This is a genomic window from Nocardioides sp. SYSU D00065 (assembly GCF_017916425.1).
Classification (GTDB): domain Bacteria; phylum Actinomycetota; class Actinomycetes; order Propionibacteriales; family Nocardioidaceae; genus Nocardioides.
Genome location: NZ_JAFMSX010000001.1, coordinates 338,615 through 394,678, shown reverse-complemented (window position 1 = coordinate 394,678; position 56,064 = coordinate 338,615). Strand labels below are relative to the sequence as shown.

58 protein-coding genes, 1 pseudogene and 1 riboswitch (2 of these 60 only partly in view) are annotated in these 56,064 nt (G+C 71.3%); of the genes and pseudogenes, 34 read left to right on the top strand and 25 right to left on the bottom strand.

Translation table 11 applies throughout. The features are described 5' to 3' along the window. Window positions 1-162 carry the 3' portion of an iron-sulfur cluster insertion protein ErpA gene (gene erpA / locus J3P41_RS01950; protein ID WP_210648573.1) on the top strand. The gene continues 198 nt to the left of window position 1, outside the view, so the window shows 162 of its 360 coding nt (coding positions 199-360); its start codon lies beyond the left edge, outside the window; the stop codon is at window positions 160-162. 97 nt (window positions 163-259) lie between these two features. On the opposite strand, the gene J3P41_RS01945 is transcribed toward erpA, so the two are convergent. Then, complete coding sequence (locus J3P41_RS01945) at window positions 260-514, bottom strand: hypothetical protein (protein WP_210648572.1); 255 nt, start codon at window positions 512-514, stop codon at window positions 260-262. A 64-nt stretch (window positions 515-578) separates the two neighbouring features. Between J3P41_RS01945 and J3P41_RS01940 the strand changes: the two genes are divergently transcribed. Then, window positions 579-1,565, top strand: a complete 987-nt coding sequence (locus tag J3P41_RS01940) for a carbohydrate kinase family protein (RefSeq protein ID WP_210648571.1) — start codon at window positions 579-581, stop codon at window positions 1,563-1,565. Window positions 1,566-1,611: 46 nt separating this feature from the next. On the opposite strand, the gene J3P41_RS01935 is transcribed toward J3P41_RS01940, so the two are convergent. Continuing rightward, entirely contained in the window at window positions 1,612-1,881 is a 270-nt protein-coding gene (locus J3P41_RS01935; RefSeq protein WP_307861786.1) for a sulfurtransferase TusA family protein, read from the bottom strand. After that, complete coding sequence (locus J3P41_RS01930) at window positions 1,878-2,993, bottom strand: aminotransferase class V-fold PLP-dependent enzyme (RefSeq protein WP_210648570.1); 1,116 nt, start codon at window positions 2,991-2,993, stop codon at window positions 1,878-1,880. Before J3P41_RS01930 ends, J3P41_RS01935 begins: the two co-directional genes overlap by 4 nt. Window positions 2,994-3,163: 170 nt before the next feature. On the opposite strand from J3P41_RS01930, the gene coxB reads away from it, so the two are divergent. The 5 genes from coxB to J3P41_RS01905 all read left to right on the top strand — a co-directional run bounded on the left by coxB (window position 3,164) and on the right by J3P41_RS01905 (window position 8,753). Further along, the gene (gene coxB, locus J3P41_RS01925) at window positions 3,164-4,051 is read left to right on the top strand and encodes a cytochrome c oxidase subunit II (RefSeq protein ID WP_307861785.1); all 888 of its coding nucleotides are present in this window, start codon (window positions 3,164-3,166) and stop codon (window positions 4,049-4,051) included. After that, entirely contained in the window at window positions 4,048-5,790 is a 1,743-nt protein-coding gene (gene ctaD, locus J3P41_RS01920; RefSeq protein ID WP_210648568.1) for a cytochrome c oxidase subunit I, read from the top strand. Before coxB ends, ctaD begins: the two co-directional genes overlap by 4 nt. Then, window positions 5,787-6,185 carry a cytochrome c oxidase subunit 4 gene (locus J3P41_RS01915; protein WP_210648567.1) on the top strand — a complete coding sequence of 133 codons (399 nt, stop codon included), beginning with the start codon at window positions 5,787-5,789 and terminating at the stop codon, window positions 6,183-6,185. Before ctaD ends, J3P41_RS01915 begins: the two co-directional genes overlap by 4 nt. Before the next feature lie 80 nt (window positions 6,186-6,265). Further along, on the top strand, window positions 6,266-7,486 hold the full coding sequence (locus tag J3P41_RS01910; protein WP_246861425.1) for an Ig-like domain-containing protein: 1,221 nt from the start codon (window positions 6,266-6,268) through the stop codon (window positions 7,484-7,486). 103 nt (window positions 7,487-7,589) lie between these two features. Beyond that, a complete protein-coding gene (locus J3P41_RS01905; RefSeq protein ID WP_210648566.1) occupies window positions 7,590-8,753 on the top strand; it encodes an RtcB family protein in 1,164 nt (387 codons plus the stop codon). Window positions 8,754-8,972: 219 nt separating this feature from the next. Here J3P41_RS01905 and J3P41_RS01900 read toward each other — a convergent pair whose 3' ends face one another. Genes J3P41_RS01900 through J3P41_RS01885 form a run of 4 tightly spaced genes read right to left on the bottom strand, consistent with a single transcriptional unit; the run spans window position 8,973 to window position 13,427 of the window. Next, window positions 8,973-10,739, bottom strand: a complete 1,767-nt coding sequence (locus J3P41_RS01900) for a ubiquinol-cytochrome c reductase cytochrome b subunit (RefSeq protein WP_210648565.1) — start codon at window positions 10,737-10,739, stop codon at window positions 8,973-8,975. Next, window positions 10,717-11,880: a Rieske 2Fe-2S domain-containing protein gene (locus J3P41_RS01895; RefSeq protein WP_307861784.1), complete on the bottom strand. Its 1,164-nt coding sequence runs from the start codon at window positions 11,878-11,880 to the stop codon at window positions 10,717-10,719. The genes J3P41_RS01900 and J3P41_RS01895 overlap by 23 nt, the downstream gene beginning before the upstream one ends. Beyond that, the gene (locus tag J3P41_RS01890; RefSeq protein WP_210648564.1) at window positions 11,877-12,749 is read right to left on the bottom strand and encodes a c-type cytochrome; all 873 of its coding nucleotides are present in this window, start codon (window positions 12,747-12,749) and stop codon (window positions 11,877-11,879) included. The genes J3P41_RS01895 and J3P41_RS01890 overlap by 4 nt, the downstream gene beginning before the upstream one ends. Before the next feature lie 30 nt (window positions 12,750-12,779). After that, window positions 12,780-13,427: a heme-copper oxidase subunit III gene (locus J3P41_RS01885; protein ID WP_210648563.1), complete on the bottom strand. Its 648-nt coding sequence runs from the start codon at window positions 13,425-13,427 to the stop codon at window positions 12,780-12,782. A gap of 66 nt (window positions 13,428-13,493) precedes the next feature. On the opposite strand from J3P41_RS01885, the gene J3P41_RS01880 reads away from it, so the two are divergent. From J3P41_RS01880 to trpD, 3 genes are read left to right on the top strand one after another with little or no spacing between them, the layout of a single operon-like run. Next, entirely contained in the window at window positions 13,494-14,408 is a 915-nt protein-coding gene (locus J3P41_RS01880; RefSeq protein WP_307861783.1) for a cytochrome c oxidase assembly protein, read from the top strand. A gap of 54 nt (window positions 14,409-14,462) precedes the next feature. Further along, window positions 14,463-14,882, top strand: coding sequence for a response regulator transcription factor (locus J3P41_RS01875; protein ID WP_210648562.1), 420 nt, complete (start codon window positions 14,463-14,465; stop codon window positions 14,880-14,882). 42 nt (window positions 14,883-14,924) lie between these two features. Then, window positions 14,925-15,953 carry an anthranilate phosphoribosyltransferase gene (trpD, locus tag J3P41_RS01870; RefSeq protein WP_210648561.1) on the top strand — a complete coding sequence of 343 codons (1,029 nt, stop codon included), beginning with the start codon at window positions 14,925-14,927 and terminating at the stop codon, window positions 15,951-15,953. A gap of 13 nt (window positions 15,954-15,966) precedes the next feature. On the opposite strand, the gene J3P41_RS01865 is transcribed toward trpD, so the two are convergent. Further along, on the bottom strand, window positions 15,967-16,590 hold the full coding sequence (locus tag J3P41_RS01865; RefSeq protein ID WP_210648560.1) for a YgjV family protein: 624 nt from the start codon (window positions 16,588-16,590) through the stop codon (window positions 15,967-15,969). Window positions 16,591-16,679: 89 nt separating this feature from the next. Here J3P41_RS01865 and J3P41_RS01860 point away from each other — a divergent pair, with 89 nt between their 5' ends. Beyond that, window positions 16,680-16,958 (top strand): Lrp/AsnC family transcriptional regulator, encoded by a 279-nt coding sequence (locus J3P41_RS01860; RefSeq protein WP_210648559.1) that lies wholly within the window; start codon window positions 16,680-16,682, stop codon window positions 16,956-16,958. Window positions 16,959-16,974: 16 nt separating this feature from the next. Here J3P41_RS01860 and J3P41_RS01855 read toward each other — a convergent pair whose 3' ends face one another. Then, a complete protein-coding gene (locus J3P41_RS01855) occupies window positions 16,975-18,765 on the bottom strand; it encodes a DEDD exonuclease domain-containing protein (RefSeq protein ID WP_210648558.1) in 1,791 nt (596 codons plus the stop codon). A 101-nt stretch (window positions 18,766-18,866) separates the two neighbouring features. Here J3P41_RS01855 and J3P41_RS01850 point away from each other — a divergent pair, with 101 nt between their 5' ends. The 5 genes from J3P41_RS01850 to J3P41_RS01830 all read left to right on the top strand — a co-directional run bounded on the left by J3P41_RS01850 (window position 18,867) and on the right by J3P41_RS01830 (window position 23,216). Further along, window positions 18,867-19,142: a hypothetical protein gene (locus J3P41_RS01850; RefSeq protein WP_210648557.1), complete on the top strand. Its 276-nt coding sequence runs from the start codon at window positions 18,867-18,869 to the stop codon at window positions 19,140-19,142. A gap of 10 nt (window positions 19,143-19,152) precedes the next feature. After that, window positions 19,153-20,394 (top strand): NYN domain-containing protein, encoded by a 1,242-nt coding sequence (locus J3P41_RS19120; RefSeq protein WP_210648556.1) that lies wholly within the window; start codon window positions 19,153-19,155, stop codon window positions 20,392-20,394. 73 nt (window positions 20,395-20,467) lie between these two features. Then, the gene (locus J3P41_RS01840; RefSeq protein ID WP_210648555.1) at window positions 20,468-20,674 is read left to right on the top strand and encodes a hypothetical protein; all 207 of its coding nucleotides are present in this window, start codon (window positions 20,468-20,470) and stop codon (window positions 20,672-20,674) included. A gap of 104 nt (window positions 20,675-20,778) precedes the next feature. After that, window positions 20,779-20,939: riboswitch (cyclic di-AMP (ydaO/yuaA leader) on the top strand. 26 nt (window positions 20,940-20,965) lie between these two features. Beyond that, complete coding sequence (locus J3P41_RS19115; protein WP_210648554.1) at window positions 20,966-21,961, top strand: C40 family peptidase; 996 nt, start codon at window positions 20,966-20,968, stop codon at window positions 21,959-21,961. Between the two features lie 61 nt (window positions 21,962-22,022). Continuing rightward, window positions 22,023-23,216: a hypothetical protein gene (locus J3P41_RS01830; RefSeq protein WP_210648553.1), complete on the top strand. Its 1,194-nt coding sequence runs from the start codon at window positions 22,023-22,025 to the stop codon at window positions 23,214-23,216. Between the two features lie 138 nt (window positions 23,217-23,354). Here J3P41_RS01830 and J3P41_RS01825 read toward each other — a convergent pair whose 3' ends face one another. The 10 genes from J3P41_RS01825 to J3P41_RS01780 form a co-directional block, all read right to left on the bottom strand. After that, window positions 23,355-23,549, bottom strand: coding sequence for a Flp family type IVb pilin (locus J3P41_RS01825; protein ID WP_210648552.1), 195 nt, complete (start codon window positions 23,547-23,549; stop codon window positions 23,355-23,357). A gap of 132 nt (window positions 23,550-23,681) precedes the next feature. Next, complete coding sequence (locus J3P41_RS01820) at window positions 23,682-23,900, bottom strand: Flp family type IVb pilin (protein WP_210648551.1); 219 nt, start codon at window positions 23,898-23,900, stop codon at window positions 23,682-23,684. Between the two features lie 147 nt (window positions 23,901-24,047). Further along, a complete protein-coding gene (locus J3P41_RS01815; protein ID WP_246861424.1) occupies window positions 24,048-24,695 on the bottom strand; it encodes a response regulator transcription factor in 648 nt (215 codons plus the stop codon). Then, on the bottom strand, window positions 24,664-26,232 hold the full coding sequence (locus J3P41_RS01810; protein WP_210648550.1) for a sensor histidine kinase: 1,569 nt from the start codon (window positions 26,230-26,232) through the stop codon (window positions 24,664-24,666). Before J3P41_RS01810 ends, J3P41_RS01815 begins: the two co-directional genes overlap by 32 nt. Before the next feature lie 9 nt (window positions 26,233-26,241). After that, a complete protein-coding gene (locus J3P41_RS19110; protein WP_210648549.1) occupies window positions 26,242-27,177 on the bottom strand; it encodes a type II secretion system F family protein in 936 nt (311 codons plus the stop codon). Between the two features lies 1 nt (window position 27,178). After that, window positions 27,179-29,080 (bottom strand): type II secretion system F family protein, encoded by a 1,902-nt coding sequence (locus tag J3P41_RS01800; protein WP_210648548.1) that lies wholly within the window; start codon window positions 29,078-29,080, stop codon window positions 27,179-27,181. Further along, complete coding sequence (locus J3P41_RS01795) at window positions 29,077-30,483, bottom strand: CpaF family protein (RefSeq protein WP_210648547.1); 1,407 nt, start codon at window positions 30,481-30,483, stop codon at window positions 29,077-29,079. The genes J3P41_RS01800 and J3P41_RS01795 overlap by 4 nt, the downstream gene beginning before the upstream one ends. A gap of 1 nt (window position 30,484) precedes the next feature. Beyond that, window positions 30,485-31,750, bottom strand: a complete 1,266-nt coding sequence (locus J3P41_RS01790; RefSeq protein WP_210648546.1) for a P-loop NTPase — start codon at window positions 31,748-31,750, stop codon at window positions 30,485-30,487. Then, the gene (gene cpaB, locus J3P41_RS01785; RefSeq protein WP_210648545.1) at window positions 31,747-32,529 is read right to left on the bottom strand and encodes a Flp pilus assembly protein CpaB; all 783 of its coding nucleotides are present in this window, start codon (window positions 32,527-32,529) and stop codon (window positions 31,747-31,749) included. The genes J3P41_RS01790 and cpaB overlap by 4 nt, the downstream gene beginning before the upstream one ends. A 244-nt stretch (window positions 32,530-32,773) precedes the next feature. Then, entirely contained in the window at window positions 32,774-34,570 is a 1,797-nt protein-coding gene (locus J3P41_RS01780) for a long-chain fatty acid--CoA ligase (protein ID WP_210648544.1), read from the bottom strand. Between the two features lie 98 nt (window positions 34,571-34,668). On the opposite strand from J3P41_RS01780, the gene J3P41_RS01775 reads away from it, so the two are divergent. The 5 genes and pseudogenes from J3P41_RS01775 to J3P41_RS01765 all read left to right on the top strand — a co-directional run bounded on the left by J3P41_RS01775 (window position 34,669) and on the right by J3P41_RS01765 (window position 37,661). Further along, complete coding sequence (locus tag J3P41_RS01775) at window positions 34,669-35,106, top strand: SRPBCC family protein (RefSeq protein ID WP_210648543.1); 438 nt, start codon at window positions 34,669-34,671, stop codon at window positions 35,104-35,106. A gap of 14 nt (window positions 35,107-35,120) precedes the next feature. Next, window positions 35,121-35,962, top strand: a pseudogene (locus J3P41_RS18430) (ArsA family ATPase); the annotation flags it as partial. Between the two features lie 102 nt (window positions 35,963-36,064). Further along, window positions 36,065-36,319 carry a hypothetical protein gene (locus tag J3P41_RS19390; protein WP_374192869.1) on the top strand — a complete coding sequence of 85 codons (255 nt, stop codon included), beginning with the start codon at window positions 36,065-36,067 and terminating at the stop codon, window positions 36,317-36,319. Next, entirely contained in the window at window positions 36,316-36,702 is a 387-nt protein-coding gene (locus J3P41_RS18420) for a hypothetical protein (protein ID WP_246861422.1), read from the top strand. Before J3P41_RS19390 ends, J3P41_RS18420 begins: the two co-directional genes overlap by 4 nt. Beyond that, window positions 36,699-37,661: an ROK family protein gene (locus tag J3P41_RS01765; protein ID WP_307861781.1), complete on the top strand. Its 963-nt coding sequence runs from the start codon at window positions 36,699-36,701 to the stop codon at window positions 37,659-37,661. Before J3P41_RS18420 ends, J3P41_RS01765 begins: the two co-directional genes overlap by 4 nt. Here J3P41_RS01765 and J3P41_RS01760 read toward each other — a convergent pair whose 3' ends face one another. Together J3P41_RS01760 and J3P41_RS01755 are read right to left on the bottom strand one after the other, a co-directional pair. After that, window positions 37,662-38,903 (bottom strand): TIGR00300 family protein, encoded by a 1,242-nt coding sequence (locus tag J3P41_RS01760; RefSeq protein ID WP_210648541.1) that lies wholly within the window; start codon window positions 38,901-38,903, stop codon window positions 37,662-37,664. Window positions 38,904-38,930: 27 nt separating this feature from the next. Further along, on the bottom strand, window positions 38,931-39,401 hold the full coding sequence (locus J3P41_RS01755; RefSeq protein ID WP_210648540.1) for a hypothetical protein: 471 nt from the start codon (window positions 39,399-39,401) through the stop codon (window positions 38,931-38,933). A 93-nt stretch (window positions 39,402-39,494) separates the two neighbouring features. Here J3P41_RS01755 and J3P41_RS01750 point away from each other — a divergent pair, with 93 nt between their 5' ends. From J3P41_RS01750 to J3P41_RS01715, 8 genes are all read left to right on the top strand, one after another. Continuing rightward, the gene (locus J3P41_RS01750) at window positions 39,495-40,307 is read left to right on the top strand and encodes an alpha/beta fold hydrolase (protein ID WP_307861780.1); all 813 of its coding nucleotides are present in this window, start codon (window positions 39,495-39,497) and stop codon (window positions 40,305-40,307) included. 9 nt (window positions 40,308-40,316) lie between these two features. Next, window positions 40,317-41,090 carry a 1-acyl-sn-glycerol-3-phosphate acyltransferase gene (locus tag J3P41_RS01745; protein ID WP_210648539.1) on the top strand — a complete coding sequence of 258 codons (774 nt, stop codon included), beginning with the start codon at window positions 40,317-40,319 and terminating at the stop codon, window positions 41,088-41,090. Between the two features lie 95 nt (window positions 41,091-41,185). Next, complete coding sequence (macS, locus tag J3P41_RS01740; protein WP_374192857.1) at window positions 41,186-42,241, top strand: MacS family sensor histidine kinase; 1,056 nt, start codon at window positions 41,186-41,188, stop codon at window positions 42,239-42,241. A gap of 13 nt (window positions 42,242-42,254) precedes the next feature. Further along, window positions 42,255-42,770, top strand: coding sequence for a flavin reductase family protein (locus J3P41_RS01735; RefSeq protein WP_210648538.1), 516 nt, complete (start codon window positions 42,255-42,257; stop codon window positions 42,768-42,770). A gap of 42 nt (window positions 42,771-42,812) precedes the next feature. After that, complete coding sequence (locus J3P41_RS01730; RefSeq protein WP_210649682.1) at window positions 42,813-43,466, top strand: response regulator transcription factor; 654 nt, start codon at window positions 42,813-42,815, stop codon at window positions 43,464-43,466. A 72-nt stretch (window positions 43,467-43,538) separates the two neighbouring features. Beyond that, window positions 43,539-43,982, top strand: coding sequence for a GNAT family N-acetyltransferase (locus J3P41_RS01725; RefSeq protein ID WP_210648537.1), 444 nt, complete (start codon window positions 43,539-43,541; stop codon window positions 43,980-43,982). A gap of 10 nt (window positions 43,983-43,992) precedes the next feature. Beyond that, window positions 43,993-44,898 carry a hypothetical protein gene (locus tag J3P41_RS01720; protein ID WP_210648536.1) on the top strand — a complete coding sequence of 302 codons (906 nt, stop codon included), beginning with the start codon at window positions 43,993-43,995 and terminating at the stop codon, window positions 44,896-44,898. Window positions 44,899-44,996: 98 nt separating this feature from the next. Continuing rightward, complete coding sequence (locus J3P41_RS01715) at window positions 44,997-45,302, top strand: GNAT family N-acetyltransferase (protein WP_210648535.1); 306 nt, start codon at window positions 44,997-44,999, stop codon at window positions 45,300-45,302. Between the two features lie 9 nt (window positions 45,303-45,311). Here J3P41_RS01715 and glpK read toward each other — a convergent pair whose 3' ends face one another. Next, a complete protein-coding gene (gene glpK, locus J3P41_RS01710) occupies window positions 45,312-46,790 on the bottom strand; it encodes a glycerol kinase GlpK (protein WP_210648534.1) in 1,479 nt (492 codons plus the stop codon). After that, window positions 46,787-47,635 (bottom strand): DUF1028 domain-containing protein, encoded by an 849-nt coding sequence (locus J3P41_RS01705; protein ID WP_210648533.1) that lies wholly within the window; start codon window positions 47,633-47,635, stop codon window positions 46,787-46,789. The genes glpK and J3P41_RS01705 overlap by 4 nt, the downstream gene beginning before the upstream one ends. A 22-nt stretch (window positions 47,636-47,657) precedes the next feature. Here J3P41_RS01705 and J3P41_RS01700 point away from each other — a divergent pair, with 22 nt between their 5' ends. Continuing rightward, window positions 47,658-48,908 carry an MFS transporter gene (locus J3P41_RS01700; RefSeq protein WP_210648532.1) on the top strand — a complete coding sequence of 417 codons (1,251 nt, stop codon included), beginning with the start codon at window positions 47,658-47,660 and terminating at the stop codon, window positions 48,906-48,908. 21 nt (window positions 48,909-48,929) lie between these two features. Here J3P41_RS01700 and J3P41_RS01695 read toward each other — a convergent pair whose 3' ends face one another. Continuing rightward, on the bottom strand, window positions 48,930-50,126 hold the full coding sequence (locus tag J3P41_RS01695; RefSeq protein ID WP_210648531.1) for a pyrophosphate--fructose-6-phosphate 1-phosphotransferase: 1,197 nt from the start codon (window positions 50,124-50,126) through the stop codon (window positions 48,930-48,932). A 147-nt stretch (window positions 50,127-50,273) separates the two neighbouring features. Here J3P41_RS01695 and J3P41_RS01690 point away from each other — a divergent pair, with 147 nt between their 5' ends. The 4 genes from J3P41_RS01690 to J3P41_RS01675 all read left to right on the top strand — a co-directional run bounded on the left by J3P41_RS01690 (window position 50,274) and on the right by J3P41_RS01675 (window position 55,641). After that, the gene (locus tag J3P41_RS01690; protein ID WP_210648530.1) at window positions 50,274-51,722 is read left to right on the top strand and encodes an APC family permease; all 1,449 of its coding nucleotides are present in this window, start codon (window positions 50,274-50,276) and stop codon (window positions 51,720-51,722) included. 62 nt (window positions 51,723-51,784) lie between these two features. Then, window positions 51,785-53,143, top strand: coding sequence for a metallophosphoesterase (locus J3P41_RS01685; protein ID WP_210648529.1), 1,359 nt, complete (start codon window positions 51,785-51,787; stop codon window positions 53,141-53,143). 76 nt (window positions 53,144-53,219) lie between these two features. Continuing rightward, the gene (locus tag J3P41_RS01680; protein WP_210648528.1) at window positions 53,220-54,557 is read left to right on the top strand and encodes a class II 3-deoxy-7-phosphoheptulonate synthase; all 1,338 of its coding nucleotides are present in this window, start codon (window positions 53,220-53,222) and stop codon (window positions 54,555-54,557) included. An 88-nt stretch (window positions 54,558-54,645) separates the two neighbouring features. Then, complete coding sequence (locus tag J3P41_RS01675) at window positions 54,646-55,641, top strand: low specificity L-threonine aldolase (RefSeq protein ID WP_210648527.1); 996 nt, start codon at window positions 54,646-54,648, stop codon at window positions 55,639-55,641. Window positions 55,642-55,682: 41 nt separating this feature from the next. Here J3P41_RS01675 and J3P41_RS01670 read toward each other — a convergent pair whose 3' ends face one another. Next, window positions 55,683-56,064, bottom strand: the 3' portion of a protein-coding gene (locus J3P41_RS01670) for a GNAT family N-acetyltransferase (RefSeq protein WP_210648526.1). 122 nt of this gene lie beyond the right edge of the window; 382 of the gene's 504 nt are visible here — the last part of the coding sequence; the start codon falls outside the window, past its right edge; the stop codon is at window positions 55,683-55,685.

The window sequence follows — 56,064 nt, the reverse complement described above, 5'->3', positions numbered from 1 at the left end:
ACCACCGATTTCGACGGCGTGACCGTCGTGGTGGACCGGATGAGCGTCCCCTACCTCAACGGTGCCGAGATCGACTTCGTCGACACCATCGAGAAGCAGGGCTTCACCATCGACAACCCCAACGCCACCGGGTCCTGCGCCTGCGGCGACAGCTTCCACTGAGCTGAGGCGCCCGGTCTCGACCGGGACGCACGACGAAGGCCCCCGCCGAGCGGCGGGGGCCTTCGTCGTGTCCGGGGGACCCGTCCGTCCGGTCGGCTCAGTCCAGGTGCAGGTGGAGCGCCCCGGCCAGCCGCGCGGCGGCCTCGGAGACCCGGATCTCCCGCTTGCCGACCTCGGCGGGGTAGTCCTCGAACCGGATGCTGGGCGCAGCCGCCACGGCGGCCTGCGCGGCGCGCTCGAGCGGCGAGGCGAGACCCAGGTTGCGGCCGGTCGCGCGGCAGTCGGCCGCCAGCTCGGCCGGCGTCCCGAGCTCGTCGTGGACCAGGTGCGAGGGGTGTCGCGACGTCGTCATGGGTCCGAGGCTAGGGGCTACTGCGTGGTATCCCGAGGTGTACCGGGAGGTAGTGTTCCGCGTCGTGTCCCTCCTCGTTGCCGGATCCATCGCGACCGACCACCTGATGTCCTTCCCGGGCCGGTTCGCCGACAGCCTGGTCGTGGACCAGCTCGACAAGCTCTCGGTGTCCTTCCTGGTCGAGGACCTCGAGGTACGCCGCGGCGGTTGCGCCGCCAACATCTGCTTCGGCCTCGGCAACCTGGGGCTGCGCCCGGTGCTGGTCGGCGCCGTGGGCGAGGACTTCGCCGAGTACCGCTCGTGGCTCGAGCGGCACAACGTCGACTGCGACTCGGTGCACGTCTCCGAGACCCGCCACACCGCCCGGTTCGTGTGCACCAACGACTCCTCGATGGCGCAGATCGCCAGCTTCTACGCCGGCGCGATGAGCGAGGCGCGCGACATCGAGCTCAAGCCGATCGTCGACCGCGTGGGCGCCCCCGACTACGTCCTGGTCGGCCCGGACGACCCGCAGGGCATGCTGCGCCACACCGACGAGTGCCGCCAGCGCGGCTACCGGTTCGTCGCCGACCCCTCGCAGCAGCTCGCCTTCGGCGACGGGGACCTCATCCGCCAGCTGATCGACGGCGCGGCGATCCTCTTCTCCAACGAGTACGAGGCCAGCCTGATCACCCAGAAGACCGGCTGGAGCCGCGAGGAGGTCCTGTCCCGGGTCGGCACGTGGGTCGTGACGCTCGGTCCGGCCGGCGTGCGCATCGACCGCGAGGGCGAGGAGTCGATCGTCGTCGGCGCGGTGCCCGAGATCGAGAAGGTCGAGCCGACCGGTGTCGGCGACGCCTTCCGCGCCGGCTTCCTCGCGGCGCTGAGCTGGGGTCTGGGTCACGAGCGCGCCGCACAGCTGGGGTGCCTGCTCGCGGTCTACGTGGTCGAGCAGGTCGGCACGCAGGAGTACGAGATCTCGCGGCGGGCGTTCCTCGCGCGCTGTGCGGCGACGTACGGCGACGAGGCGGTGGCCGACTTCGAGCCGCACCTCGAGACGATCCGCCCCTGACGCCCCTGCCCCTGCCCCTGCCCCTGCCGCTGCCGCTCCGCCCGCCTCAGCCGAGGCGGCGCACGACGTAGCGGGGGGCTCCGTCCCCCGCGGTGTCCGCGCCGACGAACTCCTGATCCTTCATCCGGCACCACGCCGGCACGTCGACCGCGGCCGCCGGGTCGCGGGCGACCACCGCGAGCAGCTCGCCCACCTCGACGTCGCCGAGGTGCCGGGCCAGCTCGATGACGGGCATCGGGCAGGGCACCTCGCGACAGTCCAGCTCGAGGGCGACCGGCTCCCCGCGCGGACCCGGTCGGCCGGGCTGCTCGCTCACATCCCCACCCGGGCCCGCAGCTCGGCCACCAGGGCGGGCAGGACGTCGCAGAAGGCGTCCACGTCGGCGCGCGTCGTGTCGCGCTGCAGCGAGAGGCGGACGTTGCCGTGCGTGAGCACGCCCATCGCCTCCAGGACGTGGCTCGGGGTGAGCGTGGACGCCGTGCAGGCCGAGCCGCTGGCGATCCCGAAGCCGCGCCGGTCGAGCTCGGTGACCAGCGCCTCGCCGTCGACGTAGAGGAACGAGAAGGTCGCGAGGTGGGGGAGCCGTCGCTCGGGGTCGCCGACCACCTCGACGTCCGGCACCTCGGCCGCCACCCGGCGGCGTACGACGTCGACGAGCTCGTGCTGGCGGGTGCCGGCCTCGGCACGCTCGGCGACGACGGCCTGCAGCGAGGCGGCGGCCGCGAGGACCGCCGGGACGTTCTCGAAGCCGGTCGAGCGCTCGTCGACGCGGTCGTCACCCGGGAACGGGTTGCGCCACCTGGCCCGCTTGCGCACCAGCAGGAGCCCCACACCGGCCGGACCGCCCCACTTGTGCGCCGAGCCCGCCGCCGCCGCCCAGCCGCCCGGCAGCGGGAGCCGGCCCATCGAGGCGCAGGCGTCGGTGAAGAGGGGGACGCCGTCGGGCAGCTCGAGCTCGTCCACCGGCTGCACGGTCGCGACCTCGTGGTTGGCCGTCTGCAGCGCCACGACGCCGACCTCCGGGGCCAGCGCCGCCTGCGCCAGAGCGTCTACGTCGACCCGGCCGTGGCGGTCGCAGGACACCTCTGCGGCGCGGGCGCCCCAGGCCACGGCGTGCCGGACGGCCGAGTGCTCGACGGCCGAGTGGACGACCACGTCGCCGCGACGCGAGCCGCGGACCAGCCCCAGCAGCCCCAGGTGCACGGCGTGCGTGCCGCTCGGGGTGAAGGTGACCTCGTCCGGTCGCACGCCCAGCGCGTCGGCCGTCGCCTCGCGGGCGTTGTCCAGGAGCAGCCGCGCCTCGCGGCCGGCGCGGTGCAGCCGGCGGGGGTCGGCGTACCCGCGGTCCACGGCGGCCAGCAGGACCTCGCGCGCCGCCGGGTGCAGGGGCGCCGAGGAGGCGCTGTCGAGGTCGCCGCGACCGGTCACAGCGGCAACCTATGCCACGTACGCCGCGGACCGCCTCGCGGCGGCCGGGCAGATCCGCGACACCGGACCCTGCCCCGCACGGCCGGGCCCGTTGGGGATACCCTTGGCACACCGAGAAGTACCGAGAGAGAGGCTCGTCAGTGGGTCTGCAAGTCCCCAAGCTTTCAGGCGTGCCTGCCCGGCGTGCGGTGAAGGTCGCGCTGCTCGGCGTGACGATGCTGGTGCTGGCCGGGTGTTCCGAGGCCGACACGCACCAGATCAAGAACCTCGCCATGCCCGACCGCGCGAGCGCCCAGGGTCCCTACACCTACGAGCTGTGGAAGTGGGCATGGGTCGCGGCGATGATCACCGGCCTCATCGTCTGGGGCCTGATCTTCTACGTCGTGGTGAAGTTCCGCCGTCGCAACGACGACGAGGTGCCGCGGCAGACGCGCTACAACCTGCCCCTCGAGGTCTTCTACACGATCGCTCCGGTCCTGATGTGCGTGGTGTTCTTCTTCCACACCGTCCGCGTCCAGGACGTGATGACCGAGATCGAGCCCGAGCCCGACCTCACGATCGAGGTGACGGGCCAGCAGTGGTCGTGGACGTTCAACCACGGCATCGGCGAGCAGAACACCGACGCGACCGCTCGTGACGGCGACTACGCCTACGACGAGTACGTCTACACCGTCGGCGACGCCAGCGAGATCCCCACGCTCGTGCTTCCCGTCGACCAGCGGATCCAGTTCAACCTGCGCTCGCCCGACGTCATCCACAACTTCGGCGTGCCGTCGTTCCTGACGCGCATGGACGTCATCCCCGGTCGCGTCAACCAGCTGCAGGTCACCCCGACCGTCATCGGGACCTACGCCGGCAAGTGCTACGAGCTGTGCGGGGTCTACCACTCGCGCATGCTCTTCCAGGTCGAGGTCGTGAGCCAGGCCGACTACGAGGCCTACCTGGCCGAGCTGGCCGAGGCCGGCCAGACCAGCGAGCAGCCGATCACCGGCGGGGCCAACGTCGAGACCCAGGCTGGTCTGGGCGAAGACGACAACCAGGAAGGGAGCCAGGAGTGACCGCCGCATCCGCTGCCGCACCGCAGCGCAAGGCACTGGGAGAGCAGGTCGTCCGGCTGCTCACCACCACCGACCACAAGCTCATCGGCAAGCTCTACCTCGGCACCTCGTTCGCCTGGTTCCTCATCGCCGGCCTGATGGCGATGCTGATCCGCTCCGAGCTGGCCTACCCCGGCCAGCAGATCGTGCACGAGCAGCTCTACAACCAGCTGTTCACCATGCACGGCACGATCATGCTGCTGCTGTTCGCGACCCCGCTGTTCTTCGGCTTCGCCAACATCATCATGCCGCTGCAGATCGGTGCGCCCGACGTGGCGTTCCCGCGGCTCAACATGTTCAGCTACTGGCTGTTCCTGTTCGGTGGTCTCATCGCCGCCTCGGGCTTCCTGACCCGCGACGGCGCCGCAGACTTCGGCTGGTTCGCCTACACGCCGCTCTCGGACGCCGTCCGCAGTCCCGGCGTCGGCGGCGACCTGTGGATCATGGGCCTGTGGATGGCCGGTCTCGGCTCGATCCTGGGTGGCGTCAACTTCATCACCACGATCATCTGCATGCGCGCCCCGGGCATGACCATGTTCCGGATGCCGATCTTCGTGTGGAACACGCTGATCACCAGCATGCTCGTGATCATGGTGTTCCCGATCCTGGCGGGCGCACTGCTCTCGCTGGAGGCCGACCGACTGCTCGGCGCCCACGTGTTCGACCCCTCGCACGGCGGGCCGATCCTGTGGCAGCACCTGTTCTGGTTCTTCGGTCACCCCGAGGTCTACATCATCGCCCTGCCGTTCTTCGGCATCGTCTCCGAGATCCTCCCGGTCTTCAGCCGCAAGCCGATCTTCGGCTACGTCGGCCTGGTCGCGGCGACCCTCGGCATCGCGATGCTGTCGGTGGCCGTGTGGGCCCACCACATGTTCGTCACCGGTGCGGTCGACCTGCCGTTCTTCTCCGGCATGACGTTCCTCATCGCCGTGCCGACCGGGGTGAAGTTCTTCAACTGGATCGGCACGATGTGGGGCGGGTCGATCTCGTTTGACACCCCCATGCTGTGGTCGATCGGCTTCCTCGTGACGTTCCTCTTCGGTGGCCTGACCGGCATCATCCTGGCCAGCCCGCCGCTGGACTTCCACGTGTCCGACTCCTACTTCGTCGTCGCGCACTTCCACTACGTCGTGTTCGGCACCGTGGTGTTCGCGATGTTCGCCGGGTTCTACTTCTGGTGGCCCAAGATGACCGGGCGGCTGCTCGACGAGCGCCTGGGCAAGGTGCACTTCTGGATCCTGTTCGTCGGCTTCCACACGACCTTCCTCGTCCAGCACTGGCTCGGCGTCGAGGGGATGCCGCGGCGCTACGCCGACTACCTGCCCGAGGACGGGTTCACCACGCTCAACCAGATCTCCACCGTGGGCTCGTTCCTGCTCGCCGCCTCCACGCTGCCGTTCCTCTACAACGTCTACGTCTCCGCACGGGCGCCGAAGGTCGTCGTGGACGACCCGTGGGGCTGGGGCCGCTCGCTGGAGTGGGCGACGAGTTGCCCGCCGCCGCGCCACAACTTCGTCAGCCTGCCGCGCATCCGCTCGGAGTCCCCGGCCTTCGACCTGCACCACCCCGAGGTGGCGCTGCTCGAGCTGGGCGAGAACGACGCCGAGCGTGACGGCGACGTCGCCGACGCGCCCGAGGTGGCCGGCCGCGAGGAGCTGCTGCGCGACCGCATCGAGGACAACGAGGGAGACAACCGATGAAGGCAGAGTCCTGGGTCTTCGGCATCACGGCCATCTTCGTGGCCATCGTGTCGCCGGCCTACTGGTTCCTCACCGAGGACCCGACCGGCACCTCAGCGCTCGTCATGACCGCGCTGCTGTTCGGCATGGTGACCCTCTACCTCGGCTTCCACGCCGCCCGGATGGACCCGCGGCCCGAGGACCGCAAGGAGGGTGACATCGCGGACGGTGCCGGCGAGCTCGGCTTCTTCCCGCCCTACTCGTGGTGGCCGCTGTGGTGCGCGTCCGCCCTGGGCGTGATCGTCTTCGGCACCGCGATGGCGCAGTGGTGGCTGGTGGTGATCGGCTTCACCGTCGGCGCGGTCGTCACGTGCGGCTTCATCTTCGAGTACTACCGCGGCGAGCACGCCCACTGAGGCGTCCGCCGACTTCGGGAGAGCCCGTCCAGCACGTACGCTGGACGGGCTCTTCTGTTCAGCTCCTGGGGGTTCGTCGCATGCGCCGTCGCGCGCTCGGTCCTGTGCGCTCCGCGCGCCGTCGTACGGCGGTCGCGGCCGCGCTGCTCACGCTGTCCGGCGGGCTGGCCGGCTGCTCCACGGCCTCGGGGCCCGGCGACTCCGACGCCGGACCTGGCGCCTCGGGCGCGTCGGAGACAGCCCGCCCCGAGGCCGTGCAGCTGACGACCAGCTTCCGCGACCCGCAGGCCGTGCCTGTCGGGCGGCCTCTCACGGTGAGCACGAGTGGCGGCACGTTGGGCGACGTACGGGTCAGCTCCGCTGTCGGCGAGGTGCCCGGCAACGTGGTCGACGGCACGTGGACCTCCTCCGCGCTGCTGGAGCCGGGCACCGACTACCGGATCACCGCCTCGGCCACACGTTCTGACGGCGAGACCGTGCAGCGCACCCGCAGCTTCCGCACCGTCGAGCTGACGCTCGAGGAGCAGACGTTCGCCGCCGTCGCGCCCCTCGACGGCGAGACGGTCGGTGTGGGTATGCCCGTCGCCGTCACGTTCGACCTGCCCGTCACCGACCGGGCGCTGTTCGAGGAGCACATGCGCGTGACCAGCCGCCCGGCGCAGCCCGGATCCTGGTACTGGCTGAGCGACCGCGAGGCGCACTGGCGACCGGCCACCTACTGGCAGGCCGGGACCGACGTCTCCGTCGACCTCGACATCAACAGCCTGCCCGCGGGTCGCGGGATCTACGGCCAGGAGTCGCGCCGCATCGACTTCCACGTCGGGGACTCGGTCGTCAGCAAGGTCGACGTCCGCACCCACACCATGCGCACCTTCATCAACGGGGACCTGGCCCGGACGATGCCGATCAGCGCGGGCAAGGCCGGCTGGGAGACGCGCTCGGGCACCAAGGTGATCCTGGAGAAGTTCCGCAGCAAGCGGATGAGCGCAGCGACGATCGGGGTCGACGAGAGCGACCCGGAGTTCTACGACCTCTCGAACGTCGAGTACGCCCTGCGGGTGACGTACTCCGGGGAGTTCCTGCACGCTGCGCCGTGGTCCGCCGGCTCCCAGGGCAGCGCCAACGTCTCGCACGGCTGCGTCGGGATGAGCCTCGCCGACGCCCAGTGGCTCTACGAGCGCACCAGCCGCGGGGACGTCGTCGAGGTCACCGGCTCGGATCGGCGGATGACCCTCGACAACGGCTACGGCGACTGGAACCTCCCCCTCGCGCAGTGGAAGAAGGGCTCCGCCCTCACCTGAGCCCTGGCACGCCGGAAATGGGCGGTGCAAGCGGTTTGCGCGCGCCTAGGGTCCCCGGAGCAGGCTGGCCACCAGGTCGGTCGGACACGAACGGGAGAGGACGATGGAGAAGCTCACCCCGACGCTCCTGAGCTGGGCGTCCATCCTCGAGGAGAGCACGCGCGCACAGGCGGAGAAGACGGCGCAGATGCCCTTCATCCACCCGCACGTCGCACTGATGCCCGACGCGCACCTCGGACTCGGCGCGACTGTCGGCTCGGTGATCCCGACGCTCGGCGCGATCATCCCCGCGGCCGTGGGTGTCGACATCGGCTGCGGCATGATCGCCGTGCGCACTCGGTACCGCACCGGCGACCTGCCCGAGGACCGCAAGCCGGTCCGGCAGGCGATCGAGCGGGCGATCCCGCTCAACGCCGGCGCGGCCAACACCACGGTGAGCCGCGAGCACACCGAGCGGCGCCTCGAGCGGCTGCGCGCCCTGGCCGCCGAGGCGGGCTTCGACCCCGCCACGTACGCCCGGCGCTGGGACCTCCAGCTCGGCACCCTCGGGTCCGGCAACCACTTCATCGAGGTCACCGCGGACGAGACCGGGGGAGTGTGGTTGTTCCTGCACTCCGGCTCCCGGGGCGTCGGCAACAAGATCGCCCAGAAGCACATCGCCGTGGCGCGCGAGGCGTGTGCGGGTGAGGACCTGCCCGACCGCGACCTGGCCTACCTCACCGAGGGCACTGCGGAGTTCGACGCCTACATCCGCGAGATGCGGTGGGCGCAGACCTACGCCCTGCTCAACCGCGAGGAGATGATGGACCGCGTGGTGCGCGAGTTCGGCGAGTGGGTCGGCGGCGACGTGGAGCGGTTGGAGGAGATCAACTGCCACCACAATTACACTGAGCCCGAGCACCACTACGGGCGCGACGTCTGGCTCTCCCGCAAGGGCGCCATCAACGCCGAGGCGGGCCGGCCGGGACTGATCCCCGGGTCGATGGGCACGGCGTCGTACGTCGTCGTCGGCAAGGGCGACGAGGCATCGCTGAGGTCGGCGCCGCACGGCGCGGGCCGGGAGTACTCGCGGACGCGGGCACGCAAGACCTTCACCGCCGACGACCTGCGTACGGCGATGGCGGGGATCGAGTACCGCGACACCGACGCGTTCATCGACGAGATTCCGGCGGCGTACAAGGACATCGACCGGGTCATGGCCGACGCCGCCGACCTCGTGGAGGTCCGCCACGTGCTGCGCCAGCTGGTCAACGTCAAGGGCGACTGAGCGCGCCCGCCTCGCCTCCGCCGCCGTCCTGCCCCGAGGCTCGGCCGGGCGGTGCGTGAGCCACATTCCTGGCGCTCTCGATGTGGCTGGGCCACCGCTGGCGCGGGCGGGCGGGCGTGAGCCACATTCCCGGCCGTCGTGATGTGGCTGGCTCACCGCTTGGAGAAACGACGAGGGCCCGCCGGGAGCATCCCCGGCGGGCCCTCGTGCTGCGTGCGATCAGTGCTCGCGCAGCGGCACCTCGTCGGCGTCGCGCAGGCGGTGGTCGTCGAAGTCGTGACCGTCGACCGGGTGGTCGAGACCCGACTGGAGCTCAGCCTGGTGCTCGGCGTGGTGGTGCGCCGCCTCGAGCTCCGCCGCGGTGGGCTTCTGCACGTTGTGGCCGTGCATCCACTCCGAGAGCCGCGCCCGCAGTCGCTGCGCGCGGGATCCGGGCGCGGGCACGCCGGCCGAGTCGGCACCGGCCTCGACGGAGAGCACCTCGTCGCGGTCGCGCGCGGTGAGCGTGTACGCCGCCTTCTCCGCGATGGGGAGGTGGCGCTCGGCGTACTGGCCCTCGGGCGAGCGGGTGATGATGCCCGTCTCGTAGCCGTGGAGCAGCTTCTCGTTGTCGTGACGCTGCAGGGAGATGCACCAGCGGCGGGTGATCCAGAAGGCCACCAGCGGCCCCAGGAAGATCGCCACCCGCATGAAGTAGGTGATCTGGTTGATGCTCAGGTCCAGCTTGATCGCGATGATGTCGTTGCCGCCCGCGGCCCAGGCCAGGCCGTAGAACGTCATCAGGGCCACCATGACGCCGGTGCGCGTCGGAGCGTTGCGCGGGCGCTGCAGGAGGTGGTGGTCGCGATTGTCGCCGGTGATCCAGCCCTCGATGAAGGGCAGGAGCATGAGCAGGACGAGCATCAGCGGCGGCACGATGAGGATCGGGATCATCACGTTCCACGAGATGGTGTAGCCGAAGATCACCGACTCCCAGTTGCTCGGGATGATGCGCAGCAGCCCGTCGGGCCAGCCCATGTACCAGTCGGGCTGGGACCCGGCCGTCACCTTGGTCGGGTCGTAGGGACCGAACTTCCACACCGGGTTGATCGACATCAGCCCGCCCATGATGGCGATGACACCGAAGACCATGAAGAAGAACCCACCGGCCTTCGCGGCGTACACCGGCAGCATCGGGAATCCGACGACGTTCTGCTCAGTGCGGCCGGGCCCGGGCCACTGCGTGTGCTTGTGGTAGACGAGCAGCAGCATGTGGGCTGCGATCAGCGCGAGCAGGATGCCCGGGATCAGCAGCACGTGGATGATGTAGAGGCGCGGGATGACCGCCTCGCCGGGGAACTCGCCGCCGAAGAGCAGGAACGACATGTACGTCCCGACCACCGGCGTGGCCTTGAGGAACCCGTCCGCCGCGCGGACGCCGGTGCCGGAGAGCAGGTCGTCGGGCAGCGAGTAGCCGGTGAAGCCCTCCAGGGTGCCCAGCAGGAGCAGGAGGCAGCCGATGACCCAGTTGAGCTCGCGCGGCTTGCGGTGCGCGCCCGTGAAGTACACGCGCAGCAGGTGCACCATCATCGAGGCGATGAAGATCATCGCCGCCCAGTGGTGCATCTGACGCATCAGCAGGCCGCCGCGCACGTCGAAGGAGATGTGGAGCGTGGAGGCCATGGACTCCGACATGCCGACGCCGCGGAGCTGGTCGTAGGAGCCCTCGTAGGTGATGTGACCCATCGACGGGTTGAACCACAGGGTCAGGAAGACACCGGTGAGGAGCAGCACGACGAAGCTCCACAGGGCGATCTCGCCGAGCATGAACGACCAGTGGTCCGGGAAGACCTTGCGGAGGTTCTTCTTCATCGCCGTGGCGAGGCCGAGGCGGTCGTCGGCCCAGGTGGCCAGCGAGCCGGCACGTCCCGGCTTCGATGCGGTCGCGGCGGTGGTGCCGTTCGTCGTCGCGACCTTGCTGGTGTCAAGCCTTGAGTCGCTGCTCATGCTTCGCACGCTCCCAGTAGCTGGCCCCGATGGGCTCGTTGAAGTCGCTCTGCGCGACGAGGTATCCCTCTTCGTCCACCGACAACGGCAGCTGGGGGAGGGGTCGGGCAGCCGGACCGAACACGACCTTGGCGGAGTCCGCGAGGTCGAAGGTCGACTGGTGGCACGGGCACAGCACGTGGTGCGTGGTGCGCTCGTAGAGGGAGATCGGGCAGCCCACGTGGGTGCAGATCTTCGAGTAGCAGATGATGCCGTCGACGGTCCACTTCTCCCGGCCCTCGGCCGGGGTGATGTCGTCGGGGTTCATCCGCACGATGATGATGGCGCCCTTGGCCTTCTCGACCTGCTCCTCGGCGCCGTGCAGCTCGGGGTAGCCGTTCTCCTCGGTGGGGAACATCGCCTCCGGTGCGGCGTTGATCAGGTCGCCCATCTCGATCTCGCTGGCGAGGATCGGGGTGCCGACGACGTCGCGCACCAGGCGCATGCCGGGCTCCCAGATGGTGTGGGCGAGCCGGTCGATGTCGAGGGCGTCGCCCGGTGCCAGGTCGCGCAGGACGACGATGCCGGGCAGGCCGAGGAAGCCGACCGCGCCGAGCATCGTGTTGCGCACGAGCGGACGGCGCCCGATGCCCGACTCCTCGACGCCCGCGTTGATGGCGGCGACGGTCGCCTCGCGGTCCTCCGGCGGCGAGGCCGCCGGGTGACGCATCTCGACCATCTCCGCGTCGGCCATGAGCTTGCGCGCGAGGTGGATGATGCCGATGCCGATGAGCAGCAGCGAGGTGCCCAGGGTCACGCCGAGGGCGACGGTGGAGGCGCCCAGCCCGGCGAAGGTGTCCCAGTTGTCACCGATCTCCAGCGTGAAGTAGGCGACGACGAAGAGGACGGCGCTGACCATCGCGGCGATGAACATCGCGGCGATCTGTCGCTCGGCGCGCTTCTCGGCCTTCGGGTCGACGTCCGTCGGGCGCCACGTGTGCTCGCCCAGGCCGGGGTCGGGGATCGGCTCGGCCACGGTCTCGTTGTCCACCGGCACGGGCGAGGTGGCGTACGTGTCGGAGGAGGACCGACCGGTGTCGCCGTAGGGCTCGGGGGTGCCGTCGGAGGCGTTGACCCCGCGGCCGTTCTCGTCGTTGCTCACGCGTTCACCTTGCTCTTCTTGCTGCGGGTCGTGTGCGAGGCGATCCAGACCGAGCCCACCACCAGACCGCCGATGCCGACCACCCACGCGAACAGGCCCTCGGACACCGGCCCGAGGCCGCCCAGCGTGAATCCGGCGTACTCGGGGGTCTCGCGGATGCTGCCGAGGTAGGCGATCACGTCGCGCTTCTCCTCGGGGGTGAGGTTGCCGTTGCTGAAGTTGGGCATCTGCTGCGGGCCGGTGAGCAGCGCCTCGTAGATGTGCTTGCCCTCCACGTCGTGGAGGTTCGGGGCGTAGCCGCCGCGGGGCATCGCGCCGCCGGCACCGTTGAAGTTGTGGCAGGCGGTGCAGTTGGTCAGGAAGATCTGGCCACCGCGCGAGATCGCCTCCTGGCGCTCCTCTTCGGAGAGTCCCTCGATGGAGTAGTCGGACTCGTCGGGGATCGCCGGGCCGGGGCCGAGGGAGGCGACGTAGGCCGCGAGGGCGTCGATCTCCTCCTGGCTGAACACCACGGGCTTGCGCGGCGCCTGCTGGCCAGGCTGCGTCAGGGGCATGCGGCCCGTGCCGACCTGGAAGTCGACGGCGGCGGCACCGACGCCGGCCAGCGGCGGGCCGATCTGGTAGCCGTCGCGCACGGTCGGGATGCCCTCGCCGTTCTTGCCGTGGCAGAACGCGCAGCTGGCGAGGAACAGCTTCTTGCCGTGAGCCACCTGCTCGGTCTCGCTCGCCTGCGTGTCAGCCTGCGCGGGAGCCAGAGCGGTGTAGAGGGAGCCACTGATCAGCAGCCCCAGGAGCAGCACGACGAGACCCGCGAGCGGTCCCCGACGGTGTCGGGAGAGGCGACCAGCGGTTCGGTTGAGCAGACGCACGATAAGTCCTTGCCGGTTGCGGGTCGGTGCTTACTTGATGACGTAGATCGTGAAGAACAGGCCGATCCAGACCACGTCGACGAAGTGCCAGTAGTAGGACACGACGATCGCGGTCACGGCTTGCTCATGGGTGAAGCGCCTGGCCAGGTAGGTGCGGCCCAGGACGAACAGGAAGGCGATCAGGCCGCCCGCCACGTGGATGCCGTGGAAGCCGGTGGTCAGGTAGAACATCGAGCCGTAGGACGAGCTCGGGATCGTCACGCCGTGGTGGATGAGCTCGGCGTACTCGAGCGCCTGGCCGCCGATGAAGATCGCGCCCATGACGTAGGTGAGGATGAACCACTCGCGCAGTCCCCACTTGGTGAAGTTGAGCAGCGCGCCGGTGCGGCCCACCTGGCCGCGCTCGGCGGCGAACACGCCCCACTGGCAGGTGAACGAGGACGCCACCAGGATCGCGGTGTTGGCGGTCGAGAACGGGACGTTGAGCTTCGCCGTCTCCTGCGCCCACAGCTCGGGGCTGACCGCCCGGATGGTGAAGTAGGAGGCGAACAGCGCCGCGAAGAACATCAGCTCGCTGGAGAGCCAGATGATCGTGCCCACGCTGACCATGCTCGGTCGGTCGTGGTGCCCGTGCAGCCGGGATGCCGGAATCGCTGTTGCTGTCGCCACACCCGTCATTATGGCTGTTCGGGCAGGAGGAACCCACCCCGACCCCCTCTGTTGTGGCGTCATAAAGTTCACAGGGTGCTGATCCCCCTGTCCGCCGACGTCGAGACCCTCCCGAGATTCACGCTCGGACGGGTCTTCACCGAGTGGGGACTGGACCCCATCCCCTTCGTCGTCACGGTCTGGGCGGTGGGTCTGTACGCCCTCGGCGTGGGGGTCCTGCGCCGCCGCGGGGACCACTGGCCGCTCGGACGCACGTTGGCGTTCGTCGCGCTGGGGATGGGCTCGTTCTTCTTCGCCACCATGTCCGGCCTGGGGCGCTACGACACCACGCTGCTGAGCGTGCACATGGTCCAGCACATGCTGCTGTCCATGGTCGTCCCGCTGGCGCTGGCGCTCGGCGCCCCCGTGACCCTGGCGCTGCGCACGCTGCCCGCCGCGCCGCGTCGTTGGCTGCTCGCGGTGCTGCACTCGCCCGTGGCCAAGGTCCTGGCGTTCCCGCCGCTGGCCTTCGCGCTCTACGTCGCCTCGCCGTGGGCGCTGTACTTCAGCCCGTGGTACGACGCCAGCCTGGCCTCGGCGTACGTCCACGAGGTCATGCACGTCCACCTCGTGCTGGTCGGCACGCTGTTCTTCTGGCCGTTGATGGGCATCGACCCGGTCCCCGGACGTGTGTCCCACCCGTTCCGCGTCCTGCTGACGCTGATGACGCTGCCCTTCCACGCCTTCCTCGGCGTGACGATCATGGGCCAGACCACCCTGATCGGCGGCGAGCACTACCTCGCGCTGCGCGAGGGGCCGATGGGCGCCTGGCTGCCGCCGGTCCTGGACGACCAGCACCTCGCCGGCGGGATCCTCTGGGCGAGCGGGGACCTGATCGGCGTGCTGTTCTTCGCCGTGCTCTTCATCCAGTGGGTGCGCTCGTCGATGAAGGAGGCCGCTCGCGAGGACCGGCGCCTGGACCTCGCCGAGCGGCGTACGACCCCGCGCTGAGCCACCACGCGAGCCCGGGCTCTGCGCCCCTGCGGGCACGGCTACCATGCTGGCGTGACCCACGCTGCCCCCGCCGATCGCCGAATCAAGGTCCTCGTCTACAGCGACGACGTGAACACGCGCCAGCAGGTGATCCTGGCGCTGGGCCGCCGCCCGCACCCCGACCTGCCGGAGCTGGAGTACGTCGAGGTGGCCACCGAGCCGGTCGTCCTGCAGAACATGGACCGGGGCGACATCGCGCTGGCCATCCTCGACGGCGAGGCGGTCCCCGCCGGCGGCATGGGCATCGCCAAGCAGCTCAAGGACGAGATCTACCAGTGCCCGCCGGTCATCGTGCTGACCGGCCGGCCGCAGGACGCCTGGCTCGCGACGTGGTCGCGCGCCGAGGCCGCCGTGCCGCACCCGATCGACCCGATCCAGCTCGCCGAGTCGGTCATCGCCCTGCTGCGACCGTCCGTGCCCGCCACGTCCTGACACCGTCGGGGCGGCGTGTCCGGGCCCCACTAGCCTGAGCCCATGTCCCAGACCTGGCCCGACGTCCTCTCCACGCTGGTCGCCGGTCGCGACCTGACGGCGGAGCAGGCGCGATGGGCGATGGGCGAGGTGTTCGCCGGGGCGGCCACCCCCGTCCAGCTGGCCGGGTTCGTCGTCGCGCTGCGCGCCAAGGGCGAGACGGTCGAGGAGGTCTCCGGCATCGCCGAGGCCATGCTCGCGGCCGCCAACCCGATCTCGGTGCCCGGGCGGCTGCTCGACGTCGTCGGCACCGGCGGGGACCGGTCGATGTCGGTCAACATCTCCACGATGTCGGCGATCGTCGCAGCAGGTGCCGGGGCGCGGGTCGTCAAGCACGGCAACCGCTCGGCGTCGTCGCAGTCCGGATCAGCCGACGTGCTCGAGGCTCTCGGCATCCGGCTCGACCTCGCACCGGCTCGGGTCGCGGAGGTGGCGCAGGAAGCCGGCATCACGTTCTGCTTCTCGGCCGCCTTCCACCCCGCGATGCGCCATGCCGCCGTGCCGCGGCGCGAGCTCGGCATCGCCACGACGTTCAACATCCTGGGCCCGCTCACCAACCCCGCGCGCCCCCAGGCGCAAGCCATCGGGTGCGCCGACCCGCGCATGGCGCCGGTGATGGCCGGCGTCCTGGCCCGGCGCGGCGTGGACGCCTGGGTCTTCCGGGGCGACGACGGGCTCGACGAGCTGACGACCACGTCCACCTCGACCCTGTGGCGTGTCCACGACGGCGAGGTCACGCAGCTCTCGGTCGATCCGGCCGCGTACGGCATCCCCGGGGCCACCGCGGAGGACCTGCGCGGCGGCGACGCGACCCACAACGCCGATGTCGTGCACCGCCTGCTGGCCGGGGAGGCGGGTCCCGTCCGCGACGCGGTCGTCCTCAACGCCGGCGCCGCTCTCGCCGTGCACGGCTCGCCGGACGAGGACGTACAACCTGCCCTCGCGGCCGGCATGGCGCGGGCGGCGGAGGCGATCGACTCGGGCGACGCCGCAGCTGCGCTCGACCGCTGGGTCGCGGCGACGTCGGCCTGAGCCGTAGCCGTCCTCAGAGCTCCAGGACGTACGACTCGCCCTCTCGGCGGAACCCGAGGCGGCCGTAGTAGGCGCCCACCATCCCCGGTGGGGTCACGACCCGGCGGATGCCGCGCTCGGCGAGCAGCCCGCTGCGGCGCCAGACGAACTCGCCGGGGGAGAGGTCGCGGTACCTCGGGGTGACGTAGTCGAGGAGCACCTCGGCGGTCTCTCCGTGCTCGCGCAGCAGCACGACGCCGACCGTCTCGTCGCCCTTCTGCACCACGAACGCGTCGTGCGTCTCACCCGGGTCGTGCACGAACCCGGGGTTGAACCGGAGGATGTCGGCCCCGTGCACGCGCAGGGTGTGCCGCAGGTACTCGTCGCCCGGCCCCACCTCGAGCACCTCGAAAGCCGACTCGTCGTGACGCTCGCGGACCAGCCGAGCGATGAACCAGACGTTGATGGCCACCAGGACGACGTTCATCCCGACCATGGGCCACACCCCGAGCATGGCGTTGAAGACGATGAGGATCACGCACGCGATCGCGTTGAGCAGCCGCAGCCGCAGCACGCTCGCCTGCAGCAAGGAGTAGACCAGGAGGGCGCTTCCGCCCCAACCGAGGACGTCCAGCCAGTGGTCAACGAGCCAGCTCACCGCCGAAGGGTAGCCGTGCGCGATGGCTCTCGTCCGCTTGGCGTACGCGGTCGTCCTGACCGCCGCGGGCGTGGCGCTACGGTGGGGCCATGATCACCGCCATCGTCTTCGTCAAGGCCGACGTCGCGCGCATCCCGGAGGTCGCCGAGGCCATCGCCTCGCTCGACGGTGTCAGTGAGGTCTACTCCGTCACCGGGCAGATCGACCTGATCGCCCTGGTGCGGGTGCGCGAGCACGAGGACGTGGCGTCCGTCGTCGCCGACAGGCTCAACAAGGTCGACGGCGTCACCGAGACCGAGACGCACATCGCCTTCCGCACCTACTCCCAGCACGACTTGGAGTCCGCCTTCAGCATCGGGCTGGACTGAGCGGCACCGCCGGCTCTCAGCGCACGGGACGGTGGACCGGTGAGGGAAGCCGGTGCTCGTCGAAGGGCACGAGCGAGAGACGCGACTGATTGACGGCGTCGTAGAGCGCGAGGTGGCGGGCGGCGCCCCCGAGCGGGCAGATCCACTCGCCTGCGACGTCGACGAGGCGCACGCCGGGCGACTCCAGCCACCGCAGGATCTTCTCCGACTCCTCCGCAGTGGCAGCGGGCACCGGTCCCGGGGCGCCGCTCACCGTCTCCGCGCTGGCGGTGAGCTCGCGGACGTACTGGTGGGCGTCGGCCCCCGGTGGGATCACGCCCGCGGCGGCGAGCCGGCCGAACCGCACCACGTGCACCGACCACCGGCCGTTGTCCTCGCGCCGCGCGGCGACGATCTCCGAGCAGCGGGTCAACGCCGACAGCCGCTGGGTTCGCGCCGCCGCTCGCACGAAGGTCGCCAGCCGGTCCCGGTGTACCCCCGCCTCCTCGAACCGCTCGCGCTCGGCGAGGGCGCTCATCCGCTGGTTGATTACCTCGACCACCTCCTGCGGGTCACGCAGGAGGGTGTCGCGCAGCTGGCGCACCACAGCGGCGTAGGTCGCCTCGTCGGTCGAGCCGTCGCAGGGCGACAGGCACCGACCCATCTCCGCGAGCGCGCACGCCGATCCGGACGGGACGCGCGGCAGCCGGCCGCTGCACTGGCGGACCGGGAAGGTCTCGTGCAGGGCGGCCAGGCACTTCTCCGCGGTCTTCTTCGAGGAGAAGGGCCCGAGGTAGTCGGCGTCGTCGTCGAGCACCTTGCGCACCAGCGAGAGCCGCGGCCACGCCTCCCGTGTGAGCTTGACGAAGTGCACCTTCTCGGGGAACCGCGAGCGTCGGTTGTAGCGCGGCTTGTGCTCGGCGATGAGGCGCAGCTCGCGCACCTCGGCCTCCAGGGGAGTGGCGCACTCGATGCCGGTGACCGAGCTGGCCAGGCCGACCATCTCGCCCATGCGACTGCGCGTCTCGGAGGCGGTGAAGTAGGTGCGCACCCGGGTGCGCAGGTCGCGGGAGGTGCCGACGTAGAGGACGCGGGAGGAGTCGTCGCGGAACAGGTAGACGCCGGGAGCGTGGGGGAGGCCCTCGGCGAGGTGGCGCTTGCGCCGCTGAGCCGTGCTGACTCGGGCGGAGAAGGTCTGGAGCTCCTCGAGGGTGTGCACGCCGAGTGCGCCGAGGCGCTCCATGAGGCCGTGCAGCACGTCGACGGTGGCGCGGGCGTCGGACAAGGCGCGGTGGTTGGGGGTGGTCGCGGAGTTGAACAGCTTGGCCAGCGACGACAGCTTGCAGTTGGGCGCGTCGTCGCGGGTGATCACCCGGCGCGCCAGCTTGGCGGTGTCGAGCACCTCGACCTTGGGCCACGGTCGGCCCTGCTGGCGGGCGAAGTGCTGGAGGAAGCCGATGTCGAAGGGGGCGTTGTGGGCCACCAGGACGCAACCGGCAGCGAACTCGAGGAACGCCGGCAGCGCCGACTCGATGGGCGGCGCGTCGTGGACCATCGAGTTGCTGATGCCGGTCAGCACCGCGATGAACGCGGGGATCTCGGCGTGGGGGTTGACCAGTGTCTGGAACTCTCCGAGCACCTCCCCGCCGCGCACCTTCACCGCGCCGATCTCGGTGATCATCGAGCCGCCCTCGGCCGAGCCCCCGGTCGTCTCGAGGTCGACCACGCAGAAGGTCGTCTCGCGCAGCGGCCGTCCCAGCTCGTCGAAGCTGCGCTGCGCCTCCCAGCGGGAGCCGTCCCGCGCGGCGCGGTGGGCGGTGGTGCTCATGGGCGACGACGCTAGACGTGGGATCCGACAACGACGTGGCAACGCGCGGACTAGGCTTGCCGCGCCGTGCGTTCGTACGATCCTCGACCCCGGGAGCAGCCGTGACCGACCAGACAGCCGACCTCCGCGCTCCCCGCGACGGCGAGCGGTGGCGCTGCGCGGCCTGTGGCAACCTCACCCGGTTCGACGTCACCCGCACGCGCCGGACGACGGAGTACTGGCACTTCGACCTCGCTGGGACCCACCAGGTCGAGGAGGAGACGGTGCGCTCGGAGGTCGTCGAAGCGGTCGCGTGCCGCTGGTGCGGGCGCTCCGACGCCGTCGAGGTCGTCGACCGCGCGGCGGCCGACACGGCCACCGATCCGGCCGCCGGATGACGAGACGTCCGTGACGGACCAGGCGCCGTTGCCGGAGCGGCTCCGCCTGCGGGTGGTCGCGCTGGTCGCGGCGGTGCTGCCCTCGGTGGTCCCGGTGCCGCCCTCGCTGCGCAAGGTGGCCGGATTCGCGCCCGCCCGCCGGGCGCGCCTGGGGGCGGGCGTGATCTGGGACGCGCTCGCCGACGAGGCGTTCCGTGAACGCGCCGCCGTCCAGGTCGCCGCCCTGCCGGTGAGCACCGCCGACCCGGTCGACCTCGCCGCCCGCGCCTGGCTTACCCGGGACGACGGCTGGGAGTCGATGGTGGCCGGCGTCGTCGAGAGCCTGGACACGGCCGAGGACGACGAGGACCGGGCCCGAGCCGAGCTGGGGCGCCTCGTCGCCCAGGTGGCCTCGCTCCAGGCGGAGCTCGCCTCGGTGCGCTCAGGGCACCGCGACGAGCTGGAGCGCCTCCGTGGCGACCACAAGGTCCTGCGCCAGCGACTCGGCGAGGCCCGCAGCCAGCTGAAGGCCGCCGAGCACGAGCGGGACGCGGCGTACGCCGCGCGCGATGAGGCGGTCGCTGCCGCGGACGCGGCCACCCGCGCCGCCGAGGCGGAGGTGCGGCGGGTCCGCGCCCAGCTCGAGGCTGCCGAGTCCGGGCTCGCCGCCTCGCGCCGCGACGCGCGCTCCGAGCGTGACTCGGCGACCGTCCGAGCACGGCTGCTGCTGGACGCGGTCGTCGAGTCCGCGACGGGCCTGCGCCGCGAGCTCGGCCTACCCGCCGTCGACGGGGCACCGGCGGACTCGGTCGAGGCGGAGCTGGCCGGCGTCGAGGCGGCGCCCGCGTCCGCGGCGCCGATGAGCTCCACGCTGCTCGAGCAGGTGCTGGGCATGCCGCGCGCGCGACTCCTCGTCGACGGCTACAACGTCACCAAGCAGGCGTGGCCGACGGCCAGCCTGGAGGCTCAGCGCAGCCGGCTCGTCGCCGCGCTGGGACCGCTCGTCGCGCGCACGGGCGCCGAGACGACGGTGGTCTTCGACGCCGCCGAGTCGATGACCCGGACGGTCATGCCCGCGCCTCGAGGCGTGCGGGTGGTCTTCAGCCCTCAGGGCGTGATCGCCGACGACGTCATTCGGCAGCTGGTGGCCGCGGAGCCGCGCGGGCGCGTCGTCGCGGTGGTGACCGACGACCGGGCACTGGGCGGCGACGTCGTGCGCAGCGGCGCCCGCGCGGTCCCGGCGTCGGCGTTGTTGGGGATCATCTCCGGCTGACGACCATCCCGTGCGTCACCCCTCGTGCGCCGTCGGCGGGCCGTTGTCGGTGCCTCCTGTCACCGTTCCGGACATGACGACACGGATCGACTGCGACACCTGTGTGGTGCGCGGCCTGCACTGCCACGACTGCGTGGTGACGGTGCTCCTCGGACCGCCACCGGAGCTCACCATCGACGACGACGAGATGGCCGCGCTCGACGTGCTCGCCTCGGGCGGCCTGGTGCCGCCTCTGAGGCTCGTCGAGCCGGTGGACGGGCCGGTCATCGAGTCCGCGTGACACCTCGTGACAACTTCCGCCGAAGATTGGCGAGGTCATCGCGCGGCGTCTAGGGTGAGTGCTGACGTCCGTGGCAGTGGGTCACCCGGCCCGCGCGGGCGTCGCGCCGAGTCGTGGGCCACATCGTGCAGCACCTGTGGCCGACGAGCCGGGGAACCACACTTCCCCCTGGGGTGAATCCCCTGTGAGGCGTGCCGCGCGAGCAGCACGTGGAGCAGGGGTAGGACACGTCGTGCCGAACCCGTCAGCTCACCCGGTAGGCGTACGACACCCCGAGGAGTTCCCCCGCTCGTGGCTCACCCCCGCAAGCGTGCCGGCGCGACCGTTCTAGGTCTCTCCGCGATCGCTGCCCTTGCCTTCGTCCCCGCCACCCCCGCTCAGGCCGACCCCGACATCGAGGACGTGAAGGCCCGCGTCGACCGCCTCTACCACGAGGCCGAGGCCGCCCAGGAGCGCCTCCACGACGCCCGGCTCGACCTCGCCGACCTGCGCCGCGACCTCAGCGGCCTCCGGGCCGACCAGGCGCGCCAGGACGACCGCCTCGAGGAGGTGCGCGACCAGGTCTCCGACGCCGTCGTGCGACAGCTCGAGGGCGAGGGGATCTCCACCGTCGGCCAGGTCGTCGTGTCCGAGGACCCCGGGTCGTTCCTCGACACGCTGTCCACCATGTCGTCGTTCAACGACCTGCAGAGCTCGCTGCTGGCCGACTACGACACCGAGCTCGAGGCGCTCGAGATCCGCCGCGAGGCGACGGACGCCCGCACCGCTGAGATCGCGGAGATCACCGAGCAGCTGAGCGCGGAGAAGGAGACCGTCGACGACAAGCTCGCCGAGGCCAAGGCGCTCCTCGCCGACCTCGAGGAGGAGGAGCGCGAGCGTCTGCTGGACACCGCCTCGCGCAGCGAGACCACCCGCGCGCCGGCGTCGGTCCCGGCCTCCGGCCGTGCCGCCGCCGCCGTCCAGTACGCGATGGCCCAGGTGGGCGACGCCTACGTCTACGGTGCGATGGGCGAGAGTGCCTTCGACTGCAGCGGCCTGACCATGCGCGCGTGGGCGCAGGCCGGCGTCTCCCTGCCGCACTCGTCCAGCGCCCAGTTCGGCTCCGGTCCGCGCATCGCGGCCAGCGACCTCCAGCCCGGCGACCTGGTCTTCTACTACAGCCCGATCAGCCACGTCGGCATGTACATCGGCAACGGGATGATCGTGCACGCGGCCAACCCCGGCTCCGGCGTCACCGTCTCGGGCCTCTACTCGATGCCCTACGTCGGCGCGGTCCGTCCTGGCTGACCAGCGGTCCTCGAAGGCCGGTCGTCCACTCCTGTGGGCGGCCGGCCTTTCGCTGTGCCTGGTGGTCGCGCTCGTCGCCGTGTTCCTCGTGCGCGACGGGCGGCACGAGGTGGACACCGGCCCGCTCGACGTACGACGCGCGAGCCCCGGCGACGCAGCCGCGGTCCTGTCGGCGTTCGCGGCGGCGGTCGGTGACCGCGACCCCGACGCGCTGGCGGCCCTCGCGCCGTCCGGCGACGACCAAGCGGCCAGGGTGCTGGCCGGGGTGGCCCGCAACGTCGAGGCCGCCCACCTCACCGGGGTAGGCGCCCGCTACGTCGACCAGGTGGGTGTGGTGGCGGCCGACGGCAGCTGGTCGGGCGTCGTGGAGATGACGTGGCAGGTCGACGGGTTCGACCGGATGCCGTCGGCGGCCGACGTGATCGTCGACTTCGCCCCGGACGGGGCGGACCTGGCCATCGCCGGCTTCGGCGGCACGGAGCCCGGCAGCCGGACGCCGCTGTGGCTGCACGGGGAGCTCGCCGTCGCCACGGCGCCCGGCGTCCTCGTCATGGTTGACGGCTCCGCCGCCGCGGCGGAGGTGGTCGCACGACGAGCCGTCCGCGGCGTCGCCGTGGTACGCCGGGTGCTGTCCGGCTGGACGACGCCGGTGGTCGTCGAGGTGCCCGGCAGCGCCGCCGACCTGGACGCGGCGCTGGGCGCCGACCCCGGGACGTACGCCGGCGTGGCCGCCGTGACGGCGACGGCAGGCAGCTCGACGGATCCCGGCGCGCCTGTCCACGTCTTCGTGAACCCCGAGGTGACGGCCGGCCTCCGTCGCGCCGGGGCGCAGGTGGTGATGAGCCACGAGCTGGTGCACGTCGCCACCGACGCGGTCCGCACGCCGATGGAGCCCTGGCTGCTCGAGGGGTTCGCCGACTACGTCGCCCTCCGCGGCACGCGCCTGCCGGACCCGGTCACGCTCGGACGCGCCATCGCCGCGGCACGGCGAAACGGGGTGCCGCGGACGCTCCCCACGGCCGCGGACTTCGACACGCGCGCACGCGACCTGCAGGCGCGCTACGAGGAGGCCTGGCTGGCCTGCCGCGTCATCGCGGAGCGGCTGGGGGAGCGGGGGCTGGTGGGCGTTTATCGCGACGCGGCCGCCGGCCAGCACATTACCTCGGCTCTGGCTCGCGCTGGACTGTCCGAAAGAGCACTGACGTGGACCTGGCGGAACCGGCTCGCGGGCTTCGTGGTTGACGCGCTTCAGTAAGTCGTTCGCAGCCGCTGGGTCACGTTTGTCGTGTCCCGGCGCGCTGCCAAGCCCTGTTGGAGGCCGATACAACGCCGCCGAAAAGCAGCAAGGGGCTGGCGGCCGCGAATGTCACGGCCCCAGCCCCTTGCCAGGAAATCAGTTGTCGCTGTCCCATCCGTTGACCGTGCCGGTGAGCTCGCCGAAGAACCCGGCAAGTGCGTCACCGAACAGGCCGACGGCCAGAACGATGCCGAAGGCGATGAACGCCACCAGCAGGGCGTACTCAGTCGCTGTAGCACCCTCCTCCTCGTCGCGGCCGAGGAGGAACTGAAGGAAGAGGTTCTGAAGCATCGGAGTTCTCTTTTCTGAGTCAGCGAAACGAGTTCGTTGGAACTCGCTAGTACGAAGTGAATCTGATCGGGCGCCTGATCACGCGAATCAGGTGTTCAGTGCTGCGCTCTCGCTACGGCAGCCCGGACAGCATCAGTTGGCGCCGGTGCCGCTGCCGTCCCAGCCGCCGACCGTGGTCGTCAGCTCGCCGAAGAAGCCGGCGAGGGCGTCGCCGAAGAGGCCGACCGCCAGCACGATGCCGAAGGCAATGAAGGCGACCAGGAGGGCGTACTCGGTGGCGGTGGCGCCGCGCTCGCCCTTCTCGTCCTGGACGGTCATGAACTGGCGAAGAGCGATGAGCTTCTCAAGCATTGATGTCCCCTTGTGATCTGGATGGTGAGTCCTGGTCCGAGCCGCACAGGACCCGTCGACGAGAACTCTGCCGGTCGCGGGGTTTCGGCGAATCATGCGATCAGTCCTGAGGGGATAGTTCAATCGGACTACTCTCGCCTGGACAATTCAGAACTCGGAAGACATCTGATCGAGCAGCCCCATCCTCATCGCTGTGACTAGTGCCTGCGCGCGGTTAGCGGCCCCAAGCTTCTGGTAGATGTGCGTGATGTGCGTCTTTGCCGTCGAATCGCTCATGTAGAGGCGGGCGGCGATTTCGCCTGTGCCGAGGCCGTCGGCGAGGAGCACGAGGACCTCCATCTCGCGCACTGACAGGCGAGGTGTCGACGAGGCTGTCGCCCTGCGCACCATGGCGGCACCCAGGCTCGCGCACAGGAACGTCCGCGGCGCCACCGCTGCGTGCTTTGCAGCGCTCAGCACGTCACCGGCGCCACTGTCCTTGCCCACGAAGGCCGATGCGCCTGCCTCCATCGCGGCGAAGATGTGCTCGTCCCCGGCGTGCATCGTGAGCACGACGACGCCGGTGGTCTCGCTGACCGCTCTGACGGCGCGGACCACATCGAGGCCGGTGCCGTCGGGCAGCTGCAAGTCGGTGACGACCACATCGGGCTGCACCTCCGCCAACACGGTCAGGGCGTCGCTCACCGATCCGGCTTGGCCGGTGACGGTCATGTCGTCGTCGCGTTCGAAGGCCCGTGCGAGACCTTGACGGATCAGTTCGTGATCATCGACGAGCATGACGGTGGTGGTAGGCAACGATCTTCTCCTTGCGGTGATGGGGTTCAGGGGAGCGGCTGCTCATCTCCACGACGGTTCCGCCGCCGTGCCGGTCCTCGACGGTCAGCGTTGCGCCGATGTGTTCGGCCCGCTCGCGCATCGTGTGCAGGCCGTAGTGCTGCGCACGCGGGGCTGCGTTGCCGACACCGTCGTCCTCGATCCGTAGACACTGACCATCCCCGTCTGTTGTCCACAGCACCCACAGGTTCGCTGCGCGGGAATGGCGGCGGACGTTGCCGATCGCCTCCTGTGCTATGCGCAGAATCTCGGTCTGGACGCGTGACGGCAGCGGCGGACCGGCTTCGTCGAGGGTGAGGTGCACCCGAAGACCCGCTTGCATGCCTACGGTGTTGGCGTAGTCGGTCAAGGACGCGGACAACGAATGACCGGCGAGGTCGTGCCGCAAGTCGAAGATGGAGAACCGCAGCTCGGAGACCACGCGGGTGACCTCTGCGCGTAGAAGCATGGACAGCTCACGCGTCTGGGCCTCCTCGGTCACCGACGAGATCTCGTCGACGGCATAGCCGAGGGCGACTAGCTCCTGCGCTACCCCGTCGTGCATCTCTCGAGCTATCCGGTGCCGCTCCTCGGACGCCGCCAGCCCTCGGACGTCGTCGAAGATCAGAGCGGTGTCGAGACGGAGCGCGTGGCTGGCGGCGACGCGGGTCGCTGTCATCTCCGGTTCGCCGTGCCAGGACAGTAGGTCACCGAGGACCGCTACTGCGATCACGCGGTCCTCTGACATGACCGGTACGCAGAGCGTCTCGGGCGTCGCCACGACCTCGTCCGTGACGGACGCTGCGGCGTCCTCGAGACCCTCGATCGCGCCGCGGGACCACAGCAGCACCAGCGAGCCGTCCCGGTGGCGTGCGAACACGGCCGCGCGGGTGGCCTCCACTCGGTCGAGCAGGGCGCTGCCGAGCTGCTCGCTGGCACCAGAGCTGTCGAAGCCCACCTCGTTCTCGTGCGCCAAAGCCTGCAGCTGGACCAACAAGCGGTGCGCCTCGACCAGGGGCGCGCGAGCGTCGATCAGCTCCCGTAACGCGCGGGTCTGCCACGCCGCGAGCAGGCCCGTGCCGAGCCCGATGCCCAGCCAGAACAACCCCGCCTCCGCCACATGCGCGCTGGACGAGCCGATGTTGATGGTCACCGACAGCAAAGTGACGGCGCCGGCCAAGGTGGTGTTCAACACCGCGAGCCACCCGTGGCGCAGGCCTCCGACTACCGCCGGTACGGCCAGGTACACCAGGACGTACTCCCCGGCCTCCTGATTGCTCGACAACAACGCGCTGACAAGTACGCCTTCCACTAGCGGGAGCCAGACCAGGAGTCGGTCAGGTACTTCGCGCTCGAGGACGCACGTCACGGTGGCGACGAGGACGACAGCAACGAAGGGTAGGAGCACTCCGCGCGCTTCGCCGGCTGAGAGCACGCGGCCGAGAGCGAGCGCCAGGACGAAGACACGCGCCGCGGTCGTGACGCGCCAGAGGATCCCGGGCTGGTGGGTGCTCAGCATCAACGAACGCTACCTGCTGAGCAGGGGACCAAGCTGCAGGACAACTGGTCCCATGATGACGATGAAAAGGCAGGGGAGGATGAAGAAGATCAGGGGGAACAGGATCTTCACCGGGACCTTCTGCGCCTTCTCCTCGGCCCTCTGCCGACGCTTGACTCGTGACTCGGAGCTCTGGATCCGGAGCACGCGCGAGATCGGGATGCCGAGGCTGTCTGCCTGAACCATCGCCAAGCAGAAGGAACGTAGCTCGGCGAGCGTCGTCCGCTCGCCCATGGCCCGCATGGCTTCCGCTCGGCCTACACCGAGTTGCATCTCCTGCAAGAGGCGCGAGAACTCCTGTGACAGCGGACCGTCCGTGTTCTTCGCCACCCGTGAGACGGCCGCGTCGAAGCCCAGACCGGCCTCGACGGAGATCGTGAGCAGGTCGATGGCGTCGGGCAGCGAGTTGCGCATGAGCTCCTCTCGCTTGGTGCCGGCATTCCGAAGGAGGATGTTTGGAAGGACGTAGCCAAAGGCTCCGCCCGCACCGGTGCCCAGGAGAACCTGCGCGAAGGACGACTCTCGCGACACCATGAACAACAAGCCCATCACGCCGACGACAGCCATCGCGAGCACCTTGGTGCCGATGATGCGATTGACATCCCACGCCGGTGGGTTGCCAGCAACGTCGAGCCGATGCCGGATCTTCTCCGCCGTGTCCGCGCGGATCATGGTGCGACCGATGCCGACCAGACGCTCGCTGAACGGTGCGATCACGCGGTCGGTGAAGGACACGTCGATCTCGGTCGTGAGCTCCTTCGGCGCCGAGTTGATCGCCTGGACGGCGGCTACGGAGCGGCCGACCGCCCGGCGTTCGCTCGTCAGCACGCCGATGATCGAGAATGCGAGCAGCACCCCTGTGAAGATCAGCAGGGCCCCGAGGCCGAGGAACATCGTCGACGTCACGTCACACTTCGATCTTCGTCAGTCGTGAGACCACGAACTGGCCAACGAGGAGCAGAACCGCGGCAATCCCGATCATCACGTAGCCGGTCAGGGTCGTGTAGAGAGGCCGGACGAAGTCGGGTCGGACCGCCAGCATGTAGGCGAACATGACCGGCGGTAGCGCAGTCAGGACGTAGCCGGAGAACCGTCCCTCAGCGCTCAGCACGCGTACCTGACGGCGCAGATACTCGCGCTCGCGGAGTGTGTCGGACACCGTGGTGAGAAGCTCAGCCAGGTTGCCACCCACCTCGCGCTGGATCCGCACCGCCATGACCACCCAGGCGAAGTCTTGGGACTCCATGCGGTCGCCAACACCGTCGAGCGCATCCTCGATCGTCACGCCGAGCCTCTGCTCGACCAGTGCGCGCCCTAGCTCAGTCGCCATGGGCTCCTGGCCTTCGCGCACCACTGTGTCGACTGCTTGAGGGAGCGAGAGGCCAGCGGACAGGCCCCCGGCCATGAGGGTCAGCGTCTCCGCCAGCTGTGCGTTGAACGCTGCTAGCCGCTTGGCGTGCTTGCGACGCAACCACCACCACGGAACCACCACGCCCGCGACGAAGCACACGAACATCATCGCCCCGCCTTGGAAGACGAGACCGACGAATCCCGCACCGAAGGCAATGGCGGCGTGGAGCAGGAGCCACTCGGCGGGTTTGAACGACGAGCCGCCACCCGCGAGCCGCTTGGCCAACCGGTCCTCGAAGTCGCCCTTCACCACCTGACCGGCGAGATTGACGGCGGCGTCCTTTAGGTTTCCCTCCGCCTTCGAGCGGCGGCTCTCCGAGGCGGCAGTCGGTCCGCCGCCCTGGCCGAAGTAGCTATCGAGTCGCTGGTCGGTGAGCGACTTGCGTGAGCCGCCACCGAAGGCGAACGCAAGGACACCGGCAAAGCCGAGCCCGAAGGCGAGAAGGCCGAGTAGGAAGCCGTTACGGCCGACGACCGGGGCGCCCTGTTCGATGGCCTCCGGCGTGTCCGCTACCGCGAGGTGGCTTGCCAGCGACACGAAAGCGGAGTCGGAATAGTCGGTGCCGCCGGCTGAGATCGTGGCCTCCACCGTCTGCTCCCCGCTCACGCCCTCGGGCAGATCGAACGTCACGAGCACCTGGGAGGACAGAGCCTCGGCCTGCGCCGAGAACACCGCCTCCAGCGCGTCCGGATCGGCCGGGATGACCTGGCCACCTGTGGCGTCCGCTAGGTCACCTAGCGTCGCCTGCTGTTCGGGTGAGCGTCCCAGGGCGACGACGTCGACGACGACGCCCGCTTCGCCCGCGATCGTCGACATGTCCTTTGCTGTGGTCGCGCTGCCGGTGTCGGCGCCGTCGGAGAGCACGAGCACCGAGCGGGCACCGTCGCGGCCGGCCAGCTCGGCGGCAGCGGCCACCGCGTCGTGGAGCTTGGTGCCGGCCTCGAGGTCCACGGTCGCGAGCTCGTCGGTGATCGACTCGTGGTCGGTGGTGGGCCCGACCGGTTCCTGGACGGAGCCCGCGAAGGTGACCAGGCCGATGCGTACGTCGTCGGGCGCGGCGGCCAGGAACGAGTCGATGGCGTTCGTGGCGGCGGCAAGCTTCTCGCCCTCCATGCTGTTGCTGGTGTCGAGCACCAGCACCGTGGTCCGCTCGACCTGACTGCCGGCGACGGTCCGGGCTGTCGCGTCGACGCGCTCACCGCCGACCATGACGCTCGTGCTGCCGAGATCGGGGGTCGCCCGAGCGGGCAGCCTGTCGACACCGAGCAACAAGGAGACGGTGCCGTCCTCGGACTGCACGTGGTCGATGTCGATCTCGCCGGTGGCGTGCGCAGGAGCGCCCATTGCGCTCACACCAAGGCACAGGGCGACAGCGGCGATCGCCGGGACAGGCCTCATCGGAATCCCCCGCTCGTCGCAAAGACGGCCGGGTCCACCCGGACGCCGTGGTCGGCGAGCCGTTCCAAGAAGCGAGGTCGCAGACCGGTGGACACCAGCTCACCCTTGAACTTCCCCTGGTCGTTCATGCCGGCGGAGAAGTCGAACATGAACACGTCCTGCGTGGTGATGATGTCGCCCTCCATGCCCACGATCTCCGTGATCGCGGTGATCCGGCGGGTGCCGTCCTTGAGGCGGGTCTGCTGGATGATGAGATCCACCGCGCTCGACACCTGCTCGCGGATGGCGCGCACCGGCAGGTCCATTCCCGCCATCAGCACCATGGTCTCCAGACGGGCCAGGGCGTCGCGCGGCGTGTTGGCGTGCAACGTCGAGATCGACCCGTCGTGGCCGGTGTTCATCGCCTGGAGCATGTCGAGCGCGGCGGCGTCACGGATCTCGCCGACGACGATGCGGTCTGGACGCATGCGCAGCGAGTTCTTGACGAGGTCGCGGATCGTCACCGCGCCCTTCCCCTCGATGTTGGGCGGGCGCGACTCCAGGCGCAGGACGTGGTCCTGTCCGAGCCGCAGCTCGGCGGCGTCCTCGATGGTGACGATACGCTCGTCCGAGGGGATGAACGACGACAGCACGTTGAGCGTGGTGGTCTTACCGGCGCCTGTGCCACCCGACACCAGGATGTTGAGACGCCCCTTCACGCACGCCTCGAGCAGGTTCGCCGAGGACTGCGTGAGGCTGCCGAAATTGATCAGGTCCTGGACGGTGTACGGATCCTCGGAGAACTTCCGGATGGTGAGCTTCGAGCCGTCGAGCGCCAGTGGCGGGATGATCGCATTGACACGGGACCCGTCGGGCAGCCGGGCGTCCACCATCGGGCTCGCCTCGTCGACGCGTCGGCCGATCTTGCCGACGATCTTGTCGATCGTGCGACGCAGGTGCGCCTCGTCGGAGAAGCTGGTGCCGGTCTTGACCAGCTTGCCGCCGCGCTCGACGTAGATCGAGTCGTAGGCGTTGACCATGACCTCGGACAAGTCGCCGTCGCGCAGCAGCGGCTCCAGTGGTCCGTAGCCCAGGATGTCGTCGGAGATCTCCTGGGTGATCCGGGTGCGGTCGGCACCGGACATCACCACGTCGGTCGCTGCCACGGCGCCTTGGAGGGCAAGCCGGACGTTGCTCTCCAGCTCGCTCTGCGTCATGTGGACGTCGTAGAGCTTCGGGCCGAGGGATGCGACGAGCTGAGCGTGCACCGCCCGCTTGACGTCGTCGAACGGGTCGCGTGTCGAGGCCTTCCCGCCAGCCCTCGGGGCGGCGGGGGACGGCTTGGACGGCGTCGGGTCCTGGGCGAGGTCCAGTCCTTCGGTGCGCGCGCGCTGAGCGGCAGCCAGTCTGTCGGTGAGCCCCATCTCAGGCCTTCCTCAATCGGAAACGTCCGGCGGAGGCGCGGGACCTCGTGTCCGCTTGCTCCTCCACCTCGGCGGCGTGGACCGCGTCGCCCGCGATGGACTTGGTGAAGGCCTTGATGGCCTTGCTGTTCGGGTGTCCGGAGTAAGCCAGCACCAGCGGCTCCCCGCGATTGACGGCCGTAAGCACCTCGCGGCTGGACACGAGGGTGCAGTCGGACTTGAGGCCCAGCGTCGACTCGTACTCGTCCACCGACAGGCCGACCTTGGCGTCCGCACGGTTGAGCACGAAGCGCCACTTCTCACGCGGGAAGTTGAGCAGGTCGAGCGTCTGCGTGGCGAGCTTGAGGCCCTTGAGGGCCGGGATGTCGAGGGTCCCCACCAGGATCAGGGTGTCGGTGCGGTCGAGGGCCGTGAGGGCGAAGTCGTCGAAGGCGCCCGAGGTGTCCACCACGACGTAGTCGTAGACCCGCACCAGCAGGTCCAGCAGCTTGCCGACGTCCTCGTTGGACGCCTGGTCCAGTGAGTCGATGTGGACGGGTGCCGCCACCACCCCGAGGGTCTTGCTGTACGGCGTCACGAGCGTCTCGATGGCGTCGACGGCGACGTCTCCGTTGAAGGCTGCTAGGTCGGTGAGCGTCCGCATGGGCGTGAGCTGCAGCATGATCGCGATGTCGCCGTTGTTGACGTCGAGATCGACGATGCAGACCGAGCTTCCCTGCTCGGCGAGCGAGACCGCGACGTTGGCCGCCATCAGGCTCTTGCCGACGCCACCCTTGGTCGAGAACACGGTCAGCATCCGCCCCGTCGGTCGCTCCGCGGCCTCGCGAGCCGCCTCGGCGCTCGCTCGGGCCTCGGAGAGGGCCGCCCTCGCGGCTGCTTCCGCGGCCGCCTGGGTCTCGTCCTCGAGGGTCTGGGAGATCGCGTTGGAGACGGAGCGTGCGCGGCTGACGGCGGTGGTGATGCCGGCGAGGTCGCGTGACTGGACGACCTCGCGCATCCCGCTGCGGAGAGCGGTCGAGAGCGCGTGGGCGTCGACCGTCTCCCTGAGAAGGATGACGCCCAGGTCCGGCTTGTTGACCCGTGCCCACTGCGAGAAGACGGCCGCTTCGTCCACGGGCACGGACGGGCCGATCACGACGGCGAATTCCTGCGGGGTGGCGGCTACGTGCTCCCCGAGGGCGTCCATGGACTCCAGCGGGACCGACCCGTGAAGCATCGCCTGCAGGACGCTGAGTCGCGACCGGTCCGTCTCGACGATCGCGGTCATCCAGCGGTCCCCCGGAACGTCTCGGGCAGGATGTCGACCGGGTTCACGCCAGGCTGGTTGTCCGACTGCGTCTCGCTGCCCAGCAACGCGAAGGTCAGGTCGGTCGTGCGGTCAGCCAGGACGAGCTTCTCGGCCTCCTCCTGGGTGACGGCCACCGTGAGTATCGTGCGCGGCACCTCCTCGGTGACCTGCGCCCCTTCCTCGTTGGTGACGGTGCGCGAGGACACCGAGGTGGTTCCGACCCCGATCACGGGCACCCGCGGGAGGATGATCCGGGTGACCGACGAGAGGGTCTGCTCCGTCCCGTCCGGCAGTCGCCGGATGGGAGTGGCGGCGGTGCCGAAGATGGCCACCTCGGACCCGGGATTGACGAACCCGGCGACGCGCTCGAAGTCCGTCAGCTCTACGGAGAGTGCCATCTTGTCGTCCGGGATCACCAGGTTCTCGATCGAACCGAGCGTGCCGAATCGGTCCGAGATGATCTGCTCGCCGGGATAGACCGTTCCCAAGGCGACGAGGTCAGCGATGGCGTCGGTGCTGGTGAGCGCGCCAGCCACCTTGTCGTCCTTGCGCACCTGCCGCGACTCGAACTTGCCTTCCTCCTGGGCGGCGCTGACGCTTTCGCCCGCCTCGATCACGGCGGTGGCCGTCAGCACCTCGACCAGCTCCTGGCCCTCCGTGGCGCGCTCGTCGATGCCCTGGACATAGAGGACGATCATGGCGGTGCCGAGGGCGGCGATGAGTACGGCGACGATGAGCAGCACGGGGCGGCGAGCCATCTTGGATCCTTCGGAGAGTCGTGACCTGGGTGCAGTTCGGGCGAGGGGACTCTCGCTCGATCGACGTGGACGACGTCCCCGTGCCATCGCGGGAGGTCCCGGTTCCGTCCCAGCGGCCCGAATCTAGGGGCGCCGCTGCGGTTGCGTGGGCTAAGCCGGGCAAACCACCCGAAGGCGGCATCCGGGTAGCCCGATGTGACTAGTCCGACGTAGTCATGGTCTAGCCCGCCGCCGGGGCCGCACGTCAGCCGCGGTAGAGCGCGTCGATCTCGGCGCGCGACTCCCGCGCGACCACCGCACGCTTGAGCTTGAGGCTCGGCGTGAGCTGGCCGCCCTCCTCGGTCCACTCTCCGGTCAGGATCGTGAACTTCCGGATCGCCTCCGCCTGGGAGACCGCCTTGTTGGCCTCGTCGACGCCCTCCTGCACGGCCGCGACGAGGTCCGGGTCGTCGACGAGGTCGGCCACGTCGCCGGACTTGCCGTGCTGCTCGGCCCACACCGGCAGGGTCTCGCGATCGAGGGTGACGAGGGCGCCGATGAAGGGCTGCCCGTCGCCGACGACCAGGCACTGGTCGACGAGCGGGTGGGCGCGGAGGCGGTCCTCGAGCACCGCCGGCGCGACGTTCTTGCCGCCGGCCGTCACGAGGATCTCCTTCTTGCGCCCGGTGATGCGCACGAAGCCCTCGTCGTCGACCTCGCCGACGTCGCCGGTGTGGAACCAGCCGTCGCCGTCCAGCGCCTCGGCGGTCGCGGCTCCGTCGCCCCAGTAGCCCGCGAAGACCTGGCCACCCTTGAAGAGCAGCTCGCCGTCGTCGCCCACCCGGACCGTCGTGCCCGGCAGGGGCCGGCCGACCGTGCCCACCTTCTGCGCGCCAGGGAGGTTCGCGGTGAGAGCGGCCGTGGTCTCGGTGAGCCCGTAGCCCTCGAGGACGGTGAGGCCGATGCCGCGGTAGAAGTGGCCGAGGCGGTCGCCCAGCGGCGCGCCGCCGGAGACGGCGTACGCGCAGCTGCCCCCGAGCGCCTGGCGCAGCTTGCCGTAGACGAGGCGGTCGAAGAGCGCGTGCTGCGCGCGCAGGCGCACGGGCACCCGCTTGCCGTCCAGGGCGCGCGACCAGGCGATGGCGACGTCGGCGGCGCGGTCGAAGATCCGGCCGCGGCCGTCGGCGGTGGCGCGCTGCGAGGCGGAGTTGAAGACCTTCTCGAACACGCGCGGCACGGCCAGGATGAACGTCGGCTTGAACTCGCCCAGGTCGACCACCAGGTTCTTGATGTCGGCGCTGTGACCCATCCGTGCACGGCTCTTCACGCAGCCGACCTGGATGATGCGGGCGAAGACGTGGGCGAGCGGCAGGAACAGCAGCGTGGAGGCGTCGTCGGTCTCGAACAGCTCGCCGAGCTCGTCGACCGCCACGCCGAGCTCGAACATGAAGTTGCCGTGCGTGAGCATGCAGCCCTTGGGCCTGCCCGTCGTGCCGCTGGTGTAGATCAGGGTGGCGAGGTCGTGCGGGGTCGCGCTCGTACGCCGCTCCTCGAGGACCTCGTCGGAGATGTCCGACCCGAGGCGCCCCAGCACGTCGACGGCGTTGTCGTGGATCGACCACACGTGCTGCAGCTCGGCCAGGTCGCCGGAGCGGCGCGCCTCGCGCACCCGGGCCAGGTGCTCCGGCGCCTCCGCGACGACCGCGCGAGCGCCCGAGTCCTGGAGGATCCAGCCGATCTGCTCGGCCGACGACGTCTCGTAGATCGGCACGGTGACCGCGCCGGCGAACCAGATGGCGTAGTCGAACAGCGTCCACTCGTAGCGGGTCTTCGAGAGCAGCGCGACGCGGTCGCCGACCGCCACGCCGGCGGCGACGAGTCCCTTGGCCACCGCGCGTACCTCGTCGTGGAACTCGGCCGCCGTGACGTCGACCCATCCCTCGCCCGTGTTGCGGCTGAACACCGGCGTGCTGCCCGCCTCGCGGGCGTTGGCGACGACGTCGTCGGTGAGGTTCCCAGTGGTGGGGACGGCGACGGAGAGCGGCGTGGCGAACTCACGCACGGTGGAACCTCCTGGGTCGAGCGGTCGACTGCGTTGCGCAGGCTATCGCCCGTCCCGGCTCCCCGAGCACGCCCGGTGCGGTGGGCTAGGCTCCGGCCATGGCCGAACAGACCTCCTCGTCGATCACCGTCGACGCACCGGCGGCCCGCGTCATGGCCGTCATCGCCGACTTCGAGTCCTATCCCGAGTGGGCCAAGGGCGTCCAGGTGGCGCAGGTCCGAGAGGTAGGCGCCGACGGCCGCGCCGAGCAGGTCCACTTCGCCCTCGACGTCTCGCCGATCAAGGACGAGTACACGCTTGCCTACGACTGGGACGGCGACCGGGAGGTCACCTGGTCCCTCGTCGAGGGCAACATGCTCAAGGCGCTCGACGGCGCGTACACGCTCGTCGAGCGGGGCGACGGCAGCACCGAGGTGACCTACCGGCTGGCCCTCGACGTGAGCATCCCCCTCATCGGCATGCTGAAGCGCAAGGGGGAGAAGATCCTCATCGACACCGCGCTGAAGGGCCTCAAGAAGCGCGTCGAGGCGCTCTGACGCTCGGGTCCGACATGCGGATCCTGCTGTTCACCGGCAAGGGCGGGGTCGGCAAGTCCACCCTGGCCGCTGCCACGGCGTGCGCCAGTGCTGCGGCCGGCCACCGCACGCTCGTGCTGTCCACCGACGCCGCGCACTCGCTCGCCGACGCGCTGGACGTGCCCGCGACCGGCGAGCCGAGCCCGGCGGCGCCGAACCTATGGCTGCAGCACGTGAACGCGCAAGAGCGGTTCGAGCGGTCGTGGAGCGACATCCAGGGCTACCTGCTCGCGGTGCTCGACGTCGCAGGCGTCGACCCGGTCGCCGCCGAGGAGCTCACCGTGATCCCTGGCGCGGAAGAGGTTCTCGCCCTGCTGGAGGTGCGCGCGCAGGCACGCTCGGGGGAGTGGGACGTGCTGGTGGTGGACTGCGCACCGACCGCCGAGACCCTGCGGCTGCTCGCGCTGCCCGAGGCGCTGGGCTGGTACATGACCCGCGTGCTGCCGGTCGAGCGCCGGGTCGTGAAGGCGCTCAAGCCGGTGCTCAGCCGTGCGGCTGGGGTGCCCATGCCCGGGGACCCGGTCTTCGACGCCATCGAGCGGCTGCACGCCGGGCTCGACGACGTACGCGCTGTGCTGACCGACCCGAGACCTCGGTGCGTCTGGTGCTGACGCCGGAGTCGGTGGTGCTGGCCGAGGCCCGTCGCGCCTACACCTTCCTCACGCTCTTCGGCTACGCCGTCGACGCGGCGGTGGTGAACCGCGTCTTCCCCGACGGCGGTGCCGACCCGTGGCGCGCGACCTGGGTGGAGGCACAGCGGAGGGTCCTCGCCGACGCGGCGGACTCCTTCGCGGGCCTGGACCTGCGAACCTCCACCTACCGCGCCAGGGAGCCGGTCGGCCACGACGAGCTGCTCGACCTGGCGCGGCAGGTGTACGCCGACGCGGACCCGCTGGCGCCCGGCGCGGGTCGGCCCGCGATGAGCGTCGTGTCGAGTCCCGGCGGCGCGGTGCTGTCCGTGCCGCTCCCGCTCGCCACGCGCGACGACGTACGTCTCGCGCGCAAGGGCGACGAGCTCGTGGTGACCGTGGCGTCGTATCGTCGCCTCCTGACGCTGCCCTCCGGGCTGGCGCGGCACCGCGTGGCGGGAGCTCGCGTGCACGACGGGGAGCTGCAGGTGAGGTTCGCCGCACCCGATGTCCCGCCGACCGCCAGCCCCGAGGAGACGACGTGAGCGACGAGGGACGGAACGACCAGGTCGGGTCGCTGGGAGAGGAGGCGGCGCGACTCCTCGGTGCCCTGTCCGGCTGGGCCCGCGAGCAGGCGGGCGGAGCCGGGGAGGGGTTGTCCGACCTTGCCGGGCACGCCGCGGCGTCCGCGCACGACCTCGACGAGCACCTCGCGACCGGCTCGACCGAGTGCACCGTCTGCCCGCTGTGTCGAGCGGTGCACGCGGTGCGGCAGCTGAGCCCGGAGGTGACGGCACACCTGTCCTCGGCCGTGACGTCGCTCGCTCAGGCCGCCGCAGCGGTCATGGCGACAGCGACCCCCCGCCCCGCGGAGCGCGAGGGTGTGGAGCACATCGACCTCGACGACGCGTGGCCCGAGGACGAGTGAGCCCGTCCGACCGGGGTGTCGTCGTGGGCGTCGACATCGGTGGCACCAAGGTGCTGGCGGGCGTGGTCGACGCGGCCGGCCGGGTCAGCGACACCGCGCGGCGTACGACTCCGGGGCGCCGGGTCCGCACCCGCCAGGTGGAGGACGCGCTGGTGGGGGCGATCCTGGAGTCGGCGGACGGTCGCCCGCTCGCCGGCGTCGGGGTCGCCGCGGCGGGCTTCGTCGACTCCTCCGGCGAGCGCGTGATGTTCGCGCCGCACCTGCCCTGGCAGGGCGAGCCGCTGCGCGCGCTGCTCGAGGACCGGCTCGGTTGTCAGGTCCGGCTGGACAACGACGCCAACTGCGCCGCTCGCGCGGAGGCGCACCACGGCGCGGCTCGCGGGGCGGGCTCGGCGCTGGTGATCACCATGGGGACCGGCATCGGGGGCGCGGTGCTGCTCGACGGCCGGGTCCTGCGCGGTGCCAACGGCATGGCCGGCGAGTTCGGTCACATGCAGGTCGTGCCCGGGGGCCAGGAGTGCGAGTGCGGCCGCAGAGGCTGCTGGGAGCAGTACTCGTCCGGCAACGCCCTGGTCCGCAACGCCCGCGCGCTCATGGCCGAGGAGCCGTCGGTGCTCGCGGAGATGACCGCCGGCTCGCCAGATCGGGTCACCGGTCCCATGGTCACCTCCGCCGCCGAGCAGGGCGACCTCGTCGCGCGGCGGGCGTTCGGTTCCGTCGGCGACTGGCTCGGTATCGGCACGGCCAGCCTGGTCGCGGCCCTCGACCCCGAGGTCGTCGTGATCGGGGGCGGCGTCTCGGCGGCCGGCGACCGGCTGCTGGAGCCGGCGCGCGCCGCGCTGCAGCGCACCCTCGTGGGGGCCGCCCACCGGGTCGTGCCCGAGCTCGTCGCGGCACGGTCGGGCCCGCAGGCCGGCATGATCGGCGCGGCCCTCCTCGTCACGGGGGCCGAGCGCTAGTCAGCCGCGCCGGTGGTCGGGCACCAGCTCCAGCGCGAGTCGCTCGAGGAAGAGTCCGACGTCGGTCACGACGCCGCGTCCCCGGCTGGCGCCCCGGTCGGTGATCCTGGTGACGGTGGCGGGGTCCCGGTCGACGCAGACGATGGGGACGGAGGCCGGGAGGATGCTGCCGGTGGCCAGCGAGTGCAGCCGGGTGGCCATCATCAGGCAGTAGCCGACGTCGTGGACCTCGGCCCGCATGGCGCGCTGGCCCTCGACGACGTCGGTGTGGACGTCGGGCAGCGGTCCGTCGTCGCGGACCGAGCCGACGAGGACGAATCGCCTGTCGTGGGTGACCAGCGCGTGCATGATCCCGCTCGTCACCAGCCCGTCGGCCACGGCGCCGGCGATCGAGCCGACCTTGCGGACGGTGTTGAGCGCGCGGACGTGGTGCTCGTGCCCGTGCTCGCCGGCCTGCGCGGACAGGTCCGACCGGGCGAGCGCGGTGGCGGCGCCACCGAGCCCGACCCCGATGTCGTGGCTCGCGAAGGCGTTGCCGGCGAAGAGGACGTCGACGAAGCCCGCCTCGATGAGCGCGACCATCGCGGGGACCGCCCCGGTGTGGACCACGCCCGACCCCACCACCCAGAGCAGGCGCTTGCCGTCGTCCTGGGCGCGGCGCATGTCGTCGGCCACCTGTCTGACGACCACGGCCTGAGGTCGGTCCGCGGTGTCGCCCCCGCCGAGGGTCGCGGCCGGGCCGCTCAGCTCCGCTTCCGGCAGGGACACGCGGATTCCGGTCGCCCCCACCACGATGCGCATGCCTGCCCGTACCTCGGACATCGGGACCGTGCGCACCCGCGTCCGGCCGGAGGAGGCGTCCACGACGAGCCCGCAGTCCATCTCCGGGTTCTCCACGTCGTGCCAGGTGTCCCCGAGCCGCACGCTCGTGACGAGGTCGGTCGTGGCGTAGAACCCGTCGGGCAGCACCCCGTCCTGGGTGGCCGTGTCGACGACGGCCTCGCCGGGGTCGAGCTGGTTGACGCCGCGGGCCTGCAGCCGCATCAGGAGCCGCTGCAGGGACGCGTCGTCCTCCGCGTGCACGGTGATGCGGGCACTGCTCGCGTCGGTGGCGTCGTGACCGACGTCGAACCGGTCGATGACGTAGTCGCCGCCGTAGTCGCGGATGTCGTCGAGCACCCGCGACAGGATCCCGCTGTCCATGAGATGCCCGGTGAGCTCGACCGTCTCCCGCGCTCCCACGGCCGCGACCCTATCGGGCCCCACGGGTCAGATGCGCGACCCGTCGTCCCAGGGGTCGCGCGGAGACCGCGGCATCTCCCGCACGAGGTAGAGGAACCCGCCGACGAACCACGCCACCAGCGCCCATCCGACGACTGCGGGGACGGGGACGGAGAAGAGCCCGATGACCAGGGCGACGGCGGGCGCCAGGAAGATCCCGGCCCAGGCCACGCCGCGCTCCCACGTGCGGGGGCGGGGGAACGGTGGAGCGGGCGGCGGGCGGAACCGCTCGACCGACGGCACCTCGTCGCGGACGTCGTCGTCCGCATCGGGATCCTCGTCCGCGACGTCCTGGCGCTCCCGGGCCAGGAAGGACCCGGGCTCGGGGTCGGGCTCGGGGACCGCGGCGTCCGCATCGTCACCGGCCGGCTCGTCGTCGAGGACGGGGCGCTCGCCGTAGTGCTCCACGATCTCGCGCCACGCCTGCTCGGTGCGGCTCTCGTCCTCCGGGCGGCTCACGACACCACGGTAGCCCGACCGTGGTGCCGACCCGGCGGGAGCACGGCCCGCGGCCGCGCGAGGGACGACTCTCCGGTGGTGCAGACTGGGCGCGTGAGGATCCCGTTCCGCGGCGCGCCGACCGCGCCGCTCGATCCGGCCCTGGTGGCGCCGATGTCCACGGGGGCCCGACCGGAGCTCACCGGCGGGCGGCGCGTCGGGGTGCTCGTGCAGCACGGCTTCACCGGCAACCCCGCGTCCATGCGGCCCTGGGCCGAGGACCTCGCCGCGCGCGGGTACGCCGTCGAGATGCCGCTGCTGCCCGGCCACGGCACCCGCTGGCAGGACCTCAACAAGGTCACCTGGGCCGACTGGGTGGCGACCGTGGGGAGCGCCGTCGACAAGCTCGCGGCGGAGAACGACGCGGTCGTGGCCGTCGGGCTGTCCATGGGCGGGGCGCTGTGCCTGCGACTGGCCGCCGATCGCGGCGACGACCTCGCGGGCATCGTCATCGTCAACGCAGCCGTCGACACGCTCCGCAAGGACGTCAGGCTGCTGCCGGCGCTCAAGCACCTGGTCCCGGGCCTGCCCGGGATCGCCAACGACATCAAGAAGCCCGGCGCGGACGAGCACGGCTATCCCACGACGCCGTTGAAGGCGGCCGCGTCGATGTTCGCCGGCTACGCCGACCTGCGTCGCGACCTGCCGAGGATCACCGTCCCGGTGCTGTCCTTCCGCTCCGCGGAGGACCACGTCGTCGACATCTCCAGCTCCCGGGCACTCCACGCCGGGCTGTCGTCGAGGGACTTTGAGGAACGGGTCCTGGCCGACAGCTACCACGTCGCCACCCTCGACAACGACGCTCCGCGCATCTTCGCCGAGTCGGCGCAGTTCATCGAGCGCGTCACCGCGGCCGCTCAGGGCTAGGCTCACACCGTGCTCTATTGGTTCCTCAAGTGGATCGCCCTCGGCCCCGTGCTGCGACTGGTCTTCCGTCCCAAGGCCTACGGCGTGGACAACGTGCCCGAGCAGGGAGCCGCGATCCTCGCGAGCAACCACCTGTCGTACGCCGACTGGCTCTTCATGCCGCTGACGCTCAACCGCCGCGTCACCTTCGTCGCCAAGGCCGAGTACTTCACCAGCCCCGGGATCAAGGGCTGGTTCCAGAAGAAGTTCTTCTCCGGCGCCGGCCAGGTGCCCATCGACCGGTCCGGGGCCAACGCCGCCGAGGGCGCGATGAAGTCGGCGATGAAGATCCTCGCCGCGGGCGACCTGTTCGGCATCTACCCCGAGGGCACCCGCTCCCACGACGGCCGGCTCTACCGCGGCAAGACGGGCGTGGCCCGGCTCGCCCTCGAGTCGGGCGCCCCCGTCATCCCGTGCGCGGTGGTCGGCACCGACGTGGTCGCGCCGAACGGCAAGATCTACGGCACCTGGACGCGCCCGGTCGTGCGCTTCGGCAAGCCGCTCGACTTCTCCCGCTACGAGGGCATGGAGAACGACCGCTACATCCTCCGCTCGATCACCGACGAGATCATGTACGAGATCATGCGCCTGTCCGGCCAGGAGTACGTCGACATCTACGCGAGCAAGGCCAAGGAGCTCGACAAGGCGCTCGACAAGGAGGCCAAGGACAGGGCCAAGCGCGCCGCTGCCGAGCAGGCCGAGGGCGCCGAGGCCGGCGACGGGCCGGAGCAGAAGGCGTCCTGAGCAGCCACCAGGACCCGGCGGCGCGCACGCCGCGGGCGGACTCGGCGCTCGCCGTCGAGGACCGGCTGTACGCCGCGCTGGCGATCGTGCGGGTCGTGGTGACCGTCAACATGGTGGGCCTCAACGCCTACCGCCGCGACAGCTTCCAGCAGCCCGACGTCGCCCTGGCGATCGTGCTCGTCCTGGTGGCGTGGACGGCCGTGGCGACCTGGCTCTACTCCGACCGCGGCCGGCGTACGACGCCGCTGCTGGTCGCCGACCTGGCGGTCGCGCTCGCGGCCGTGGCGGCGACGCCGTGGGTCAAGTCCGAGGGCTTCGACGCCACGATCCCGGGGTTCTGGGTGATCGGGCCGCTGCTCGCGTGGGCCGTCCACTGGCACTGGCGTGGCGGTCTGGTCGCCGCGGCACTCGTCGCCGCCGCAGACCTGGTGCCGCGCACGGACGTCGACCAGGGCAACTACGGCAACGTCTTCCTGGTCCTCGTCGGTGGCCCGGTCGTGGGCTACCTGTGCGCGTCGCTGCAGCGGATGGCGCGCGAGCGTGACGCGGCGGAGCGTGCGGCCGCGGCGGCGCAGGAGCGGACCCGGCTGGCGCGCGCCGTCCACGACGGCGTGCTGCAGGTGCTGGCGCTCGTCCAGCGCAGGGGTGCGGCTGCTGGCGGGGAGTGGGCCGAGCTCGGGCGCCTGGCCGGCGAGCAGGAGCGCAGCCTGCGCTCGCTCATCCGTCAGCAGGACACCGTGTCCGCGGCTGCGGGCGGTCAGGTGGACCTGGCGGGGGCACTGGAGGCGATGGCGACCGCCCATCCGCTCCGGGTGGAGGTCGCCACCCCCGGTGGCACCGTCCCGGTGGACGAGAGGGTCGCGTCGGAGACCGTGGCGGCCGTGCGGGCCTGTCTGGACAACGTCCTGGTCCACGTCGGACCCGCGGCGACCGCGTGGGTGCTGGTTCAGGCGGCTCCGGACGCCATCACGGTCTCGGTCCGCGACGACGGCCCGGGGATCGCCGCGGGCCGGTTGGAGGAGGCCGAGGCCCAGGGCCGGCTGGGCGTGGCGTCCTCGATCCGGGGCCGCATCGCCGACCTCGGCGGCACCGCGACCGTGGCGACCGGGACGTGGGGCACCGAGTGGGAGCTGACCGTCCCGCTCGCGTGACTAGCCTGGTGGCGTGACCATCCACACCACCCACCCGTTCCTCGAGCCGGAGGGGGACCGGGACCCCGTCCGCCGCCTGCGCGGGCGCCTCGGCAGCACCGTCTCGCTGTGGACCGCGGGCGGCGAGGAGCAGCGCGCCGGCCTCACGGTCTCGTCCTGGATGGTCGCCGGAGGTGAGCAGGGACGGGTGCTGGCCCTCCTGGACCCCGACGCCGACCTCACCGACGTGCTCCTCGCGACGGGACGCGGCGTGCTGCAGCTGTTGGCATGGGAGGACCGCGACCTGGCCGACGCCTTCGCCGGCACCGCGCCGGCGCCGGGAGGCCCGTGGCGGATGACGCGCTGGGTGGCGACCGACCACGGACCCCGCCTGGCACACGCCGCGACATGGGGCACCATCGAGGTGGAGTCGGACGCAGCGGTCGGCTGGTCGCGCCTCGTCACCGCCGTGGTGCGCGACCTGGTGGTCGGAGACGACGACCAGCCGCTCGTGCACCGACGCGGTCGGTACCGTCCGCCGGGTCACTGACCGGTCTACGATGCCACCCAACCGAGGGAGCCTGGGGGCGTGATGGTCAGGGTGATGGTGGTCGACGACCACCCCATGTGGCGCGATGCCGTGGAGCGCGACCTCCAAGCCGCGGGTCACCAGGTCGTGGCCGTCGCGTCCAACGGTCGTGAGGCGATGGCCCGGTTCCCCGCCGCCGCTCCCCAGGTCGTCGTCCTCGACCTGCAGCTGCCGGACCTCAGCGGCGTCCAGATCACCTCGATGATGCTCGAGCACGACCCGACGGCGCGGGTGCTGATCCTCTCGGCCAGCGGGGAGCAGGCCGACGTGCTCGACGCGATCAAGGCCGGCGCGACCGGCTACCTCGTGAAGTCCGCGTCGAGCGCCGAGCTCGTCGAGGCGGTGACCCGGGTCGCCGACGGCGACGCGGTGTTCACGCCCGGCCTCGCCGGCCTCGTGCTGGGCGAGTTCCGCCGGGTGGCGGACGGACCCGGCGACGACCCCCGGGACCAGCTGACCGAGCGGGAGACCGAGATCCTCAGGATGGTCGCGACGGGCATGAGCTACAAGCAGATCGCGAGCCGGCTGGTGCTCTCGCACCGCACCGTGCAGAACCACGTCCAGAACACCCTGCGCAAGCTGCAGATGAACAACCGCGTCCAGCTCACCCGCTGGGCGATCGCGCACGGTCTGGACGGTGACGGCGACGGTGACTGACACAGGCGTCAGTGCCGCCGAGTGCCGGCGGACGCAGGCCTCGCTCCGGCGCGGGGACGAGGCGGGACGCCCATGACGACCTGGCGCCGTGCCACCCAGGCCGACGCCGTCGCGCTGCGCGACCTGGAGCGGGTCGCGAGCCGGGCGGGGCTCGCCCACGTGTTCGGGGACCTGCCGTACCCCGACGACGACGTGCTGGCCCGGTGGGTGCTGCTGCTCGACGACCCGGGCGTGGTGGTCGAGGTGGTCGAGGACGCGCAGGGCCTGGTCGCGTTCACGGCCCACGACGGGACGTCGCTGCGGCACCTGGCCGTGCGACCCGACCACTGGAGTGTGGGACTGGGGCGCGAGGGCTTCCGGCGGGCGGAGGCTGCGGGGGCCCGCCGGCTGTGGGTGCTGGAGGACAACCGGCGAGGCCGCGGGCTCTACGAGTCGCTCGGCTGGCGGCCGAGCGGGGTGACCCAGGAGTGCCCCTGGCCGCCGTATCCGACCGAGCTCGAGTACGCGGCTCCCTAGGATCGAGGGCATGTCCGCGAAGAGCTCCGACCCGCTGCTGGAGATCGCCGACGACCTCTACGCCCTGCCGCTGGCGGACTTCACGCCGGCACGCGACGCGCTGGTCAAGGAGCACAAGGCGGACAAGGCGCTGGCGAGCTCCATCAAGGGGCTGCGGAAGGCGTCGGTGGCCGCCTGGGTCGTCAATTTGCTGGTCCGCCGCGACCCCGACCAGGTCGACCAGCTCCTCGCCGTCGGCGAGGCGCTGCGCGACGCCCAGGAGAACCTCGACGCCACCCAGCTGCGCGAGTTCACCAAGCAGCGCCGCCAGCTCACCGCCTCGGTCACCACGGCTGCGCGGCGGGTGGCGCGCGAGGAGGGTGTGCGCACGACCGAGTCCGTCGCGGACCAGGTCGAGGCGACCCTGACCGCCGCGATGCTCGAGCCTGACGCGGCCCGCGCCGTGCGGAGCGGCCTGCTGGTCACGGCACTCTCCGCCACCGGTCTGGGCGACCTCGACCTGAGCGGTGCCGTCGCGTTGCCCGAGGCGCTCGGGTTCAGCGCGAAGGCGCGACCCGCCGAGACGACGGCACCGGCGAAACGGCCGCAGCTGCGCGTCGTACCGGACCCCGACGCCGACGCGAAGGCCCGCGCCGCCGCCGACGAGCGGGTAGCCGACGCGAAGGCGCTGCTCAAGGACGCCGAGAAGGAGCACCGCGCCAGCCGCCGCGCGGTGGAGAAGCTGCAGGCCAGGACGCTGCAGATCCAGTCCGAGATCGACGAGCTGCGCAGCCAGATCGCCGCCCTCGAGGACACGCTCGAGGAGGTCGACGACGAGCTCGGCGAGGCCGAGGCGGCCCAGGCCGAGGCGGAGGAGGCGGTCAGCGAGGCGCAGGCCGAGGTCGAGGCGGCGCGGGAGGCTCGCGAGCGGCTGTGACGGCCGTTCGACACGAGCACCGGCGGGCGCTGCTAGGTTCGAGCGTCGCGAGCCGGCGGGACCTCCGGGCGGCGACGACATCGTGAGGAGGATCTGTCGTGAGCGTGCAGGTGGTCGACGTACCCGAGCGTGAGCGGTTCGAGGCAGCGGTGGACGGCGCGGTCGTCGGCTTCGCGGCCTACCAGAGGACCGCGGAGCTGGTCGTGTTCACCCACACCGAGGTGGACCCGTCGCTGGAGGGACAGGGCGTGGGCGGCGCACTGGTCCGGGAGGCGCTCGACCACGTGCGAGGTCTCGGTCTGCGCGTGCTGCCGATCTGCCCGTTCGTCCAGTCCTACATGACGCGCCACCCCGAGTACGCCGACCTGGACTACCGCCGCCCGCCGAGCAGGGTCACCGACTGACCCGAGCGGTCACTCCCCGGCGGTCGTCCAGCCCTGCGAGCGCTGCACCGCCTCGCTCCAGCGGGCGTACGACGCGTCCAGCGCCGCTCGGTCGCCGCCCGGCTCGAACCGCCGGTCGAGGGACCACGTGTCGCGCAGGGCGTCGGTCGAGTCCCACACGCCCGTGCCCAGCCCGGCCAGGAAGGCGGCCCCGAGGGCGGTCGTCTCGACGATCTCCGGACGCTCCACGGCCCGGCCGACCTGGTCGGCCTGGAACTGGCAGAGCAGGTCGTTGGCCGCGGCCCCGCCGTCCACCCGCAGGGTGGTGAGCTCGGGCAGCGTCTCGAGCACGTCGCGCACCTCGAAGGCGATGGCCTCGAGGGTGGCCCGGACGAGGTGGGCGCGCGTGGTGCCCCGGGTGATGCCGATGATCATGCCGCGCGCGTGCGGGTCCCAGTGCGGTGCGCCGAGGCCCGTCAGCGCCGGAACGAACACGACGCCGTCGGTGTCGTCGACCGTCTGCGCGATGGCCGCCGTCTCGGCGGCGCTGCCGACGATCTGGAGACCGTCGCGCAGCCACTGCACCGCCGATCCGGTCACGAAGATGGCGCCCTCGAGGGCGTACGTCATCTCGCCGCCGGGGGAGCGCCAGGCGGCCGTGGACAGCAGGCCGGCGTCGCTGCGCAGGACCGAGCCGCCGGTGTTGGTGAGGATGAAGGAGCCGGTGCCGTAGGTGCACTTGGACTCGCCCTCCTCGAAGCAGGTCTGTCCGAACAGCGCGGACTGCTGGTCGCCCGCGATCCCGGCGATCGGGAGCGACAGGCCGAGGAAGACGGCGGGGTCGCTGGGTGCGACCTCGCCCCAGTTGGGCACCAGCTCGGGCAGCGCGTCGCGAGGCACGCCGAACAGCGAGCAGAGCTCGTCGGACCAGTCGCCGGCCTCGAGGTCGAAGAGCAGGGTGCGGCAGGCGTTGGAGACGTCGGTGACGTGCCAGGTGCCGCGGGTCATCCGGGCGACGAGGTAGGAGTCGACGGTGCCGACCGCGTACCTGCCCGACTCCACCAGCGCCCACGTGTGCGGCTCGTGCTCGGCCAGCCACATCAGCTTGGTGCCGGAGAAGTAGGGGTCGAGCCGCAGCCCGGTCAGCTCGGCGACGCGGTCCTCGTGACCCTCCGCGCGCAGCCGGTCACAGATGTCCGACGTACGCCGGTCCTGCCACACGATCGCGCGCCGCGGCGACCCGAGGGTCTCCCGGTCCCACAGCACGACCGTCTCGCGCTGGTTGGTGATGCCGATGGCCGTGAGCTCGGACCGGTCGACGCGGTCGAGCACGTCGCGGGTGGCCTCGAGCGTGGCCTGCCAGATCTCCTCCGCCGAGTGCTCCACCCAGCCCGGTCGTGGGAAGTGCTGGCGGAACTCCTGGTAGCCCGTGGCCTGGATGCGGCCGTCGGGGGTGACGACGACGGCCGTGACGCCGGTGGTGCCGGCGTCGATCGCCAGGATGCTCACGCCCCGCTCCCTCCCGCGCCCCGGATGATCTGCAGGATCCGCCGGTCGATCCAGGCCGGTCGGGCCCCGGAGTCCACGCGCATCTCGTAGTTCTCCGAGCCCACCCACATGTGAAAGCTGTCCTTGCCGTCGGCCTTGGCCAGCGCCTCCAGCTCGATCATCAGCGCGTCGTCGACGGGCACCCGCTCCTCGGGCGTGGAGGCGGTGAGGTAGAGCTCGTTGAGGTCCACGAGCCGAGCCAGCTCGGTGACGGGGTCGGCGTGGTCGTCGACGCGCAGGTCCACGGCGACGTCGTCGTGACCGCCGTAGCCGGCACCCTCGCGGACCACGAGCAGGGCCGCCGACTGACGGCCCCGGCTGTCGCCGCCGGCCTGGTCGCCGGCCGCCAGGGCGGCGAGCAGGCGGCGCTCGACCGGCTGGTCGGTGGTGGCCAGCCAGGCGGCCTCCATCGCCTCCACGACCTCCGGGCCGGTGAGGATGTTGCCCTGCACGGCGTAGCCGCCGCGCTCGCCGCTGCGACCGGTGCGCCCGCCCGCCCAGGCGAAGCACTCGGCGCCGGTCCAGGTGGCGGCGTTGCCGTCGGAGTCGACGATGCCCGCCTGACGGTGCTCGCGTCCCTCGTCCTCCTCCACGAGGCGGTCGAGCGCGACCTGTGCGGTGGCGCCGTCGTCGAGGTGGGCCAGCCCGAGGTACTTGTAGGCGAGGTTGGCGTCGGCCTGGGTGGCGATGGCGCCGACCCCGGCTGCGGCGGCGGGCACGGCCGACCCGACGGCGAGGAACTTCGAGGCGACGGCGACGCCCCAGGACTCGCCGTCGTCGGAGCGGGCCACGATCGAGAATGTCATGCCTCGACCCTAGTGTGAGTCCGTGCTCACCCGACTCGGCTTCCCGCGCGTGGGGGAGCACCGACGCTTCGTCGCCGCCATCGTGGCCGACACCGTCGGCAGCGGCCTGTTCATGCCGATCACGCTGCTCTACTTCCTGGCGATGACCGACCTGTCGCTGGTGCAGATCGGCTCGGCGCTGTCACTGTCCGCGCTGCTCACCATGCCCGGCGCCTTCGTCATCGGCAGCCTGGTGGACCGGTTCGGTCCCCGCCAGATGATGCTGGCGGGCAACCTGCTGCAGGCCGTCGGCATGGTCGCCTACCTGTGGGCCGACGCGCTCGTGGCGGTCGCGCTGTGGACCGCCCTGCTCAACCTCGGGCGCCAGTCCTTCTGGGGGTCCTTCGGCAACGTCGTCACGGCGATCTCCGCGCCCGGCGAGCGCGAGCTGTGGTTCGGCTTCCTCCAGGCGGTCCGCAACCTGGGCTACTCCGTCGGCGGGGTGCTCGCCGGGGTCGCGCTGCAGGTCGGCACCGACGGCGCCTTCCAGTCGGTGGTCGTGGTCAACGCGGTGACGTTCGTGGTGGCGTTCGTCCTGCTGCTGGACGTGCCCGACCACCGCGTGGCGCGTGCCGACGACGCCCCGGTCGAGGGCTGGGCGGTGGTCCTGAGGGACGGCCCCTACCTCCGGCTGGTGCTCGGGCAGTTCGGGTTCGTGGCCGGGATGATGGTGCTCAACTTCGCGCTGCCCGTCTACGCCGCCGAGAACATCGACCTCCCCGGCTGGGTGGTCGGCGCGATCTTCACCCTCAACACGGCGCTCGTCGGCCTCGGACAGGGACTCGTCGTACGCCGGATGACCGGGCGTGTGCGCGCCCGGATGATGGGGCTGGCGCAGGTGGTGTTCGTGGCCAGCTACGCGATGTTCGTGGTGGCCGGCTGGTTGCCGGTCTGGCTGGCGGTGGTGGTGATGCTGGTCGGGGCGGCGGTCTACACCGGCGGCGAGCTCGCCGGCGGGCCGGTCTTCAGCGCGACCGCCGCCGAGGCCGCGCCCGACCACCTGCGCGGTCGCTACCTCGGCCTGTTCCAGCTCAGCTGGGGGATCGGCGGCGCGGTCACGCCCGTGGCGTACACGTGGCTGCTCGCCCGCGGCGAGACGACGCTGTGGTGGGTGCTCGCCCTCGTCGCGCTCGCCAGCGCGGCGTACCTGCAGACCCTGCCGCGGGTGCTGCCGGCGGCCGCTGCCCGGGTCACGGACCGCTCGCCCCAGGAGGACCGGAGCGAGGTCGAGTAGGCGGCCCGGGCCGCCCAGGCGTCACACCTGGCCGATGCCTGCCAGCAGGTCGGTGAACCACGCCTGCGAGGCGTCGAAGGGCTTGTGACCGGCGATGCGCTCGAACTCGATCGCGCGCAGCTCGTCGCCGTGGTCCTCGTCGTGCCCGATGACTCCCGGACGGCCCTCGAGGGCGCAGCTGACGGCGAGCTCGGCCATCTCGCGGATCAGCGCCAGGTCGGTGTCGTTGGCCGGGGCGGAGCGGGAGAAGTAGCCGGACTTCTGCACCATCTGCTTCTCCGCGCCGATCTCGCCGGCGAACCGGTCGGCGAAGTAGCGGCCCGGGTCGATGGTGTCGATCTTGACGTGGCCGAACGGGTCGCGCCCCACGGTCTCGCCGGCCGCCTCGAGCTCGGCGACGATGTCGTCGACGCCCGCGCCCTCGGCGAGGAAGATGTTCACGCACCCGATCTCGTCCATCACCTCCCGCAGTCGGCGAGCCTCCGCGGCCAGGTCGATGCCGCGCTCGGGCACGTAGACGGCGTGGATCGCCCAGCGGCGCGGGTCCAGGCCGATGCCGGGCAGCCACTGCTGCTCGGCGTGCCAGGCCATGTAGTCGCGCGCCGCCGCGGCCGTCAGCCAGCCGCTGGCGCGGCCCATCACCTCGTGCACGATGAGCATGCGCGGGTTGGAGCCGTGCTCGGCCAGCACGTGCTGGGCGAAGCGCGAGGCCTCCTGGGCAGCGGTGAGCGCGCCGAGGCTCTGCCGGATCGGCACGATGTCGTTGTCGATGGTCTTGGGCAGGCCGACGACGGTGAGCTCGGACCCCTGGGTGCGGAGGTACGCCGCCAGGTCGGCCGCCGCGGTGTTGGTGTCGTCGCCGCCGATCGTGTGCAGCACGTCCACGCCGTCGGCCTGCAGGCGCGCCGCGGCGACCTCGAGCGCCGTCTCGCCCTCCCTGATGAGCCCGCGCTTGCGGCAGTCGTCGTCGTTGGTGAGCTTGACGCGGCTGTTGCCGATCGGGCTGCCGCCGTAGCGGTGCAGCAGCGACGCACCGGCACGCTCCTCAGGCCCGATCACGACGGTGTTGCCGGTGAGCAGACCGTGGTAGCCGTGCTTGTAGGCGATCAGCTCGATCTCGGGGTCGGTGGCGTCGTAGGTCTCGATCAGGGCGCCCACGGCGGAGGACAGGCAGGGGGCGTACCCGCCCGCGGTCAGCAGGGCAACACGCTTCGGCATGGGCGACAGCGTAGTTGGATCGATCCAAGTCGGAAAGGGCGTCGGCGGCGCCCGTGCCTCGCTCGGCGCGGCGGTTGCCTGACCGGTCGGCGCGGGGCCATTGTGAGGCAGAACCGTGCTTTCCACGGACCGACGAGGGGAGTTCCCATGAGCGCCACAGCAGCCGCCCGGCAGGACGTCGACGGACCAGGGGACACCGAGCTCAAGCGGGTGCTCGGGCCCAAGCTCCTGCTGCTCTTCATCGTCGGCGACATCCTCGGGGCCGGTGTGTACGCCGTAACGGGCAAGCTCGCCGGGCAGGTGGGCGGCGTCGCGTGGCTGCCGTTCCTCGTCGCCTTCGCGGTCGCCACGGTCACCGCCTTCTCCTACCTCGAGCTCGTCACCAAGTACCCGCAGGCGGCGGGCGCCGCGCTCTACACGCACAAGGCGTTCGGGGTCCACTTCGTCACCTTCCTCGTGGCCTTCACGGTCGTGTGCTCCGGAGTCACCAGCGCGTCCACGTCCTCCAACCTGCTGGCCGCCAACCTGCTGATCGGGTTCGGCAACGACGAGCCGAGCGCGGCCGCGACGCTGACCACGGCGCTGCTGTTCATGGTCGTGCTGGCCGCGATCAACCTGCGCGGCGTGGGGGAGAGCGTGAAGTTCAACGTGCTGCTGACGATCGTGGAGATGACCGCGCTCGCCATCGTCATCGGGATCGGGATCTGGGTGGTGGCCAGGGGCGACGGCGACCTGGGACGGGTCACCGTGTTCGAGAGTCCCGACGACAAAGGCCTGTTCATGGCGGTCACGATCGCGACCGCGATCGCGTTCTTCTCGATGGTGGGCTTCGAGGACTCGGTCAACATGGTCGAGGAGACCAAGGATCCGGTGCGCATCTTCCCGCGGATGATGCTCACCGGTCTGGGCATCGCGGTGCTGATCTACATGCTCGTCGCGATCTCCGTCGTGGCCGTGATCCCCGCCGGCCAGATCGCGGAGCCCACCAACGCCGAGGCCGGCATCCTGCTCGACGTGGTGAGGGTCGGTGCGCCGGACCTGCCGATCGACACCCTCTTCCCGTTCCTGACGGTCTTCGCGGTCGCCAACACCGCGCTGATCAACATGCTGATGGCGAGCCGGCTGATCTACGGCATGGCCCGCCAGGACGTGCTGCCGCGCTCGCTGAGCAAGGTCCTGCCCGGCCGCCGCTCGCCCTGGACGGCGATCCTCTTCACCACGGTGCTCGCCCTCGCCCTGATCACCGTCGTCACGCTCGACGCCGAGTCGTCGGTGGTGTCGGCCCTCTCCGGCACGACGGCCCTGCTGCTGCTGGCGGTGTTCACCCTCGTCAACGTCGCCTGCCTGGTCCTGCGCCGCGACCCGGCGCCCGACGGCGCCTTCCGCGCCCCGGGCCTGCTGCCGGTCGTGAGAGCCCTGTGCTGCGGCTACCTCCTCGGACCCTGGGCACGCCTGGAGGCCGACATGGTGCAGTACAAGATCGCAGCCGGGCTGCTCGCCGTCGGGGTCGTGCTGTGGGCGCTGACCTGGATGACGAACCGCGGCGTCCGGGCGAAGAAGACCGGGTTCCGCGACATCGAGCACCTCGAGGACTGAGCCGGCAGCGACACGGGCGGCCGCGTCCCGCTCGGGCGGGCGCGTCCGTCTACGGTTGCCCGGTGACACGACGACCCCTGGGGGCCTTCCTCGCGGTGCTGGTCGCCTCGGCGCTGGGATGCTCCTCCGTCGTCCGGCCCTCGCCCGGGGCCCACGCGACGCCCGGGGACGACCGCACGGCCCCGACCGTCGCCACGTCGCCCGCCGGACCCGAGCCGGCACTGGAGCGGGGACCGACCGAGCGACCGCCGGTGCCCGGCGCCCCCCAGCTGCCGGGGGCCTACCGGTTCGTCTCGGCGCCCGACTTCCTCAACCAGGACGTCGCGCACCTCACCGCCGGAGGTGGACGAGAGGTCGTCGACCCGGCCACCGGCGAAGCGGTCAACTCCACCAACGACGAGTACGAAGCCGCGCTGGACCACGTGATCACCGAGATGGCCTCCCACGGCACCGACGACGTGCTCGTCGCGGGCGACCTCGTCGAGGGCCGGTGGGGTCGTGACGACTCGCGCACGGGTGTCTTCGGTCCGGTGCGCACCGACGCGCAGCGCCTGCGCGCCTGGCGCCGCGCCGCGGCGGTGTACTACCCGGCCTGGCACGAGCGCTTCCGCGCGCACGGCCTGCGGACGTATCCGGCGGTCGGGGACCACGAGGTCGGCGACGATCCCTGGCGCACCCGTCGCCGCGACGCGTGGGTCGACTTCAAGCGCCGCCACGTGCCGCAGTTCAAGCGGCTCTTCGCCGACCAGGCTCTGACCCGTGCCGACGGATCCCCACGCTTCCGCGACCGGCCGCGCCGGGGGCCGGCCCGCGAGACGGCGTACGCCGTGCGCCTCGATGCCCACGTCCTGCTGGTGACGCTCGACGTGTTCGAGCGGCGCGGGGGAGACGTGCACATGTCGGTCGACCCCGCCCAGCTGTCGTGGCTGCGCGGCGTGCTGCGGCGCGCGCGCGAGGACGAGGTGCCGTGGGTGCTCGTGCAGGGACACACCCCGATGACCGGCGACGTGCGGGTGCGCAACTCCAGTCGCCTGGTCTACGAGGAGGGGCTGCGCTCGGAGCTCTGGCGCACCATGGTCGAGGGCGGCGTCGACGTCTACCTCAGCGGCGAGGTGCACGACCAGACGGTCGAGGAGCACGACGGCATCCTCGCGGTCTCCCACGGCTCGCTGTTCTACCGAGGTGAGGCGTCCTACGTCCTGGGCCAGGCGACGGCCGACCAGCTCGTCTTGGAGAACCACCAGTTCCGCGGCGAGATCGGCTACGACGACCGGCTGTGGACCACCTCGCGCCAGGGTGCGCCGGCACACATCAGCTACCCCCGTCCCTCGATCGTCACCGGCACGCTCGTCGCCCGCCGGACCGGGTCGGGCGGGCTGCGGGTCGAGGACGCGGAGGGCGTCCTCGAGCCGCGGTCCTGACGCGCGTGCGGTGCCGTGGCGTTCAGCGGGCGGTCACGGTTCGGGTGTGGCCGCGCGGGCGCCGTACCCTTGACGGGTGAGTGCCATCCCCACCCTCGAGCAGCTGCACGCGCTCGGGCCCAAGCAGCAGCCGACCTACCCCGACGCCGGGGCCGTCGACGCCGCCGTCGCCCGACTGAGGACCGCGCCGCCGCTCGTCTTCGCGGGCGAGTGCGACGACCTCACCGAGAAGATCGCCGCGGTCACCCGCGGCGAGGCCTTCCTCCTGCAGGGCGGTGACTGCGCGGAGACCTTCGCCGGCGTGACCGCCGACAACGTCCGCAACAAGCTGCGGGTGCTGCTGCAGATGGCGGTCGTGCTGACGTACGCCGCCTCCGTGCCGGTCGTCAAGCTCGGCCGGCTCGCCGGCCAGTACGCCAAGCCGCGCAGCTCCGACGAGGAGACCCGCGACGGCGTCACCCTGCCGGCCTACCGCGGCGACGCGGTCAACGGCTACGACTTCACCGCCGAGGCGCGGATCCCAAACCCCCAGCGGCTGGTCGAGGTCTACAACTCCTCCGCCGCCACGCTCAACCTCGTCCGCGCCTTCGTCACCGGCGGCTACGCCGACCTGCGCCAGGTGCACACGTGGAACACCGACTTCGTGCAGAGCTCGCCCTTCGGGCAGCGCTACGAGGCGATGGCCGACGAGATCGAGCGCGCCCTCACGTTCATGAAGGCGATCGGCGCCGACCCCGACGAGTTCCACCGCGTCGACTTCCACTCCAGCCACGAGGCGCTGCTGCTGGAGTACGAGCAGGCCCTGACCCGCATCGACTCGCGGACCGACCAGCCCTACAACGTCTCGGCGCACTTCGTGTGGATCGGCGAGCGCACCCGCCAGCTGGACGGGCCGCACGTCGAGCTGCTGTCGCGGATCAAGAACCCGATCGGCATCAAGCTCGGCCCGACGACGACTCCGGACGACGCCCTCGCCTACGCCGGGCGCCTCAACCCGGACAACACCCCCGGCCGGCTCACCTTCATCACCCGCTTCGGGGCCGGCAAGATCCGCGACGGGCTGCCGGCACTGGTGGAGAAGGTGAGCGCCGAGGGCGTCAACGTGGCGTGGGTCTGCGACCCGATGCACGGCAACACCTTCGAGGCGTCCTCGGGCTACAAGACCCGCCGCTTCGACGACGTGATCGACGAGGTCCAGGGCTTCTTCGACGTCCACCGCAGCCTCGGCACGTGGCCCGGAGGCGTCCACGTCGAGCTCACCGGCGACGACGTCACCGAGTGCGTCGGCGGCGGCGAGGAGATCGACGAGGTGGGGCTCGCCCACCGCTACGAGTCGGTCTGCGACCCGCGGCTCAACCGCGTGCAGTCGCTCGAGCTGGCGTTCCTCGTCGCCGAGATGCTCCGCAAGGCCTGAGGCAGCGACCGCGCGCCTGCGAGCGGGCGCTGCCGAGCCGCTCGTACCTCCGCCACCGCTCGCAGGTGGCGGAGGGTAGGTTCGGCGCGTGATCGACCTGCGCTCCGACACCTTGACCCGACCCACCGACGCGATGCGCGAGGCGATGGCTCGCGCGGAGGTCGGCGACGACGTCTACGGCGAGGATCCGACGGTCGCGGCGCTGGAGGAGCGGGTCGCCGGCATGTTCGGCCACGAGGCGGCGCTGTTCACGCCGACGGGGTCGATGGCCAACGTCCTGGCCGTGGCCTCGGTCGTCTCGCCCGGCGAGGAGGTGCTGTGCGAGTCGTCCGCCCACATCGCCCGCGCCGAGCTCGGCGCCCACGGCGCCATCACGGGCCTCACCATGCGCACCTGGACGCACGAGCGCGGTCAGGTCGACCTTCCCGCGATCGACCGCCTGTACGCGCCGGACATGGGCCCGTTCTTCGTGCGCACCGCTGCGGTGTCGGTCGAGAACACACACAACTTCGCCGGAGGCGCGGTCCTGCCGCTCGACGACCTCCGCGCGCTGCGCGCCTGGGCGGACGAGAAGGGCACCCGGATCCACCTCGACGGCGCCCGGCTGTGGAACGCCCACGTCGCGACCGGGACGCCGCTGGTCGACTACGGCCGCATCGCCGACGTGCTGGCGGTCTGCCTGTCCAAGGGCCTCGGAGCGCCGATCGGATCGCTGATGGTCGGCTCGGCCGACGCGATCGCCCAGGCGCGGGTCCGCCGCAAGCGGATGGGTGGTGGCATGCGTCAGGTCGGGGTGCTCGCGGCGGCAGGGGCGTACGCCCTCGACCACCACGTCGAGCGGCTGGCCGACGACCACGAGCACGCGCGGCTGCTGGGCGAGGCCCTGGGGCTGGATCCGGCGACGGTGGACACCAACATCGTCGTGGTCGACCGTCCCGACGCGCCGGCGTTCGTCGCCGCAGCCGCCGAGGAGGGCGTCCGCATCGCCGCGGTGGGGCCGCGGGCCGTCCGGGTGGTCACCCACCTCGACGTCACGCGGGCCGACGCCGATCGGGCGGCCGCGGTGCTTGCCCGGCTCGGCTGACGCACGGCGGTCCCCGCGTCCGCACGTCGTCGGCACCGGTCTCAGGGCTGGCCGCGCCACTCCCACCGGTCGATGACCTCGCCCTCGTGGAGGGTGGACCGCTCGCCCGTGACCCCGAAACCGCGCGCCGTGTAGAGCCGGCGCGCGCGCCGGTCGGTCTCGCGTACCCAGACCGACAGCCGCCGCCAGCCGGGCCCCTCGTCACCGCGCTGGACGGCACGCACCAGGGCGCTCGCGACCCCGCATCCCCACAGCGCCGGATCGACGAGCACCATGGACAGGTGACCGGTCGAGGCCTCCGGTCCGTGGTCGTCGACGTACGTCTCCGCGAGCAGCATGCCTGCGGGGCGCTCGCCGTAGTGGGCGAGCAGCGCCACGGCGCCGGAGCTGGAGCGGCTGGTCGCGTCCGCCAGCCTGACCGCG

Bases quoted from the DNA above. Each gene is read 5' to 3' on its own strand.
- J3P41_RS01945 (WP_210648572.1), bottom strand. From the start codon at position 514: ATGACGACGTCGCGACACCCCTCGCACCTGGTCCACGACGAGCTCGGG.
- J3P41_RS01915 (WP_210648567.1), top strand. From the start codon at position 5,787: ATGAAGGCAGAGTCCTGGGTCTTCGGCATCACGGCCATCTTCGTGGCC.
- J3P41_RS01910 (WP_246861425.1), top strand. From the start codon at position 6,266: ATGCGCCGTCGCGCGCTCGGTCCTGTGCGCTCCGCGCGCCGTCGTACG.
- J3P41_RS01905 (WP_210648566.1), top strand. From the start codon at position 7,590: ATGGAGAAGCTCACCCCGACGCTCCTGAGCTGGGCGTCCATCCTCGAG.
- J3P41_RS01900 (WP_210648565.1), bottom strand. From the start codon at position 10,739: ATGAGCAGCGACTCAAGGCTTGACACCAGCAAGGTCGCGACGACGAAC.
- J3P41_RS01885 (WP_210648563.1), bottom strand. From the start codon at position 13,427: ATGACGGGTGTGGCGACAGCAACAGCGATTCCGGCATCCCGGCTGCAC.
- trpD (WP_210648561.1), top strand. From the start codon at position 14,925: ATGTCCCAGACCTGGCCCGACGTCCTCTCCACGCTGGTCGCCGGTCGC.
- J3P41_RS01860 (WP_210648559.1), top strand. From the start codon at position 16,680: ATGATCACCGCCATCGTCTTCGTCAAGGCCGACGTCGCGCGCATCCCG.
- J3P41_RS01855 (WP_210648558.1), bottom strand. From the start codon at position 18,765: ATGAGCACCACCGCCCACCGCGCCGCGCGGGACGGCTCCCGCTGGGAG.
- J3P41_RS01840 (WP_210648555.1), top strand. From the start codon at position 20,468: ATGACGACACGGATCGACTGCGACACCTGTGTGGTGCGCGGCCTGCAC.
- J3P41_RS01825 (WP_210648552.1), bottom strand. From the start codon at position 23,549: ATGCTTCAGAACCTCTTCCTTCAGTTCCTCCTCGGCCGCGACGAGGAG.
- J3P41_RS01820 (WP_210648551.1), bottom strand. From the start codon at position 23,900: ATGCTTGAGAAGCTCATCGCTCTTCGCCAGTTCATGACCGTCCAGGAC.
- J3P41_RS01810 (WP_210648550.1), bottom strand. From the start codon at position 26,232: ATGCTGAGCACCCACCAGCCCGGGATCCTCTGGCGCGTCACGACCGCG.
- J3P41_RS01800 (WP_210648548.1), bottom strand. From the start codon at position 29,080: ATGAGGCCTGTCCCGGCGATCGCCGCTGTCGCCCTGTGCCTTGGTGTG.
- J3P41_RS01795 (WP_210648547.1), bottom strand. From the start codon at position 30,483: ATGGGGCTCACCGACAGACTGGCTGCCGCTCAGCGCGCGCGCACCGAA.
- J3P41_RS01790 (WP_210648546.1), bottom strand. From the start codon at position 31,750: ATGACCGCGATCGTCGAGACGGACCGGTCGCGACTCAGCGTCCTGCAG.
- cpaB (WP_210648545.1), bottom strand. From the start codon at position 32,529: ATGGCTCGCCGCCCCGTGCTGCTCATCGTCGCCGTACTCATCGCCGCC.
- J3P41_RS01775 (WP_210648543.1), top strand. From the start codon at position 34,669: ATGGCCGAACAGACCTCCTCGTCGATCACCGTCGACGCACCGGCGGCC.
- J3P41_RS19390 (WP_374192869.1), top strand. From the start codon at position 36,065: ATGAGCGTCGTGTCGAGTCCCGGCGGCGCGGTGCTGTCCGTGCCGCTC.
- J3P41_RS01730 (WP_210649682.1), top strand. From the start codon at position 42,813: ATGGTCAGGGTGATGGTGGTCGACGACCACCCCATGTGGCGCGATGCC.
- J3P41_RS01725 (WP_210648537.1), top strand. From the start codon at position 43,539: ATGACGACCTGGCGCCGTGCCACCCAGGCCGACGCCGTCGCGCTGCGC.
- J3P41_RS01720 (WP_210648536.1), top strand. From the start codon at position 43,993: ATGTCCGCGAAGAGCTCCGACCCGCTGCTGGAGATCGCCGACGACCTC.
- J3P41_RS01705 (WP_210648533.1), bottom strand. From the start codon at position 47,635: ATGACATTCTCGATCGTGGCCCGCTCCGACGACGGCGAGTCCTGGGGC.
- J3P41_RS01695 (WP_210648531.1), bottom strand. From the start codon at position 50,126: ATGCCGAAGCGTGTTGCCCTGCTGACCGCGGGCGGGTACGCCCCCTGC.
- J3P41_RS01690 (WP_210648530.1), top strand. From the start codon at position 50,274: ATGAGCGCCACAGCAGCCGCCCGGCAGGACGTCGACGGACCAGGGGAC.